A 55,974-nucleotide genomic window follows, 5' to 3' on the forward strand; every position below is an offset into this window, starting at 1 on the left:
CTGCGACAGGAAGCCGACTCTCCAGGCGTCCGCGCCGGCGTCCAGCCGGAACAGGCGGACGAAGTCCCACTGGACGCCGTCCGTCGACGAGTGGAACGCCCACGCCTCCCCGACGCGCGCGACGCGCAGGAAGACCTCGCCGCTGGTGACGTGGGTGCTGTTGCAGTCGTCCGAGTAACGGTCGGTGACGACGCTCACCACCATCGGCTGACCCTGCGGCGAGAACTCGAAGCACAGCTTCGCCCAGTGGTCGTCGTCGCTCCACAGCACGAGGGCGCCGGCGTCGAAGGTCGTGCGGGGCTCCGCGACGCGAACCCGGGCGGACAGGGCGAAGTCGCCCGCGGGCGCCTCGAGCGTGAGCGCGGTCGCGGCGTGCTGCGAGTGCGCGCCGAGCGCGTCGTTCGACCAGTCGACCCCGGCGGCGGCCGTCAGAGTGAGCACCTCGGTCGAGGGGTCGACGTCGGCGTCGCCGGGAGTGTGGGTCCAGGAGAGTTCGGGCAGGGCGGAGATGCTGATCGGCATACCGAGAACGCTACGGCACCCTCTCCACCGAGTCGTCCTCCGGCACCACGCCGAGACTCGTCCTCCAGGCGCGCCGAGCACGTTTGGTGTTGGCCAGGACGAAGCCGGTCAGCGCCAGAAGCATCAGGACGGCGCCCAGAATCGCGAACTCCAGACGCCCGTCCACACGCCCATCTTGACCCGGCAGCACCCCTAAGCCCCACAGGAGGAAGACGACGCCGAACAGCAGACCGCCGAGAGGCGAGATGATCCGGAACCACAGCTCGACAGCCCGATGGAGGAAGACCATCAGCGCTTCCGATCCTGCTCGGCGGACCGCCGTCGCAGCCCGATCACGCCCACGATCGCCATGGCGAGGGCCGCGGCGACGATGAGGACGCCCACCGCATCCACTCCTCCCGATCCGGTGAGGAAGAGCAACGACAGCGTCTCGCCGACGGCGACCACCAGACCGATGACGACAAGCGCCACGAACTGGCTGCGAGGCCGACGCGGATTCATGCGGCGACACTACGCCCGCGCTCACGGGCCCGTCATAGGCTGGCGGGATGGGCGATATCGACGTGCGGCCGGCGCGGCCGACGGAGTGGGCGGCGGTCGGCGGGCTGCGCTGGGACTCGGTGTTCGAGTTCGGGGGTGAGGCCCTCGATCCACGCGAGGTGTTCGCGGAGCAGTTCGCCGAGTGGGCGAGCGACCATCAGGACACGCACGAGTGCTTCGTCGCCGTCGCGGACGGCGCGGTGATCGGGATGACGTGGCTGGCCGTCATCCCGCGGGTCCCGAGCGCGCGCGCGTTCGACCGCGCGTCCGGCGACCTGCAGTGCGCGTACGTCGCCCCCGGACATCGCAACCGCGGGATCGGCGGCCGGCTGATCGACGCCGTCGTGGACAGCGCTCGCGAGCGGGGGCTCGAGCGCGTGACGGTGCACTCCAGCCCGCGGGCGGTGCCCGTGTACGAGCGGCACGGTTTCAGCTCGGAGGGGCGACTGCTCCACGTCTACGTCGTGCATCGGGATGCGCCGGGGGCATCGGGCTGAACGACGGCCGTCGTCGCGTCAGCGGTTCGCCGGGTCGAGGGTGATCTCGACGTCGTACTTCAGCTGCGGTTCCGGGGAACCGAACAGGAGGGCGGGGTTCAGCCAGACGAGCTCGACCTCGGTGAGGCCGAAGCGACGCGATACGGCGAAGAGGGTGTCGTAGGGGTTGGGGACGTAACCGGTCAGCACGCCGTCCTTCACGATCGCCTTCCCCCGGGCAAAGGACACGGGGCCGTGGTCGGCGGCCTGGAGCTCCGGGAACGGGGAGGGCAGGGTCCACGTCAACGGCGCGGCCGCGATGACGCCGGAGCCGCCGACCGTCTCCTCGATGGAGTGCAGGTACGACGGATCGCCTTCGGACGTGAAGCCCGGCGGGATGGGCAGCACGAGCTCGCCGTCGGGCGTGACGCTGACGAGGTCCGAGTCCAGGCCGAACACCATGGGCTGCACCGGATCCGGCTTGCCATCGTGGCGGGCGTTCGTCACGAGGAGGGAGTAGCCGTGCAGTCGGGAGGCGTCGGCGCTCCCCGCCGGAAGCGGGGCGTCGGGCCGCACGTGCACCTCGACCCGGAGCCACGAGTTGACGACCACTCGCACCGCGCCGGTCAGCGGTGGCTCTGCAGGCATCCCGTCGCCGGGGTCGTGCTCCACGGCCTGCAGCTGACCCGTCGCGATGGTCTGCCCGGCCACGCGCAGGTCAGGGAGCTGCTGCGCGATGGGGACGGGATCCGGCGTCTCGGTCGGCGTCGACGTCGGGCGGGATGCGGCCGGCGCGAGCAACGAGCATCCCGAGACGACCGCGGTGACCGCCACGATGAACAGAGCCGCGGCGCCGCGACCCACCCCCCGATGAATCATGGCTCGACCCTAGCGCACGCCGCTGGCCCACGTAGAACCAGCGGCACGCGCACCGGACTACACCTGTGCGCCGAGCTTGAAGCCCTGCGCCTCTTCGCCCTTGCGGGTGTACGAGAAGCCGTCCGCGCCGATGGTGACCTCCATCTCGGAGTCGTCGGTGCGGCTCGTCAGCGGCTGCGGGTTGCCGTCGAGGTCGAGGACGGTCGACGCCTCCGTGTACCAGGACGGCACGACGGGGTTGCCCCACCAGTCGCGGCGCTGGTTGTCGTGCACGTCCCACGTGACGACCGGGTTGTCCGGGTCGCCGGTGTAGTAGTCCTGCGTGTAGATCTCGACGCGGTGGCCGTCGGGGTCGCGCAGGTACAGGTAGAACGCGTTGGAGACCCCGTGACGGCCCGGTCCGCGCTCGATGCAGTCGCTGCGGCGGAGGGCGCCCAGCTTGTCGCAGATCGCGATGATGTTGTGCTTCTCGTGGGTGGCGAATGCGACGTGGTGCATGCGCGGGCCGTCGCCGCCGGTCATCGCGGTGTCGTGCACGGTCGGCTTGCGGCGCATCCACGCGGCGTAGGTGGTGCCGTGCTCGTCCTGGATGTCCTCGGTGACGCGGAAGCCGAGGTCCTCCATGTACTTCACGGCGCGCGGCACGTCGGGGGTGACCTGGTTGAAGTGGTCGATCCGGACGAGCGTGCCGGGCGTGTACAGGTCGTAGCGCCAGGCGAGGCGCTCCACGTGCTCCACCTCGTAGAAGAACTCGTACGGGAAGCCGAGCGGGTCTTCAACGCGCACCGAGTCGCCGACGCCCTTCGTGAAGCCCTCGGCGCGACGCTCCACGCGGCAGCCCAGCTCGGTGTAGAACGCGACAGCGCGGTCCAGGTCCTCCGGCGTCCGCACCCGGTACGCGAATGCGGCGACGGCCGCCACCGGTCCCTTGCGCAGCACGAGGTTGTGGTGGATGAACTCCTCGAACGACCGCAGGTACACGGCGTTCTCGTCCTCCTCGGTGACGACGAGGTCGAGCACATCGACGTAGAACTCGCGGCTGGCGGCGAGGTCGGTGACGACGAGCTCCATGTAGGCGCACCGCACGACGTCCGGCGGGGTGGCCTTCGGCGTCGGGATGCGGTCGGTCGGCGCCGGGATGGGGTCGCTGCCGGTCACGGTGGGCTCCGGCGAGTCGGGGGTGATGGTCATGGTGGTGCGTCCTCTGCGTTGAGTCTGTGCGGGTTTGTGATGGATGCGGGGTCAGGCGTCGCCGGCGTCTTCGGCCGCTTCCGCCGCTTCCTCCGGCTGGTGCGCACTCGCACCGAAGCGGGCGGTGTGGACGGGGCCCAGCGTGATGTGCACGGCCTGCTGATCCGTGTAGAAGTCGATGGAGCGGTATCCGCCCTCGTGCCCCAGTCCGGAGGCCTTCACGCCGCCGAACGGCGTGCGCAGGTCGCGGACGTTGTGCGAGTTGAGCCACACCATCCCGGCCTCGACGTTCTGGGCGAAGGTGTGCGCGCGCTCCAGGTCGCTGGTCCAGATGTAGGCGGCGAGGCCGTACTTCACGCCGTTGGCGAGATCCAGCGCCTCCTCGTCCGAGTCGAACGGGGTGATCGCGACGACCGGGCCGAAGATCTCCTCCTGGAAGATCCGCGCGTCAGGCGCGACGTCGGCGAAAACGGTCGGCGCGACGTAGTTGCCGTGCTCGAGACCCTCCGGGCGTCCGCCGCCCGCGAGCAGACGTCCCTCCTGCTTGCCGAGCTCGACGTACGACATGACCTTCTCGAAGTGCTCCGGGTGCACGAGCGCGCCGACCTCGGTCTTCGGGTCGTGCGGGTCGCCGACGACGATGTTCCTCGCCCGCTCGGCGTAATGCTCCAGGAACTCGTCGTAGATCGGACGCTCGACCAGGATGCGGGAGCCGGCCGTGCAGCGCTCGCCATTGAGCGAGAACACGCCGAACAGCGTCGAGTCGATCGCCGCATCCAGGTCCGCGTCGGCGAACACGACAGCGGGCGACTTGCCGCCCAGCTCCATCGACAGGCCCTTGAGGAACGGCGCGGCGTTCGCGAAGATCAGCTGCCCGGTCCGGCTCTCGCCGGTGAACGAGATGAGCGGGACGTCGGGATGCTTCACCAGCGCGTCACCCGCCTCCTCGCCGAGACCGTTGACGAGGTTGAACACGCCGTCCGGCACGCCGGCCTCACGGAAGATCTCCGCCCACAGGCTCGCCGACAACGGCGTGAACTCGGCCGGCTTCAGCACGACCGTGTTTCCGGTGGCGAGCGCCGGGGCGAGCTTCCAGCTCTCCAGCATGAACGGCGTGTTCCAGGGGGTGATGAGTCCGGCGACGCCGATCGGCTTGCGGTTGACGTAGTTCAGTTGGCTGCCGGGGACCTTGTAGGCGTCGTCGGCCTGCGCCACGATCAGGTCGGCGAAGAAGCGGAAGTTCTCCGCGGCACGCTGCGCCTGACCGAGCGCCTGGGTGATCGGGAGGCCGGTGTCGAAGGTCTCGAGCTCGGCGAGGCGCGCATCCTGCTCTTCGACCGCGTCGGCGATGCGGTTAAGCACCCGCGCCCGCTCGCGCGGCTTCATCCGCGGCCACGGACCCTCGCGGAAGGCGCGGCGGGCGGCGGCCACGGCCAGGTCGATGTCCTCCTTCTGACCGGCTGCAGCCTGCGCGTACGTCTCGTTCGACACCGGGTCGAGCACGTCGAACGTCGCGCCCGAGACGCTGTCGACGAAGCGGCCGTCGATGAAGTGCCGGATGGTGTCCGGGAGGTTCTCGGGGATGTGGTGCTGCGCCATGCGCGGCCTCCTGTCGGTCGTAACGGTCACGGCTGCTGCTGTTCGCTCGCGGCCGCCTGCTCCTGGCGGCGGTGGAGGGCGTCCAGGGTGGCGAGCCGGTGGCGCCGGGCGGCGAGCTCGATCTCGAGCGGCTCGGCGCCGGATTCGATCAGCTCGACGATGTGCTCGTGCTCGTCGACGGACTCGCGGGCACGGCCGGGAACGAAGCTGAACGTCGAGTCGCGCAGCACGGTCAGGCGGTTCCAGCCGCGGTGCACCAGGTCGAGGATGTGCGGGTTCGGGCACTCCTCGAAGAGCACCGCGTGGAACTGCTGGTTGAGCTCGGTGAACCGGTGCGGGATGAAGTCGTCGAGGCACGCGATCATCTCGCGGTTGATCGCCCTGGCCCGCTCCAGGTGGTCGGTGGTCAGCAGGGGAGCGGACATCTGGGTCGCGGCGCCCTCGACGAGGGCGAGCGTCTCCATCGTGTACGTGTACTCGGCCTCGTGCAGCAGGGCGACCTGGGCGCCCACGTTCTTCTCGAACGTCACCAGCCCCTCCGCCTCCAGCCGGCGGATGGCCTCCCGCACGGGGACGACGCTGATGTCCAACTCGCCAGCGATCTGCCCGAGCACGAGCCGGAATCCGGAGACGTACCGGCCGTCGTCGATGCGGGCCCGGATGAACTCGTACGCGAGCTGCGACTTGCTCGGGGCCGCGGCCTTCAGCGCTGCGTCTGCCATGCGCGGTACCTCTCTCTCCACTCGGCGTTCATCGGGAACAGCCCGTCGACGGGGTGGCCGGCCGCCACCTGCTCGGCGATGAACTCCTCTTCGCGCTCCTGCTCGATCGCGTCAGTGACGACCTCCTCGACCAGGGCGGGCGGGATGACCAGCAGCCCGTCCGCGTCGCCCACGATCACGTCGCCCGGCTGCACGGCCGCGCCGCCGCAGGCGATGGTCACGTCGGTGTCCCACGGCACGTGCTTGCGGCCGAGCACGGCCGGATGCGGGCCGTTGTGGTAGGTCGGGATGTCGAGGGAGGCGACCACCGCGAGGTCGCGCACGCCGCCGTCGGTGACGATGCCGGCCGCGCCGTTGACCTGCGCGCGCAGGGCGAGGACGTCGCCGACGGTTCCGCTTCCGCGCTCGCCGCGGGCCTCGATCACCAGCACCTCACCCGGCCCGACCGAGTCGAACGCGCGCTTCTGCGCGTTGTACCCGCCGCCATGCGAGGCGAAGAGGTCCTCCCGGTTCGGGATGTAACGGAGCGTGCGAGCGGTGCCGACGACCCGGGTGCCGGGCCGGGTGGAGGTCAGGCCGTCGATGGAGACGTTGTCGAGACCGCGCTTGCGGAGCTGGGAGCTGAGGGTGGCGGTGGCGACGCTCGCGAGCTTCGCTCGCAGCTCGTCCGTCAGGGTGAACGACGGCTCCGGGGGTGTGCCGTACGCCTCGGAGCGCTGATGGTCGTCGACGCTGGGTGTGGTTCCGAAGTCGCCGAACGGGATGCTGCCCTCGGTGATGCGGGTGACCAGGCGGCCGGTGGTCGGCGCGCCCGGCGCTGTGGGCGCATCCACTTCGACCTCGACCGTGTCGCCGGGGGTCGTCACCGACGAGCCCGCCGGGGTGCCGGTCAGGATGACGTCGCCGGGCTCCAGGGTCATCAGCTGGGAGAGGTCGGCGACAAGGCGGCCGAACGGGAAGAGCAGGTCGTCGGTCGTGCCCTCCTGCACCAGGTCGCCGTTGAGCCAGGTGCGGACGCGGAGGGCGTCCGGGTCGAGGTCGGCGGCCGGGAGGACCGCGGGGCCGAGGGGCGTGAAGCCGTCGCCGCCCTTCGAGCGGACGTTGGAGCCCTTGTCAGCGGCGCGGAGGTCGTAGAGGCCGAAGTCGTTCGCGGCGGTGACGCCGGAGACGGCAGCCCAGCCGTCCTCGGGGGAGACCCGGCGGGTCGGGCGGCCGATGATCAGCGCGATCTCGCCCTCAAAGGCGAGGAGCTCGGTGCCGGCGGGGCGCTCCAGCTCGCCGCCCGATTCGGCGATGGAGGAGGAGGGCTTGAAGAAGTAGGAGGGCTGCGCGGGGGTGCGTCCGCGCTGTGCGGCGCGCGAGCGGTAGTTCAGGTGTACCGCGATGATCTTGCCGGGGCGGGGGATGTCCGTCACGGGTGGTGCCTCCTCATCGTCGGGGACGGTCTGGGACCGTATTCGAGATCATATACAATCGCTGGAGCCTCTTCAAGCTAGTACGCGGCCGGAGCGGGAGAGTCGGGCGTCGCGCCGATGAAACGGTCCGCAAGTGCCTCCGACGCCCGCGCGAGCAAGGTGACGTCGGCGCCGACGAGCACATACGCGGCACCGGCGGCCGCATAGCGGTCGGCCGTCGCCGGGTCGAAGGCGTTCACGCCGACGGGGGTGCCCGCCGCGCGGCCGGCGGCGATCACGGACTCGACGGCTGCGACGACGTCGGGATGGTTCTGCTGTCCGAGCAGGCCCATCGAGGCCGCGAGGTCGGCGGGGCCGACGAGCAGCGCATCCACGCCGTCGACCGCCGCGATCGCCGCCGCCTGCTCGAGCCCTTCGGTCGTCTCGATCTGCACGGTAAGCGAGACGAGGTCGCTCGCGCGGGCGAGGTAGTCGGGGATGCGGCTCCAGCGCGAAGATCGTGCGAGTGCGCTGCCGACGCCGCGGACGCCGTGCGGCGGGTAGCGCACCGCGCGCACCATGGCCTCGGCGTGGGCGACGCTGTCGACCATCGGGACGAGGATGTTCTGGGCGCCCAGGTCGAGCAGCTGCTTGATCACGACCGGGTCGCCGATCGGGGCGCGCACCACCGGAACCGCCGGGTACGGCGCGACCGCCTGCAGCTGGGCGAGGATCGACTCGAGGTTCACGGGGGAGTGCTCCCCGTCGATCAGCACGATGTCGAGCCCGCTGCCCGCGCAGATCTCGGCGACCAGCGGGCTGCCCGCGCAGGACCACATCCCGAACAGCGTGCGGTCGGCGTCGCGCAGACGGTCGGCGAACGTCGGCGCGGCATCTAGACGAATCGGCATGTGACGGCTCCCAGGGTTCCGTAGTCGGCGTGGACGGTGTCGCCGCGTTCGACCCACATCGGGCGGGTGAACGAACCGGCGAGCACGATGTCGCCGGCCTCGAGTCGGCCGCCATGCTGGGCGAGTTTGTTCGCGAGCCAGGCGACGCCCGTGGCGGGATGGTCGAGCACCGCCGCGGCGACGCCGGACTCCTCGATGGTCTCGTTGCGGTACAGCAGGGCGGAGACCCAGCGCAGGTCCACCTCATCCGCCGCCACCGGCCGGCCTCCGACGACCATGCCGCCCATCGCCGCGTTGTCGGAGATGGTGTCGACGATCGTGCGGCCCTGCATCTCGATGCGCGACGACAGGATCTCGAGGGCGGGCACGACGTACCGGGTGGCGCTGAGCACGTCGAACAGGGTGACGTCGGGGCCTTCGAGCGGCTCGCCGAGGACGAACGCGAGCTCGACCTCGATGCGCACGTTCGAGAACTGGTCGAACGGGATGACGGAGCCCGTCTCGTAGACCATGTCGGCGAAGATCGCGCCGTAGTCGGGCTCGGTGATGCCGGTCGCCTGCTGCATGACCTTGGAGGTGAGGCCGATCTTGCGGCCGACGAGCCTGCGTCCCTCGGCGAGTCCGCGTTCGACCCACAGACGCTGGACCGCATACGAATCCTCGACCGTCATGTCCGGATGGCGGGCGGTGAGCAGCGGGACCGTCGTGCGGTCGCGTTCGGCGGTCGCGAGTTCGTCGGCGATGGCCTGGATGGTCGGGCGATCGAGCACTCGGAGTCCCTTCGACGTCGGAGGAGGGGCGCGATGCCCCGAGTGGATCGTATATCTTCCTGTACACCGCGGCCAGGCGCCCCGCCTGTGAATGCGCTCCGGCCGGGAGGCAGGGAAGGCGGTCAGGCCGTGGGGGCTGGGAGCGCCGCGCGGATGAGGACCTGGGCGGCCGCGCGCGCGTCGGCCGCGGCGTCGGGCGTCCCGGCGATCGCGGCCGTGGTCTGCGCGCCCTCGGCGAGGATCGCCAGCTGCGGCGCGAGCGAGGGCGACGCCCCCGCCTCGGCGGCGAGCTCGGCGACGAACGTCTGGAACGACTCCTTGTGCCGCCGGGCGGCCTCCGCCACGCGCGGGTCGGCCGCGCCGAGCTCGCCGAACGCGTTGATGAAGCCGCACCCGCGGAAGGTGTCCTCGATGAACCAGTCCGCCAGGTAGTCGTAGATCGCGAGCAGGCGCGCCTCGGCGCCGTCGACGGTCGCGACCCTCGCGGCGACGCCGTCGGTCCAGAGATCGTGACGCTTCGCGAGCACCGCGAGCACGAGGTCGTCCTTCGAGGGGAACAGCTGGTACAGCCGTCGCAGCGACACGCCCGCCGCATCCCGTACCTGATCCATGCCGACGGCGTGGAAACCGCGCGCGTAGTAGAGCGCGTCGGCAGCGTCCACGATCCGGGTCCACATCTCTTCATCCGCCATTCTCCGATTGTAGCTTGACTGAGAACGATAGTTCTCGCTAGAGTCGGATCACCGGCGAGAACGATCGTTCTCGCCCAGTCGAAGAAAGGATGCGACACGATGTCGTACATCACCGTCGGGACCGAGAACAGCACTCCCATCGAGCTCTTCTACGAAGACCACGGCTCCGGCCAGCCGGTCGTGCTGATCCACGGATTCCCGCTCGACGGCCACTCGTGGGAGAAGCAGACAGCCGCACTGCTCGACGCCGGCTACCGCGTGATCACGTACGACCGCCGCGGATTCGGCCGCTCCAGCCAGGCCACTACCGGCTACGACTACGACACGTTCGCCGCCGACCTCAAGGTCGTGCTCGACACCCTCGACCTGCGGGACGCGGTGCTCGTCGGCTTCTCGATGGGCACCGGCGAGGTCGGCCGCTACCTCGGGCTCTACGGCTCCGAGCGCGTCGCCAAGGTCGCCTTCCTCGCCTCTCTCGAGCCGTACCTGCTCAAGACCGACGACAACCCCGACGGCGCCGCGCCGCGCGAGTTCTTCGAGGGCATCGTGGATGCGGTGAAGGCCGACCGCTACGCGTACTTCACGCAGTTCTACAAGGACTTCTACAACCTCGACGAGAACCTCGGCACCCGCATCAGCGAGGAGGCCGTGCGCAACAGCTGGAACGTCGCCGCCGGCAGCGGGGCGGTGGCTTCGGCCGCGGCTCCGCTCACCTGGTTCACCGACTTCCGTGCCGACATCGCGAAGATCGACGTCCCTGCGCTCATCCTCCACGGCACCGCCGACAACATCCTCCCGATCGACGCGACCGCCCGTCCCTTCCACAAGCTCCTGCCGCAGGCGGACTACGTGGAGGTCGAGGGTGCGCCGCACGGCCTGCTGTGGACCCACGCGGCCGAGGTCACCGAGGCGCTCCTGACCTTCCTCCGGAAGTAACCCGCCCCACGGGCCAGGAGTGGCGCGGCGCGGACCTCGGGCGGTCCGCGCCGCGCTTCGTCGTGCGTGCGTCAGGTGCGCAGCCGCCTGCGCTCCGCCCACACGTAGAGCGCCGCGTAGACGACGAACGAACCGACGAGTCCCCAGACGAGCAGAGCGGCGGACGGCCGAGACCACAGCAGCTCGCCGCCGCGGAGCAGGAGGGCGAGCAGCATCAGCGCGAGCGCCACCAGCTGCGCCTGGAAGATCTGCCGGAACGCGCTCCACCGGGAGTCGCCCAGCATCCACAGATTGACCATGCCGGGCAGGGTCAGGATGGCACCGCACACCCGCGCGGTGAGCGGCGTCAGCGGCCAGGCCCAGATCGAGATGGCCAGCTGCGGAGCCACGAACAGCATCAGCCCGACGACCAGCGAGCAGAGCCCGATGAGGGCGAGCAGGATGCGCACCCAGCCGGGCAGGACGGCATCCCGCTGGTCGACCGCTCCGGAGTCCTCCCCGCGGTTCACGATCATCGCGGCCAGCACCAGGAACGGCGTGGTCACGTACAGCGTCACCCAGACGATGAACGACAGGTGCCCGAAATGGAAGCGGTCCCAGTGCAGGAACGTCGCGACCGCCAGCAGGGTGGCGAACAGCAGGACGGCGGGGAAGCCGTGCCGGACGGCGTGCCAGCGGTTCGGCCGAACCACGTGGACGAAGAACACGATGCCTCCCGCATAGGCGCTGCCCAGCAGCATCGCGGTGATCGGCGGGCGGATGGTCCACGCGAACAGCCGGTCGGTGGTGTCGGCCAGCGGATAGAGGAGCACGAAGGCGGCGACCAGGAACGGGATGATGATCGCGCCGACGACGCGCGTGTACGGGTGCACGCGGTCGCTCATGCGTCGTGTCCCTCCGCCTCGGCGACGGCGCGATCGGCGGGCAGGGACCGGCCCTCCCCGATGGCGGACTCGAAGGCGACGGCATCCGCGGGGGAGGCGGCAGCCAGCATCCGGTCGACGAACAGCTGATGGAAGGAGAACACGGGCACGTTGTACAGCCCGGTGCGCTCCCGCAGCGAACGCGACGCCCCGAGCAGGCGGCCGGCCCGGCGGACGTCACCGGAGAGCGCGGCGACCGCGACCATCCCCTCCAGACCGTAGGCGATGCCCTCGACGTGGCCCAGCCTGGTGGAGAGCGCCAGGCAGGCAGAGAAGTCGGATGTCGCCCCTGCTGCATCGCCGAGGAGTAGCCGAGCCCAGCCGCGGTGGTGCTGGGCGATCGTCACGCCCAGCTCGTCGCCGTTGTCGTGGGCGAGGGCCAGGCTCTCCTCGAAGTGCCCGAGTGCCGTATCCACCCGTTCGCGCAGCAGGGCGACCCTCCCGAGCATGACGAGCGCCATGGCCTGGCCCCAGCGGTCGCCGCGGCCGCGGAAGAGCCGCAGGCTGGTGTCCATCGCGTCGTCCGCGGCGGACGGATCCGGTTGCGGCGAGGCGAGCACGGCCAGCGCGAACGAGATGAGGGCGAGCGCTTCGCCGTCGGGGTCGTCGGAACGGCCGAAGAGCTCGGCGCTCTCGGTGAGGCCCGCGGCGACAGTGCCGCCCGGATCCTGCCAGAACGTGATCGCCTGGGTGAAGTAGAGGGCGATGGCGCGCGTGCGGTCGTCCAGCAGTTCGTCGGCGGCGAGGACCTCGTCCATCCATCCGCGCACCTCGCCGAGCAGGCCCGCGACCCACCAGTACACGTAGAGCGCCCAGGCCAGATGTGCGGCCCGTGACCAGTCCCTCCGGTCGAGGAGGTGCCGGACGGCGGCGCGGAGGTTGCCCGTGTCGGCGCCGAGCCGCACCACCCAGTCGTGCTGCGCGGCGCCTTCGAGCCCCGCGTCGGCCCGGTCGGCGAGCGCGAGGAAGAAGGCGGCGTGCGCGTCGCGGACGGCGGCGAGCGTGCCTTCCCGCTCCAGCTGCTCGATCCCGTACTCGCGCACGACGGCGAGCAAGGAGAAGCGCGCGGCGGCGGTGTCCTCGTGCTGGCGCACCAGGCTGTTGTCGACGAGGACGGCCAGGGCGGAGAGCACGTCGGGTGCCTCGCCGTCGGCGGCCACCGCCCCGGCGACGGACTCCGCCGCCTCCAACGAGAAGCTGCCCGCGAAGACGCCGAGCTGGGCGAGGAGGGTGCGCTCCGGCGGGTCGAGGAGCTGGGCGCTCCAGTCGATCGTGGCGCGGAGGGTCCGCTGGCGCTCCGGGAGGTCGCGGGCGCCTCCGACGAGCAACGGGAGGCGGTGGTCGAGCCGCCGCGCGAGTTCGGACGGCGGCAGCACCCGCACGCGCGCCGCGGCCAGTTCGAGCGCCAGAGGGACGCCGTCCAGCGCCGTGCAGACGCGGCCGACGTCGCCGCGGTTCGACGACGTGACCTCGAAATCCGGCCGGACGGCGTGGGCGCGTTCCACGAACAGCCTCATCGCCTCGTCGGGCGGGAGAGGCTCGAGCTCGTACCGCCGCTCGCCGCCGACGCGGAGCAGCGACCGGCTGGTGACGATCGCCGAGACGCCGGGCGCGGCAGCCAGCAGCGAGGTGATGATCGGTGCCGCGGGGAGCGCCTGCTCGAAGTTGTCGAGCACGAGCAGCACGCGGCGATCGCGAAGCGCGGTGGTGACCTTGTCCGCGAGCGGTGCGTCGCCGGTGTCGCGGACCCCGAGAGCCTGCGCGAGCGCGCCGACCACACCGGCGGCATCGTGCGCGGGGGAGATGTCGACGAACACCGCGCCGTCCGGGAAGCGGTCGCCCGGGTCGGAGGCGGTCGCTATGGCCAGCCGGCTCTTGCCCATCCCGCCGGGACCCGTGATCGTGACCAGCCGGGCGCCGCCGCCGAGCATCGCGCGGACCGCCTCGACGTCGGCCTCGCGCCCGATCAGGCGGGTCAGCGGCGACGGAAGGGCCGGCGTCGTGACGGGCGCGGTCGAGGCGACGGGATGCGGCGGAGAGGTCGCGAGCCTGCTCAGCTCGAAACGTTCGGCGAGGAGGGTGGCGAGGTCCGCCTCCAGCAGCACCTGCAGCTCCTGGGCCGACTCGACGTACTTGAAGGAGGCACGGTCGTCGGCACGGATGCGGTCGAGCAGCTCGGTCAGCCGCGCCTCGCGGGCGGGGGCCGGATCCTTGATGTAGATCAGGCGCGGCAGCTGCGGCGGGCACAGGTTGTACTCGTCCTCCAGCCCCGAGACCTGTTCGTCCGGCGCGACCCAGCCGTACCGCTCCCAGTAGAGCCCGACGAACACGTCGCTCTGGTCGAGGTAGGCGCGGTACAGCTCCCGCGGGGGATGCGGCCGGGCGCCGAGCTCGAACATGACCGGAGCGAGATGCAGGCGCTCGATGGCGGCTCGCGCGGCCCGGCGTTCCGGGGCGAGCTCTTTGAGGGTCGAACTGACGAAGACGCGCAGCCGCTGGTCCGGCGTGCGGATCACCCGCGGGACGCCGTTCATGCACGCATTCTGTTGCACGCACCCCGGGGTGCACCAGAGGTCTGTGCGGACGGCCCCGACAGGTCGGACTCAGCGCGAGCCGTGGGACGAGCGTGCGGGTGCGGGCTCCGACTGCGTGGTCGCTTGGAGGGCGGACGCCGACGCACCCAGCTCGCGCAGCGCTGCGGCGGACGCCGAGGCCGCCTCGGCGTGATAGATCACCAGCAGCTGCCCGCCCGAGTCGCCGATGGGCAGCTTCTGCCGGTTGAGCTCCAGCATCCCGACCCGGGGATGGGCGAGCCGGGCGGCGCCACCGCCGAGCCCCCGCACATCGTGCCGCGCCCAGAGCTTGCGGAAATGCTCGCTGCCCAGCGAGAGCTCGCCGACGAGCTGGGCGATGCGCGGGTCGTCGACGTCGCTGCCGATCGAGGCGCGGAACGACGCGATCAGCCCGGCGGTCGCCTGCTCCCAGTCCGGATACAGCGCCCGCTCGTCCTCGTCGAGGAAGAGGGAGCGCAGGCGGTTCTCGCCCGGGCGGATGCTGGGGGAGAGGGCGGTCGCGAGCGGGTTCGCGGCCAGCACGTCGAACATCCGGTCCTCCACGAACGCGGGAAGCTCGATCACCTCCAGCAGCTGGAGGATGCCCTTCGGCACCGTCCGACGGGCAGGGCGGCGGACGCGCGCGGGCTGCGGCTCGCCGAGACTCAGGAGGTACTCGGTGGCCGCCGCGTCGAGCGCGAAGACGCGCGCGAGCGCGGTCAGCACCTGCGCGGACGGGTGGCGGTCGCGGCCCTGCTCGAGCCGCAGGTAGTAGTCGGCGCTGATCCCGGCGAGCGTCGCGACCTCCTCGCGGCGGAGCCCGGGTGTGCGTCGGACACCCGTGACCCGGAGGCCGACGGACGCCGGATCGACGAGCTCGCGCCGGGCGCGGAGGTACTCGCCGAGGGAGTTCGGTTCGGAGCGGGAGGTGGCCACAGCGCGAGTCTAGGAGCGCGCGGTGAGCGCATCCAGGTCCTTCCATCCCCAGGATCGTCGCGGTACTGCCTGGCGCGCCGCCGAGGCCGGAGAGTGGATGCCATGACAGACATCGACACCACTCGCGCCGCCCTCCCCGGTGGCAGCTATCGCACCGGCGACCTCGACCTCACCCGCTTCGGATACGGCGCCATGCAGCTCGCCGGTCCGGGTGTCTTCGGGCCGCCGGCCGACCGCGACGGGGCCATCGCGGTGCTCCGAGCCGCTGTGGAGGCGGGCGTCACCCACATCGACACGGCCGAGTTCTACGGCCCGCACGTGACCAACGAGCTCATCCGCGAGGCGCTCGCGCCGTATCCCGACACGCTCCACATCGTCACGAAGGTCGGGGCGGAGCGGGATGCGGAGGGCAACTGGCCGCACGCGCGCTCGCCGCAGCAGCTGCGCGACCAGGTGCACCAGAACCTGCGCTCGCTCGGGGTCGACGCGCTGGATGTGGTCAACCTGCGCGTCGGCGGGTTCGACCGCCCGGAGCCCGGCTCGATCGCCGAGCAGTTCGGCGCCCTCGCCGACCTGCAGCGGGAGGGGCTCATCCGGCACCTGGGGCTGAGCACCGTCAGTGCGGAGCAGCTGGCCGAGGCACAGGCCATCGCCCCGGTCGTCACCGTGCAGAACTTCTACAACATCGCCAACCGGGAGGATGACGCGCTGGTCGACCGGACCGCCCGCGAGGGGATCGCGTACGTACCGTACTTCCCGCTCGGCGGCTTCACGCCGCTGCAGTCGGGCACGCTCGCGTCGGTCGCCGAGCGGCTCGGTGCGACGCCGCTCGCCGTGGCCCTGGCGTGGCTGCTCCACCGCTCGCCGAACATCCTGCTGATCCCGGGCACCTCGTCGGTGGCGCACTTGCGCGACAACATCGCGGGCGCCGGGCTGCAACTGTCGGATGACGCGATCGCCGAATTGGACGCGGTCGGCTGACCCCTGGGGGGATGTGCCCGCTCGATCTCACGGACCCCATTGCTTCGAATGCGAAATCGTATATCATTGGCGGATCGGAGCGCCGCTCCGGGACAACGATGTCGCAGCACTGGGAGTACACAACGATGAGCACATCCCCCTTCACGCCGACGGGCAGCATCCGCTCGCAGACGGATCGCCGCCGGGTCGTCTTCGCCACCGTCATCGGAACGACGGTCGAATGGTACGACTTCTTCATCTACGCCTCCGCGGCCGGCCTCGTCTTCGGCCAGCTGTTCTTCGCGCCCGCCGGGCCGCAGTTCGCCACGGTCCTGTCGTTCCTGACGGTCGGCGTGAGCTTCCTGTTCCGTCCGCTGGGCGCATTCCTCGCCGGACACTTCGGCGACCGCTACGGCCGTCGGCAGGTGCTCGTCGTCACGCTGATCCTGATGGGACTCGCCACCGCCCTCGTCGGCCTGCTGCCGACGTACGAGGCGATCGGCATCGCGGCGCCCATCCTCCTGGTGCTGCTGCGCGTGCTCCAGGGCATCTCGGCCGGCGGCGAGTGGGGCGGCGCCGTGCTCATGGCGGTCGAGCACGCGCCGACCGCGCGGCGCGGGCTGTTCGGGGCTTCGCCCCAGATCGGCGTTCCCCTCGGCCTGCTGCTCGCCTCCGGCGCGATGGCCCTGATGACGGTCATCGCCCCCGGCGACGCCTTCCTCGCCTGGGGCTGGCGGGTGCCGTTCCTGTTCTCCGTGGTGCTCATCGCGATCGGATACTGGGTGCGACGTCGCGTCGAGGAGAGCCCGGTCTTCACCGAGATCGCGGAGCGGCGCCAGCGCACCCGCATGCCGATCGTGCAGGTGTTCCGCAAGCACGCGTTGCTCGTGATCGTCGCCGCCCTGGTCTTCGCCGGCAACAATGCGGTGGGCTACATGACGACCGGGGGATACATCCAGAACTACGCGACCAATCCGGAGGGGCCGCTGAAGCTCGACCGCGGACCGGTCCTCTGGGCGGTCGCGGCCTCCGCCGTGACCTGGCTGGCCGCCACCTGGTTCGCAGGCTGGCTGAGCGACCGCATCGGCCGCCGCACCACCTACATCATCGGGTGGATCCTGCAGCTGGTCGGCGTGTTCGCCCTGTTCCCGCTGGTGAACACCGGGAACATCGGCCTGCTGTTCCTCGGCCTCGCCATCCTCACCATCGGACTCGGCTTCACGTACGGACCGCAGGCGGCGCTCTACTCGGAGCTGTTCCCGGCATCCATCCGCTTCTCGGGCGTCTCGATCTCGTACGCGATCGGCGCCATCCTCGGCGGTGCGTTCGCCCCGACCATAGCGACGGCGCTGGTGCAGGCCACCGGGAGCACCCTCTCGGTCACCTGGTACCTCGCCGGGATGACGCTCCTCGGTCTCATCGCGACCCTGCTGCTGCGCGACCGCACCGGCATCCCGCTCGGCCCCGATCACGAGGCGGAGCAGGCGGCCAGCCCGATCCGCGGCGTCGGCCGTCGCGCCGAGGCGCCGGAGCCGGTGCGCGGCTGACGCGCCACCTCGTCTCGCCCATCGGGCCTGAGATTTGCGCCAAATCTCGGTTATGTGCGTCCCAAAACCGAGATTTGCGCCAAATCGTGACGCGGGGGTGTCCCGGGAGGGCTGAGATTCGTGCCGAATGTGCGGAATGGCGCGCTGAAAGCGCACATTCGGCACGAATGTCGAGGGGTCAGCCCGCGACGAAGTGGATGAGGTGGGGCGCCACGGCCTCGCCCGACACGTCATGCGTCTGGCCCGCCACGATCGCGAACTCGCCGTCCTGGGCGGCAGCGGCCACGCCCTCCGCGCCGAAGCGCAGGAAGCCGGGGCTCTGCTCGCCCGCGAGGCCGAGCACCGGCACGCTGATCGCCTGCAGTAGGTCGTCCGGGATGCGGCTGTCGCCCATCGCGGCGTCGTCGTACGCGAGGGTGGGGGCGAGGGCAAGCGTGCTCTCCCAGCCGGGCGAGCGGCGCATTCCCTCGATCCCGGCGTCGGGCACACCGACGCGGCGGAGGAACAGTTCGACGGCGCTGGCGCGGTCGTCCGCCGCGAGCGCCGCCCCGAGCTCGCTCGTGTAGGCGGTCGCCGAGGAGAGCATCGGGTCGGGCAGGTACGGCGGCTCGTAGACGGCGGTGCGCGGGATGCGGTCCGGGCCGAGGGCTGCGGTGGCGGCCAAAGCGAGGGCGCCGCCCGACGACATGCCGAACAGCGTCGCCGAGCCACCCGCAGCATCCACGAGCGCGGCGATGTCCTCGATCTCGCGCGCGACCGCGTCCGCGCGTGCGGTCGGATCCGCGAGCCGATCCTCGCTGTCGCCGCGACCGCGACGGTCGTAGAGGACGACCGTGAGCCGGTCGCGGAGAGCGGCGGCGATCGGGCGCATAGGTCCGGCATCCCGGAAGCACATCGCGCCGTCGACGAGGATCACGGCTGGGCCTGTCCCGTCGATCTCGTACGCGATCGTGCTGCCGTCGGCGGAGGCGAGGGTGCTCATGGTGTGCAGCGTAGCCCCTGCCCTCACGAGTGCCGATGCCGGCGCGAGCCGACGAGCGAGACGAGCCCGAGCATCAGCGCCGCGATACCGAGCAGCCCCGCCGGAGCGAACGCCCCTGCATCCGAGCCGCTGTCGGCGAGCTCGACCGTCGCCGACGAACTCGTCCCCGCCCCGGGACCCGCAGGCCCGACGCCCGTCGGCGGCGGCGTGACCGGCGCGACGAGCGCGAAGTCCTGGTCGTCGACCGCCTCGCCCGCCGCGGTGATCGTGAACGTGCGCGTCGCCGCACCCGTGACGGTGTAGCCCGCGGGAGGCGTCACCGTGAGGGTGTAGGTGCCCGCCGGCAGGCCGCCGAGCGCGAAGGCTCCGTCGGTGCCTGTGGTGAACGCTGCGTTGACCGGGCCGGTCAGCTGCACCGCGGCGCCGGCAACGGGAGCGCTGCCGGCGCTCACCACGCCCTCGACAGCACCCGCTCTGGCGAGGGCGAAGTCCACGTCGCCGATGTCGGTGGAGGCGACCGTCACACTCTGCGACGCAGGGCCGACCACCGTCGTCCCTGGCGGGGGCGTGACGCTGATCGTGTACGAGCCCGGCGTCAAGCGCGGGAGCGTGTAGCTGCCGTCGGCGCCCGTCACGACGCTCACGGTGCCGCCGCCGGCGAGCACTGCGGTGACCACCGCACCGGCCACCCCGCCTCCCGCGTCGGTGACGCGACCGGTGATGTCCGGGTTCTCCTGGAGCACCGCATCCAGGCCGTCGATCGGGTCCTCACTGCCGATGGGCACGGCGAACGGCGGAGGCGGCACGGCCAACGTGTACCCGGCCGGGACCGCTACGGTCGCCGTGTGCGGACCGGTCGGCACCTCCTCGAACCGGTACACGCCGTCGGGGCCGGTGGTGGTCGTCGCGCCGGTGTCGAGCTGCACGGTGACTCCGGCGATCGGATCTCCGGCCGTGTCGCGCACGGTGCCGCCGACGCCGACCGGGATGATCACGTGGATGCCGAAGTCGGCCACCGCATCCTGCGTCGACAGGTCGGCGGGCAGGGTGACCGCGCCGTCGGCGATCGACCCGGCGGGTGGGGTGACCGAGACCGTGTAGCCCGCACTCGCCTGCACGCCCGTGAAGGCATAGGTGCCGTCGGCGAGCGGCGTCGTGGTCGCGACGACTTCGCCGTCCGCGTCGCGGAGGGTGAGCACGGTGCCGGTGATCGACCCCGTGGAGGCGGTGACGGTTCCGGTGATGTCGCGTGTCAGTGCTGTGAACCAGGTCTGGAACACCGGGAAGCCGGAGCGCTGCCGGTACACGAAGGTGAGAGCGCTGATCGGCGCGCTCGGCTCGAACCACGCGGCGGCACCACTGGTGTCGATCGCGGCTGCGTTGCCGGTCAGAGTCGTCGTCGCGGCGTCCCAGACGGGCACGTCGGTGGCCGACCCGGTGCAGGACGGCTTGCCGGCGAGTCCGGGAGCGCAGTAGTTGAAGCCGCCGCGGTAGCCCAGCTGCGCGGCCGTCAGCGCGATCCCATCCGGCCCGATCGCGCGTACCTGGACGGCGTCGGCGTCGATGTCGCCCAGCACGAAGGCCCAACCGCTGGTCGGCGTCGCTGCCGCGAACGCGTAGGTCGTCGTGGATGGCGCGGTCGGGGTGTCCGCCTTCGGCCGCAGGTTCAGGTACGGCTGGTTCTGGCTGGAGCCGTACTTCTGGCCGACCGGGGTGCCTGCGGCGAGCCAGGTGCTGGTTCCGGAGATCACACCGATCTGCCCGCTGCGGGAGTCGGTGCTGACGGTCGCGCTGAGGCGCGGAGTGTTCGCGACCTGCATCGTGTACGACCCCGGTCCGGTGGTGGACCAGGACGCCCACTGGGCGACGGTGGCCGCGGAGGCGGGGGAGGTCAGGAGGACCGACGCGGCGACGAGGCCGGCGGCTACGGCGCCGGCGAGGGCGGATCGGGCGGTGGTGCGCGTCGGACGGCTCACCCGGCGAGGCTAGCCGTTGGTCTCAAGCCGCGTCTAGCACCAGCGGAGCAGGCGCCGACGAGGACCTCAGCGCCCCTGCCGCCGCCGCACGCCGAAGCCGATCAGCACCGCGCCGCCGATCGCCACGAGCACGCCGGCGCCGCGCACGAGCCACTGCGTCTCTCCGGCCAGCGCATCCACCAGCAGCGGACCCGCGAGCCCGATGACGACGAGTGCGACTCCCAGGATGAAGAACCAGGGGGAACCGTTCGTCCGCTCGACCATGCTCCGAGCCTATCCGGGCGGGGATGGTTCGGTCACGGCCGAGCGGACGGCGGGTTACGGCAGGTAGTACGTCGGGTTCGGCAGCTTCACGGTCCGGTCGGCGTAGCCGCCGATCAGGTCGCTGAACTGGTCGCCGAAGTTGGCGACGATGTCGTAGCGGCCGCCGGAGGGTGACTCGATGTGCGCCCGCGTCTGCGACTTGTACTCGATGGTCGTGCACTTGGCGGTCGCGCAGGTGATGTACGACGGCTGCTGCGAGGCGCCGACGCCCGTCCACTTCGTGTAGAAGTTCTGCGCGGTGAAGCCGGTGTAGCCGACCTTCGCGAGATTGCCGAGCGTCGCGGCCTTCTGGTCGTCGTTGCGCCCGGTGAGGCCGATCAGCGTGCAGCCGGCCTTCTGGGCGACGGCCGCCAGGGTCGTCATGTGCGGCGTGGCCGGGAAGCGCTGCTGCTGCACCCACACATCCTGCTCGGCCGGGTCGAACTGGAAGTGCATGTCCGCGACCTCCATGTCGTACGTCCAGAGCGTGGTGTCGTCCGTGTCGAGCACGATCGCCGGGTTCTTGTGCAGCTTCTTCTCGACGAAGCAGGTCGCGGCGAGCACCGGCGCCTGGCGCAGCACGATGGAGCGGAGCTCACGGATGTAGGGCGAGTCGGCCTTGTTCGCGATGCCCGTGCCCGGGTCGCCGTAGTAGGTGGCGATGGTCTTCTTGACGGAGTCGATGTTCGGGATGCCCTCGCCGCCCTCGGTGGCTCCGCTCGACCCGTCGGGTGCCATGGTGAAGTGGGTGCGCGGGGCGAGCTGCGGCTCGGAGACGCCGGGCAGGTCCGGCGACGGCAGGTAATAGGTCGGGTTCGGGAGTTTGAGCGCCTCTTCCGCGTAGCCGCCCTGGAGGTCCGACCACTGGTCGCCGACGTTGAGGGTGATCGTGTAGCCGAGGTCCTGGATGTGCTTCCGCGTCAGCGCCTTGTATTCGACGGTCGTGCAGCTGGCCGCCGCGCACGTGATGTACGAGGGCTGCTGGGAGGCGCCGGTGCCGGTCCACTTCGTGTAGAAGCGGTCGGAGGTGAACGCGGTGTAGCCGACCTTGTCGAGGTTGCCGAGGGTGGCGGCCTTCTGGTTGTCGTTTCGCCCGGTCAGCCCGAACACCGTGTACCCGAGCGCGGCGGCCTGGTTCACGAAGTCGACCATTCCGGGAGTGGCAGGGAAGCGCTGACCCTGGACCCACACATCCTGCTCGGCCGGGTTGAACTGGAAGTGCATGTCCGCGACCTCCATGTCGTACGTCCAGAGCGTCGTGTCGTCCGCGTCGAAGACGATCGCGGGCTTCTGGCCCTGCTGCACGGCGCGGTCGTACTCGGCCTTGAGCTCCGCCTTCTCGCGGGCGAGGATGCCGCCGAGCTCGCGGATGTACGGCGAGTCGGTCTTGTTCGCGATGCCGGTGCCGGGGTCGCCGTAGTAGGTGGCGATCGTCTTCTTGTCGGAGTCGATGTTCGGGATGCCTTCGCCGCCCTGGGTCGCTCCGCTCGAGCCGTCGGGCGCCATGGTGAACGAGGTGCGCGGCGTGAGAGCCGTGTCGCCGTGGCCGTGTCCATTTCCGGGCCCCGGATCCCAGGCGAGCGCTGCGGGGGCGTCCGCCAGGCCGACGCCGAGCGCGAGCACGAGAGCGCTCGCGGCGCCGATGAACACGCGGCGGAACCGGGAGGGGGAGTGGAGGGAGTCGGACATGATCGCACCTTCGCCATCGGGCGGCCGTCGTGTGGCCTGGATGTCTGCCCCCATTCGGGGGCCGGGAGCAGCCTAGCGAAGGGTCGACGCGAGCGGAAGCGAAGGGACGTCGCCGGCGGTCGCGAACCGAACGACACACTCAGCGGGATTGAAGTCGGCGCCGGTAACGTTGACGCCCGTATGAGCACCGACACTCTCGACGCGGCCGCCCTCCGTGCGGACTTCCCGATCCTCTCGCGAGAGGTGAACGGGCACCCCTTCGTCTACCTCGACTCCGGCGCCACGTCGCAGAAGCCGCGCCAGGTGCTCGACGCCGAACGCGAGTTCGCCGAGCGCTTCACCTCTGCCGTGCATCGCGGGGCGCACACGGTGGCGGGCGAGGCGACCGAGCTGTTCGAGGACGCCAGGGCGCGCGTCGCCGGCTTCGTCGGCGCACAGCCGGAGGAACTGGTCTGGACCTCCAACGCGACCGAGGGCATCAACCTGCTGGCGTACGGGATGTCGAACGCCTCGCTCGGACGCGGTGGCGCGGCGGCCGAGCGCTTCCGTCTCGGCCCGGGCGACGAGCTCGTCGTGACGGAGGCGGAGCACCACGCCAACCTCATCCCCTGGCAGGAGCTCGCCGCGCGCACCGGCGCGACCCTGCGCGTGATCGGCCTGACCGACGACGGGATGCTGCGGCTCGATCAGGCCGCCGAGATTATCGGCCCGCGCACGCGGGTCGTCGCGTTCGCGCACGTCTCCAACGTGCTCGGCGGCATCAGCCCCGTCGCCGAGCTCGTCGCGCTGGCCCACGAACACGGCGCGCTCGTCGTGCTGGACGCCTGCCAGTCCGTCCCGCATCTGGCCGTCGACCTGCCCGCTCTGGACGTCGACTTCGCCGTGTTCTCGGGCCACAAGATGCTCGGCCCGACCGGCGTCGGCGCCCTCTACGGCCGCAGCGAGCTGCTGAACGCCCTCCCGCCCTTCCTCACCGGCGGCTCCATGATCACGCAGGTGACGCTGGAGGGCGCCGAGTACCTCCCGGCACCGCAGCGGTTCGAGGCCGGGACTCAGCGCGTGTCGCAGGCCGTCGCCCTCGCCGCCGCCGTCGACTACCTCGATGCGGTCGGAATGCCCGCGATCGAAGCGCACGAGGAGGCCCTGGGGGAGCGGCTCCTCGCCCGCCTCGACGGGGTCGAGGGCGTGCGCGTGCTCGGCCCGGGTGCCGGTGTGCCGCGGGTCGGCCTCGCGAGCGTCGTGGTGGACGGCATCCATGCGCACGACGTCGGCCAGTTCCTCGACGACCGCGGCATCGCGGTGCGGGTCGGCCACCACTGCGCGCAGCCCGTGCACCGCCGGTTCGGCGCGACCGCCAGCACGCGCATCAGCACCTATCTCTACAACACCGCCGACGAGGTGGATGCGGCCGTCGAGGCGATCGCGGACGCCCGCGCCTTCTTCGGCGTCACGAGCGGAGGAGTCCGATGAGCGACCTGCAGAACCTGTACCAGCAGGTCATCCTCGATCACGCCCGCGAGAAGCACGGCTACGGCATCGCGGGCGACGAGGCCGCGACCTCGCACCAGTTCAACCCCACCTGCGGCGACGAGGTGACGGTCGGCGTGCGCACCGCGGCCGACGGGCGCATCCTCTCGATCGGCTGGGAGGGGCACGGCTGCTCGATCTCGACGGCCTCTGCGTCGCTGCTGAGCGACCTGGTCGAGGAGGTGGACCGCGAGCGCCTGTCCGCATCCATCGCCGCCTTCCGCGAGCTCATGCACTCGAAGGGCGCACTGGAGGGCGACGAGGAACTGCTCGGCGACGCGGTCGCCCTCGCCGGCGTCTCCAAGTACGTCACGCGGGTGAAGTGCGCGATGCTGCCATGGGTGGCCCTCGAGGACGCGCTGCTCAAGTCCGCCTGATCGGAGCGGTCGCCGTCACGGCACCGGTGCCAGGTCCACCTCGTCGGCGATAGCCTCCAGCGCGGACGGCAGCGACGGGAACGTCGTGCCGTAGACGAGCCCCGAGGGGCCCGCGGCCGTCCACGCCTGGGCGCCCCGCGTGACGCGTCCCACGAGGTAGCGGCGATGGCCGCCCAGCACCTGCCGCTGAGCGAGCGGCAGGGTGAGCGGAAAGGCGTACACGTCGCCCTGCGGGCTGACGACCAGCTCCCAGCGGGCCCGTCCCGGACTGAACTTGCTCGTGAAGATGCGCGACATGATCGACCGTTTGTACCGCGTGGCCGGGCGCCGTCGCCATGAAGATGACGACCTGTTGCGAAAACCTGCGTCGCGTTACGCGGGAGGTGTGTCGGGGCGTCTTCCGCGGGTGCTTCCGGTACCGGTCAGGGCTCCAGCCGGGAGAGCCAGACGGTGAGGATGCGTTCGAGCTCGGCGGCATCCCGCGGGCTCAGCTCGTCGACCAGGCGGTGCTCGTTGGCGAGGTGATCCGTGAACGCCGCGTCGATCGCCTCGCGTCCGCGTGGGGTGAGCGCGACGACCCGGCCGCGGCCGTCGGTCTCGGAGACGCGGCGGGTGACGAGGCCGGCACGCTCCAGCCTGTCGATGCGTTTCGTCATGCCGCCGGTCGTGATCATGGTGTGGTCGGCCAGGTCGCCGGGGGTCCGCTCGTAGGGCGCGCCCGCGCGGCGCAGGGTGGCGAGCACGTCGAAGTCGCCCTCGGCGAGCCCGTGCGCCTCGTAGACGGCCACCAGCTCGTCGGTGAGCCGGGCGGCGACCCGGTGCAGTCGGCCGATGATGCCCTGCGGCGACGGGTCGAGGTCGGGACGCTCACGGCCCCACTCGGCCTGGATGCGCGCGACGGCGTCGGTCTGCTCTCCGGTTTCCTGCTCCATCCCTTCACAATACCTTCCTTGGAAGCTAAAGTAGCTTCCATGGAAGATAATCGGTTCGCCGCGACCTGGCGATGGATGCTCGTCACCGCCATCGCGCCCGTCGCGTGGGGCTCCACCTACGTCGTCACGCGGGCCGTGCTGCCCGACGAGGCGCTCTGGGGAGCCGTCATCCGGGCGCTCCCGGCAGGGGTGATCCTGCTGGCGATCAGCCGTCGCCGTCCGCACGGCGCGTGGTGGTGGCGGTCCGCCGTGCTGGGGGTGCTGAACACCGGCGGCTTCTTCGCGCTGGTCTACGCGGTCGCACAGCGGCTTCCCTCCGGCGTGGCCTCGACGGTCATGGCGGCGTCGCCGCTCGTGATGATGGCGGCCGGACGGGTCATCCTCGGGCAGCGGCCGCGCGCGCTGGCACTCGCGGGAGGTGCGGCGGGCATCGTGGGCGTCGCACTCATGCTGTTCGGGGGAGCGGACGCCGTCGACGGACTCGGTGTCGTCCTCGCGGTGACCGCCCTGGTCGGCTCGGCGATCGGCTACGCGCTCGCGACGCGCTGGGGAGCGGTCGATCTGGTCGCATCCACCGCCTGGCAGCTGCTGGCCGGCGGACTGCTCGTGCTGCCGGTCGCCGTGATCGTCGAAGGCACGCCTCCGGCCCTGGACGGCGCGGCGATCGCCGGATTCGCCTACGTCACGGTCGTGGCGACCGCGCTGGCGTTCGTCGCGTGGTTCGCGGGTCTGCGGCACCTGCCGGCCGGAACGGTCGGACTGATCGGGCTGCTCAACCCCGTCACCGGCGTGGTGCTCGGCGCACTGGTCGCGGGGGAGGCACTGAGCGGGCGGCAGCTGCTCGGACTCGCGATCGTGCTGGCCGGCATTGCGCTCGGTCAGCTGCCGAAGGCCGGTCAGCTGCCGAGGGACTCCAGGAAGCTGCGGGTGGGCGCGAAGAACGTCGAGCCGGTCGCCGCGGTCGAGAAGTCGAGGATGCGGTCGTAGCTGCCCTCCGGGTCGCCCACGAACATCCGCTCCAGCATCCGCTCGATCACCCAGAGCGCGCGGGAGTAGCCGATGAAGTAGGTGCCGAATTCGCCGTGCCCCGGGCGTCCGAACGGCATGTTGTCGCGCAGGATGTCGTGCTCGACCCCCGCCTCGTCGACGATCGTCGCGAGGGTCTTGTGCGACTTCTGGCCGTGCTCGGCGTCGTCCAGCTCGATGTTCTCGACCTTGGTGCGGCCGATCACGCCCTCCTGCGACGGCACGGGCAGCCGGTTCCAGGCGCCCAGGTCGTGCAGGTACTTCTGCACGACGACGTAGCTGCCGCCCGCGTGCTCCGGGTCCTCGTCGCCGACGACGGTCGCCTCCGTCATGTCGCCGCCCGCAGGGTTGGCGGTGCCGTCGACGAAGCCGAGCAGGTCGCGGGCGTCGAAGTAGCGGAACCCGACCACCTCATCCACGACCTCGACGGCGCCGGCGAGGGAGTCGAGGAGCTGACGCTCCAGCTCGAACGTGAAGTCGCTCCGCTCGGCGCGGATGTGGAACAGCAGGTCGCCCGGCGTCGAGACGGCCGTGTGGACCGATCCGGCGATCTCGCGGAAGGGGTGCAGCTCGCGCGGGAGGGGCGTGTCGGTGAGGCGCGGCCAGAGGGCGGCGCCGATGCCGACGTTGCACGAGAGCCGGGCACCGAGGTCGCGGAATCCGACCGTCTTCACCTGGTCGGTGATGCCGCCGAGCACGTCCTTCACGGTGGCGAGCGCCTCCGGCGTGTCGTTGACCGTCACCACGAGGAAGACGGCAGCGCGCGACAGGGGTGCGTCGACGCTCTGCGGATCGATGGGGACGCGCTGCCAGGGCTGGTCGCCGGTGTTCGCCATGCCGCCATGCTGCCGTATCGGGGCGTCGCGTCGCCACTCGGGCGGACGCGCGGGCGTGCCGTCTGCGCCGACCTAGGCTGGGGGGATGAGTCTGCCCTCCATCGACACCGCCGTCACCTATCCCGACGGCGACCTGACCTCCACCGGAACCGTCGTCCTCGTCCAGCCTCTGCCCGACGGCCGCTCGGCCGTGGTGCTCGACCGGACCGCGTTCCATCCCATCGACCCGGTGTGGCCGGATCAGCCCGCCGACGCCGGGACTCTGACCTTCGACGGGCGTGCCTACGAGGTGGTGGATGCGGTGGTCGGCGCGACCGACGGCACCACCCTGTACGTCGGTGACGCGCCGGTGCGCACCGGGACCGAGGGCTGGGCCTTCGTCGTGTGCCACCTGGTCGAGGATGCTGCGGGCATCGAGCCGGGAGCGGCCGTCGCCGTCAGCGTCGACCCGGCCCGACGCCGAGCCCTCTCCGCCGGGCACACCGCCTGCCATCTGGCGTCGCTCGCGCTGAACGACGCGCTCGCCGGCCTGTGGACGAAGGAGGTCGCCGTCGACGGTCGTGGTCGCCCCAACTTCGACCAGCTTGCGATCACCAGCTCGCGCATCCTCGGGGGCGGCTCGCTGGACGAGTACCGCATCGGCAAGAGCCTGCGGAAGAAGGGCTTCGCGGCCGCCGACCTCCCCGCGCACCTGGACGAGGTGACCGCCGCGGCGAATCGCACCCTCGCCGACTGGATCGCGAGCGGCGCCGCAATCTCGATCGTGCGGGAGGGCGCTCGCCAGGGTCTCGGCGACCGGCGCCGCTGGCGGGCCGAGCTGCCGGAGGGCGTTGTCGAGATCCCGTGCGGCGGCACCCACCTGCGGTCGCTCACCGAGCTCACCGGCGCCGACATCCAGCTCGACCTCGCCGAGGCGGAGGGAGCCGTCACTCTGACGATGCGCACGACCGCGCACCTCGCCTGACCCCCGCGGCGCCTCCCACACCAACGGCTCCTGAGTTTTTCGGCCTTTCTTCGTCGAAAACGCGGAAAAACTCAGGAGCTGTCGGCGTGGGACCGTCAGTGGGGGAGGAACGGGAGGGCGGCGGCGAGGAGGCCGAGGCCGGCGGCGAGGCCCCAGCCGGCGCGCACCAGCTGCGCGCTGCGCACCTCGCGCTCGATCGCGCCGAAGCGCTCCGCGGTGTCGCCCGGCGACTCGACGGCCCGCCAGCTGGCCGGGTCGTCGAACAGGCGAGCCGCCCGCGCGACGGTCTCGTCATCCAGAGCCGCCGGCCGGCGGGTGAGCCAGCGCACGAGCGACTCCGAGCGCACCACGGCGGTGCGGACCGGCTTGCGATGGAGGCGCACCTCCTTCGCGCCGACGACCACGATCACCGCGTGGACGGGCGCCTCGATCCCGGCACGCAGCAGAAGCCCGCGCACGCGCGAGGCCTCGAGATCGGAGTTGCGCAGGTACGGCTGCTTGACGCCGTTGACCAGCACCGACCGGTCGTACACCGCCAGGCGCGCGCCGCGGTGGTGCTTGGTGTTGACGACGAACACGCCGCCCGGGCCGACGACGAGATGGTCGACGTCCGCCTCGCCGGAGCCGACCGGGACGGCGTGGAACGCGCTCCATCCCTTGGGAAGCCGTGCGAGCGTCGCGCCGACCTGACGCTCTCCGAGCGCACCGGCGAACCACGGCTGGGCGTCGGCCGGCAGCGGGTCCATCCCGAACGCGCGGGCCAGCGGTGAGCGCGGCGGAGACGCCTCCTGCAGCCGCACAACCTGCTCCATCACGGCCGTCCCGGGGGCGCGGTCGCGCATCCGCTGTGTACTCATCCGGCCACGGTATCGAGCCGGCGGGCGGTGCCCCAGTCCCCGGTCGGGGACGGATCGACGCGGCTACCCCTGCCCGGGGGTGCCGTGGGTGCGGGGGAGGTCCCTGTTGTCCGGGAGGCGTTCCTCGAGCGACTCGTTCCGTTCCTGCACCGTCTCCAGGCGGTCGGTGTCGGTCTTGCCGAGGTCGCTGACGGCGTCGGTGAGCTCGTCGGCGTCGCGGGGTGCTGCGGTGTCATCCGATCGATCGGTCATGCCGCGCACTGTACCCGCGTCGGTCGCGCCGGCCCACGCCCGCCGCCCTGGCCCGCGCCCGCCGCCGGATCGGGAGCCGGTTGACGATTCGCAGCCGGGACGGGCTAGCATGCGGCACATGAGCCGCATTGAAACCGGGATCGTCTCCTACACGCTGTCCGGCGACTACTACGCGCGCGTCGGCGCCGACTTCGACACGGAGGCGGTGGACGACGCCATCCTGGCCGAGCTCAACCGGATGCTGCCGCGCGGGGTCGTCGTCGAGCGCTCCGGACGGGTGCTCGCCGACGAGGAGGTCGCCGACGAGGCGCGCGCGATCGACTGGGAGGCGCTGCTGCGCAGTATCGATGTGGACCAGATCCTCGCCGAGCACGGGCGCTGAGCGCTCGCTCGCGTCAGCGTGAGCGCTTGACCACGTCGTAGGCGGCGAGGGCCGCGCGACGCGTCTCCGCGAGGTCGACGATCGGCTCGGGGTAGTCGGGGGTGTCCCATTCGGGAACCCAGCGGCGCACGTAGTCGCCGCGCGGGTCGAACTTCTGTCGCTGCAGCTCCGGGTTGAAGATGCGGAAGTACGGCGCGGCGTCCGCACCGCTTCCGGCGACCCACTGCCAGTTGAAGGCGTTGTTGGCGGGGTCGGCGTCGACCAGGGTGTCCCAGAACCACTGCTCACCGTGGCGCCAGTCGATGAGCAGGTTCTTGATCAGGAACGACGCGGTCACCATGCGCACCCGGTTGTGCATGACTCCGGTTCTCCACAGTTCGCGCATCCCCGCGTCCACCAGGGGCACGCCGGTGCGACCCTGTTCCCAGGCCCGCAGCGCAGACGGATGCAGCCGCGGCCACGGGAAGGAGTCGTACTCGCGATGGATGTTCACGGTCGCCAGATCCGGGTGCTCGAAGAGCGTGTGGTAGGCGAACTCGCGCCAGCCGACCTCCGAGAGGAAGGTGGACGCGCTCTGCGCCGTCGCGCCCTGACGCTTCTCGATTGTCGCGTGCCACACCTGGTGGGGGCTGAGCTCTCCCCAGCGGAGCCGGGGAGAGAGCCGCGAGGTCGCGTCCACACCGGGTACGTCGCGCTGTTCGCGGTAGTCACTCAGATCGTCGGCGAGAAAGTGCTTCAGCTGTGCGTGCGCCGCCTTCTCGCCCGGCTCCCACGTCTCGCGCAGGCCGCCGGCCCAGTCGGGATGCGTCGGGAGCAGCCCGAGTTCGTCGAGCGTCACGGTCTCGAGCGACCGGGGCAGGATTCCGCCATGCACTCCCCGCGGCGCCGGCCCCGGCTTCCGCGGCGCAGGGGCCGCGAGACAGGTCCGCCAGAACGGCGTGTAGACCGAGAACGGGGTGTCCTGGCCGGTCCGGATCGTCCACGGCTCGAAGAGGAGGGTGGCGGCGAAGCTCGCCGCCACGACGCCGGAGGCACGCGCCGCGGTCTTCACCGCCTCGTCGATGCGTCGCTCCGCGCCGCCGTACCGCCTGTTCCAGAAGATCGCCGATGCGTCGGTCTCCCGCAGCACCGTCTCGATGACGGTCTCGCTCCGCCCGCGCAGCAGAACGAGCCCGGCGCCCAGGCGCTCCAGCGACTCGGTCAGCGACGCCAGGCTGTGATGCAACCACCACCGGCTGGCGGCGCCGGGAGCGCGGAGCTCCGGCGTCTCGTCGTCCCAGACGAAGACGCAGAGCACCGGGCTGCCCGTCTGGACGGCTGCGTGCAGGGCAGGGTTGTCCGCGACCCGCAGGTCGTCGCGGAACCAGACGACCGCGGGGCGTTCGCTCACAGGTCGAGGGAGTCGCCGGGCTCCAGCGGGTAGAAGGTGCCGCCGTTCTGCTCGGTCGCCCAGGTCAGGCGTCCGTTCGACATGTCCTTGCCGGCGCGCGAGAGCACCATCTCGTGGATGGGGAAGGCCCGCTTCGGTTTCACCGCGAGCACGTAGTCCATGGTCTCGGCGATCTTCATCCAGGGTGCGCCCGCGGGGGCGGCGAGCACATCCACCTCGACGCCCTCCGGCACCGAGAACGAGTCGCCGGCGTAGTAGAGCACGTCGTTGACGAGCACGCCGACGTTGTCGACCACCGGGATGCTCTCGTGGATGACGGCGTGGCGCCCGCCGAAGAAGCGGAGGGTGAACGGGCCGGCCTCCACCGTGTCGCCCGGGTGGACCACCGTGATGTCGAAGTCTGAGGCTGCGGCGGCCACGCCTTCCGGGCCGAAGATCGTCACGTCGGGGGAGAGGTCGAGAACGCGATTCAGCTGCTCCGGGGTCCAGTGGTCGGGGTGCTCGTGGGTGATGACCACGGCGACGGCGTTCGCGGTGTCGGTGAGGGGAGAGGTGAAGCTGCCCGGGTCGACGAACAGCTTCTGTCCGTCCTGCTCGAGGAGGAGGCCGGCGTGCTCGAACTTGGTGAGTCTCATGGTTCCCAGGAAATACCGGATGGGATGCGCATGCAAGGACGACACGATTGAGGAATATACCCCTAGGGGGTACTGTTGCGAGTGACATGGACGAGAAGAACGAGCACACGACGGTCCACGACGACGCCGGACACGATCACGAGCACGATCACGCTGCGCACGACCACTCCGGTCACGCGGAGCACGATCACGCGGCGCACGACCACTCCGGGCACGACCACTCCGGTCACGCGGGCCACGACCCCGCGATCTTCAAGCGGAAGTTCTGGTTGACGCTGGTCTTCACCATCCCGACCCTCGTCTTCTCGCAGGGTCTGCAGGAGATCCTCGGGCTCGACGGGCCACGATTCCCCGGCAGCCAGTACATCCCCGCGGTCTTCGGCGTCATCATCTTCTTCTACGGCGGGCTCGTCTTCCTGCGCGGCGCCGTGGACGAGCTGAGAGCCAAGCAGCCGGGCATGATGACCCTCATCTCGCTCGCCATCGTGGTCGCCTTCGGCTACAGCGTCGCCGTGACCCTGGGCCTCCCGGGCATGGACTTCTGGTGGGAGCTCGCCACCCTCATCCTGATCATGCTGCTCGGCCACTGGATCGAGATGTCCGCCGTCATGGGCGCGCAGGACGCGCTCGGCGAGCTCGCCAAGCTCCTGCCCGACACGGCCGAGCGGGTGTCCGACATCCACGCCGAGCCCGTCTCCGTGCCGGTCTCCGAGCTGCGCGTGGGGGAGCTGGTGCGCGTGCGCCCCGGTGCGGCCGTGCCTGCCGACGGCGAGATCGTCGACGGCCGGAGCGATCTGGATGAGTCCCTCCTCACCGGGGAGTCGAAGCCGGTGACACGCGGGCCGGGGGAGCAGGTCGTCGCCGGAAGCATCTCCGGAAGCGGTTCGCTCGTCGTCCGGGTCGGGCGCACGGGCGGCGACACCGCGCTCGCCGGCATCATGAAGCTCGTCGCGGATGCGCAGGCAAGCAAGTCCGGAACCCAGGTTCTCGCAGACCGCGCGGCGGCGTGGCTTTTCTACGTCGCGCTCGCCGTCGCCACCGTCACCCTGATCGTGTGGACGCTGCTGCGGCCGGGCGACCCCGCGTTCATTCTCGAGCGGGTCGTGACCGTGCTCATCATCGCCTGCCCGCACGCGCTCGGCCTCGCCATCCCGCTGGTCGCCCAGATCTCCACCGCCATCGGCGCTCGCAACGGGCTGCTGATCCGCGACCGGCACGCCATGGAGGACGCCCGCCGCGTTGACGTCGTGCTGTTCGACAAGACCGGGACGCTCACCGAGGGCCGCCAGGGCGTGGCCGCAGTGGTCGCCGACGACGGCGACGTCGACGCCCTGCTGGCGCTCGCCGCGTCCGTGGAGGCGCCGGCGGAGCACCCGATCGGCGCTGCCATCGTCCGCGAGTCGCGCCGGCGCGGCCTGACGATCGCACCGGTGTCCGGGTTCGAGGCTCTGGGGGGCCGCGGAGCCGCCGCGACCGTCGACGGCGAGCGGGTCGCCGTCGGCGCGCCCCGGCTGCTGACCGAGGGCGGCCTGACCCCGGGAGATGCCGTCCGCACGGCCGCCGATCGAGCCTCCACCGAGGGGCAGACCGTCGTCTACGTTCTGCGCGGCGACCACGTCGCCGGCATGATCGCTCTCGCCGATGTCGTCCGACCGGAGTCGCGGGAGGCCGTCCGGTCGCTGCGGGATCGCGGTGTCCGCGTCGCCATGCTGACCGGCGACGCGCAGGCCGTGGCCGACGCGGTCGCCGCCCAGCTGGGCATCGACGAGGTGTTCGCCGAGGTCCTGCCCGGGGACAAGTCCGGGACGGTGGCACGGCTCCAGGCGGACGGCTCCCGCGTGGCCATGGTCGGTGACGGCGTCAACGACGCGCCGGCCCTCGCGCAGGCGGACGTCGGGATCGCGATCGGCGCCGGGACGGACGTGGCCATCGAGTCGGCCGGCGTCGTCCTCGCCTCCAGCGATCCGCGTGGCGTCGCGAAGGTGATCACACTCTCCGCCGCGACCTACCGGAAGATGCTGCAGAACCTCGCCTGGGCGACCGGCTACAACGTCATCGCCCTCCCGCTTGCGGCCGGTGTCGCGATCGGGGTCGGCATCGTGGTGTCGCCGGCGTTCGGCGCGGTGCTCATGTCGCTCTCGACGATCGTCGTCGCGATCAACGCCCAGTTGCTGCGCCGCGTCCGCCTCTGACGGCCGGCCGTCTGCTCCGACGCACCGGCGCCCCGCCTTCGGCAGACGGGGCGGCCCCTGTGTCATCATCGGGACCGTGACCGCACTCCCGCGGGCCGTGGTCGTCGCGGTCAACCCCATGGCGTCCTTCGGCCATCGCCGCGAGGTCGGCCCGCGTGTCATCGAGCGTCTGCGCGACGCCGGTCACCGCGTCGTCGCGATGGGGGAGGCGAACATCGAGCTGCTCCGTCGCGAGACCGCCCGAGCGCTGGCGGACGGCGCCGACGCGCTCGTCGTGGTCGGCGGCGACGGGATGGCCAACCTCGGCATCGACCTCGTCGCGAACACGGGCACTCCGCTCGGCATCGTCCCCAGCGGCACCGGCAACGACCTCGCCGACGGCCTCGGCATCCCGATCGACGACACCGAGGCGGCCATCGACCGGCTGCTGGATGCGCTGCAGCGCGAGCCGCGGACGATCGACGCGGGGACGATCCGTCACGGCGAACTGACCACGTGGTTCGGCTGCGTCGTCTCTGCCGGTTTCGACGCGACCGTCAACGAGCGGGCCAACCTGATGTCGCGACCGCGGGGTCGCAGCCGGTACATCATCGCGCTGCTGCGCGAACTGGCGACGCTGACACCGCGGCCGTACCGCATCCACGCCGACGGCCGGACGATCGACGTGGATGCCATGCTCGTCTCGGTCGCCAACAACCGGTCGCTCGGCGGCGGGATGCGCATCGTCCCGGACGCGGACCTCTCCGACGGCCTCCTCGACCTCTTCGTCGTCGGGCCGATGTCGCGCGTGCGCTTCCTCCGCATGTTTCCGAAGGTCTTCCGCGGCGAGCACACCGGCCTTCCGGAGGTCAGCATCCTGCGCGTCTCGTCCGTCCGGATCGAGGCGGAGGGCGTCGTCGCCTACGCGGACGGCGAGCGGATCGGACCCCTCCCCATCGAGGTCTCGGTCGCCGCCGGCGCGCTCCGCGTGCTCGCCTGAGCGACGCGCCCGGGACGCCGTCCCCGTTTTGGCACAGCACGCCCATCTGTGGCATGATCTTCTAGTTGCCAGACGGCCCCATCGTCTAGCGGCCTAGGACGTCGCCCTCTCACGGCGGTAACGCGGGTTCAAATCCCGCTGGGGTCACCAACAGCCCGGATGCCAGTCACTGACTGGCGTCCGGGCTTTTTTCTTGGGTCAAACCGGGCCGTCGGGAGCTTCCCACGCATGGACCGGTGACTCGACGGCTACCGCAGGTCGACCGCCGGAGGCCTCTGAATCTCGGGGACCCCGATCCGGAGGATATCGGCGAGCATGTCGTACGCGCGCTGCGGCGGAAGCTCACCGGGGTACTGCGACTCGAACACCGCCTCCGCTTCGTCGATCGTGTCGATGTCGAGGTACGCGAGGAGCACCGCCACATCATCGTCGTCACGACCTCGTCACGCCGCCTTCAGCTTCATCGCGAGCAGGCACGGAGGTGTGGCCACCCACACGGAGACCGTGTCGTCATCGTGGATGGCCTCCCAGTGATTCTCGCCGGCGAAAGGGATGAATCCTGCCGCAGCGGTGTTCAGCCAGTCGAGCGGCCAGCCGTGGGCGTTTCCGATCGTGCGGACGATCTCTTCGAGATCGATGTCCGTGCTGATCGACGCGTCCACATCGGGGGTGATCCGACGGTCCTCGAAGTAGCGCAACATGATCGCAGCTCCGCCGACGATCCTGATCGTCGCGCGCGCTCCTCGGGCGTGGAGCTCATGAACGACCTGGCGCAACCCGACGATGATGTCCTCGCGACCGAGAGAGTTCACGTCACACGCTCCGCAGGGTGGCTTCGGGAATCAACACGCCTCGGCGCAGGAATGCGTCGGGAACCTCTTCCGCAGCTACGTGAGTCACGTAGCGCGAGCCGGCGAAGATGGTCGGCTCATCGAGCGTGGGCGCCTCTGCGACCCAGGGCGGGATCGGTGACCGCGTCTCTGACAGGCGATACTCGGTTATCGCGGCAAGGGCCGCGTCGAACAGGCTGCTGCCGGTCGGTTCGGGAGGAAACGCGGCGAGAACGACGCGATTGACGGCATCCTCGGCAGCGAGAGCGTCGTTGTAGGTGAGCCAGGCGCGGAACGCGGCGGAAGCGTCCGACCCCAGCAGTTCGCGGCGGATGGCTGCACTCGACTCGAGCGCACCGGGACGGATGGTCGGGATAGCGGCCAGCCGAGCATCCGACGCGCGCAGGATGCTGTCGAGCTTGTCGGCGCGCGGGGAGCGGCGGCCGTTCTCGATGACCGACAGGTTGGAGGCGGCCTCACCGGTTCGCGATGCGACGACTGTCTGCGGGATCCTCCGCGCGCGCCGCACCGATCCGGCGATCTCTGCGATCGACATCCGGCCTCCTTATCGTTTCCGATAAGTGTAACAGCCGGTGACCTACAGCGTGATGACGCTGACCTGGTCCTTGCCGCGATCCTTCGACCGGTACATCGCCTTGTCGGCGACGCGCAGCAGCTCCGGGCCGCTCAGGACGCGAGCGGGTCCCGCCGCATGCACGGTCACGCCGACGCTGGCGGTGATGACGCGCTGCCAGCCGTCGTCGTGGAGGGGCTGCTTGACCGCGACGCGGATGCGCTCGGCGATCGCGGAGGCGCGCTCGTGGTCCGTGTTCTGGCAGACGATGATGAATTCGTCGCCGCCGTACCGGCACACCAGGTCGTCGCCGCGGACCGCGGAGACGAGGCGCGCGGCGATCAGCTTGAGGACGGTGTCGCCGGCGGTGTGGTCGAGTTCGTCGTTGACGGACTTGAAGTCGTCCAGGTCCACGAAGATCAGGGCGAGCGGCTCCTGCCGTTCCATCGCCGAGGCGACACTCGCCGTGATGTGGCTGCGGAGCAGCACCCGGTTGGCGAGCCCGGTCAGCGGGTCGTGCAGGGCGATCGCGGCCAGCTGCGCCTGCAGCGTCAGGCGGGCGACGGTCTGCGCCGCCTGACGGCACAGCGAGCCGAGCAGCTCGACCGCATGCTCGTCGAGCTCCGGCGGCCGCGAGAAGTAGCAGGCCAGCGTCCCGATCGCCGCGCCCGCGTGCACGAGGGGAGCGGTCAGCATGGAGTCGAGGCGCGCTGCGCGGAGGGCGGTCGCCACGTCCGGGTGCGCCAGCTCATCCCGCACGGACCAGGTCGCGAGCGCGGGTCCGACCGCGCCGAGCGCAGGCAGTCCGCCGGGCAGCAGAGCGGCATCCAGCGGGACCGTCCCTCCGACCAGATGCGGTTCGTGGTCGTCGAGGAAGACGGCGGCCGCCATCGCGCCCAGACCCTGCTGCGCGCTCTCCGCCAGAGCCTGCGCCAGCATCTCCACGGTGTCGCTCTCGCCGAAGGCGGTGGTCGCGTTCTGGAGCACGCGGGTGCGCGCCTCCGACCCCTCCGCGATGCGGCGGGCGGCGAGCAGCTGGCGCTCGTAGTCCTGGCGGCGACTGGCGTCGAAGACGGCGACATGGATGAGCGGGCCGGCCTCGGCCTCGTCGACCACTGCGTTGACGAGTACGGGCAGGGCGTCGTCGTGGGTCGTGCGCAACGACAGGGCGACCTCACGCACCTCACCCTGGAGATGGAGGACGGGGAGGAAGCGGGTCTCGTAGAAGATCCGCGCTCCCGGCTCGAGCAGATCGGTGAGAGGCGCCCCGACGAGTTCGTCGGCCGGGCGACCGGTCCACGCGGCGAAGGTGGCGTTGACGCGCAGGATGCGGCCGCCCTCGGTCAGCGTGACGAGACCGCAGGGCGCGCGGTCGTAGAGCGCATCCGCGGCGGGTCCCTCGGACGTGATCTCCTCCGCCGTCATGCCAGCGAGCTCCGGATGGCCGCGGCCAGCTCATCGGGACCGGACAGGTTCGGGCAGTGGCCGGTGGCGTTCAGCTGGACGAACACGCTGCCGGGGATTCGCTCGTGAACGTAGCGCCCGACCGGGCCGGGGGCGATCGCGTCCTCCGCGCACTGGAGCACGACGGTCGGCACGGTCACGTCGGGGAGGTCGGCGCGGTTGTCGGAGAGGAAGGTGACGCGGGCGAAGTGGCCGGCGATCGCCGGATCGGTCCGGCAGAAGCTCGCGGTCAGTTCCGCGCCGAGCTCCGGTCGGTCGGGGTTGCCGGCGATGACGGGCGCGATCGCCTCCGACCACCCCAGATAGTTGTCGTCGAGGGTGTCGAGCAGGCCATCGATGTCGGAACGCGTGAAACCGCCCACATAGTCGCCCTCGTCGATGTAGCGCGGCGACGGACCGACGAGCACCAGGCGCCCGAAACGTTCGGGGGAGCGGTTGGCGGCCAGCACGCCGATCATCGCGCTGACGGAGTGGCCGACGAAGACGGCGTCGCGGAGGTCGAGGGCCTCGAAGATCTCGAGCACGTCGTCGGCGTAGCCGTGAAGCGAGTCGTACTTGGCCCGGTCGTAGGCGCTCACATCGGAGTCGCCCGCGCCGACGTGGTCGAAGACGATCACCCGGAAGTCGGACTCGAAATGCGGGACCACCCGCCGCCACATCTCCTGGCTGCAGCCGAAGCCGTGCGCGAAGACGATCGGGCGGCCGGACGGATCACCGGACTCGCGAACGCTGTTGCGACGTCGGACGTCGACAGCTTCGGTCGGTTGCAGCATCCCGGGTCCCATCTCGGTGTGAGGAACGGCCCCTCTCCGGCGTCACTGGGCCGTCTCCGCATCCCGAGCCTATCCGGGTTCGCAGGGGACCGGGAGCCGTGCCGGTCAGTCCTTCGCGCCGCCCGGCATCCACTCCTCCGGGTAGTGGTCGCGCACTGCGGCGTTGAAGTAGGAGCCCGCCGACTCGGCGCCGCGCAGCTCACGCCACACCCGCGCGGGCACGAGGAAGTAGCGGTACACCTCGCCGGACACGAACTCGACCTCGAGCGTCCGCACGGACGGGTCGTAGCCCGCCGTCGCGATCACCGTGCTGTCGAATGCCACCCGCTCCACGTCCGCACCCTACGCCGGACCTCCGACGGCACTAGGATGTCCGAAGCGAAGGGGAGTATCCCGGACGGCTCGGCGGCAGGTGAGAACCTGTGCCCGGTCGGCGCTGTGCACGTCAACACGGTCTGCGAGGCAGCGGACCCGGGCACAGCGGCACCCACGAGGTGCAGGAGAGACTTTCGGTGTTTTTCCGCGCCCTCCGAAAGGTCCCCCGTTGCACACCGCGCTTCCCCTCTGGTTCGAGATCGGCTCCTTCGTCGTCCTCCTGCTGATCCTCGCCTTCGACCTCCTGATCATCTTCAAGAGGCCGCACATCCCGAGCCCGCGCGAGTCCGCCCTCTGGGTCGCCTTCTACGTGGCGCTGGCGCTGATCTTCGCCCTGCTGATGCTGGTGGTGGGGGATGCGGAGCACGCCGGGCAGTTCCTCGCCGGGTGGTTGACGGAGTACAGCCTCAGCATCGACAACCTGTTCGTGTTCGTGATCATCATGGGCCGGTTCGCGGTGCCGAGGAAGTATCAGCAGGAAGTGCTGATGGTGGGCATCATCCTGGCGCTGATCTTCCGCGGGGTGTTCATCCTGCTCGGGGCCGGTCTGATCGCCAGCTTCAGCGCGATCTTCTACCTGTTCGGCGCGTTCCTGCTGTGGACGGCGTTCAACCAGGCCTTCGGCAAGCACGACGACGAGGGCGCGGAGGACTCCTGGTTCATCAAGTTCGCCCGCAAGCACCTGAAGGTGTCGACCCAGTACAACGGCAACAAGCTGCGCACGGTGGTGGACGGCAGACGGATGTTCACGCCGCTGATCATCGTGTTCATCGCCCTGGGCACCACCGACCTGCTGTTCGCCCTCGACTCCATCCCCGCCATCTTCGGCATCACCCAGAGCCCGTTCATCGTGTTCACGGCGAACGTGTTCGCGCTGATGGGCCTCCGGCAGCTGTACTTCCTGCTCGGGCACCTGCTCGACAAGCTGGTGTACCTCAAGTACGGGATCGCGTTCATCCTCGCCTTCATCGGTGTGAAGCTGGTGTTCCACGCCATGCACGAGAACGAGCTGCCGTTCATCAACGGCGGCGAGCACATCGAGTGGGCGCCCGACATCAGCACCTGGACCTCGCTGCTGGTGATCGTCGGCGCCATGGTTGTCGCTACGATTGCAAGTCTGGTGAAGCTGCGGATGAGCGGCACCAGCGTCGCCGAGGCCATTCACGGTGACGAATCCGACGAGGACGAGGCCGAGGAAACGGTCGCCGACGGCACGCAGGAGGACCCCCGCACATGAGCTCTCTCGTCGGCGTGACCGTCCGCAGCGACACGGGTGCGGTCCGGCACGTCAACGAGGACAGCGCTCTGGCGCAGGATCCGGTGTTCGTCGTGGCCGACGGCATGGGCGGTCACGCGCGCGGCGACCTGGCCAGCCGGACGGCCGTGGAGAGCCTCGCGCGCACGCTGCAGCCGGGCTCTCGGCCGACACCGGACGAGGTGATCCGCGCCATCGACGAGGCGAACGCCGCCGTTCGGTCGCTCTCGGGCGCCGATGAGTCGGGTGCTGCGGTGGCGGGCACCACGCTCGCCGGGATCGTCCGCGTCCGCGTGCCCGAGCTGGCGGCCGAGCAGTGGATGGTCGTCAACGTCGGCGACTCGCGCGTCTACGCGTGGGACGGCAGGCAGCTGCGGCAGCTGACCGTCGACCACTCCGCCGTCCAGGAGCTGGTGGATGCCGGCCTCATCACCGAGGCGCAGGCGGCGGTGCACCCGGAGCGCAACGTCATCACCCGCGCGCTCGGGGCCGAGGATTTCGTGGACACGGACAGCGGGCTCGTCGCCGAGACCGGCCGCCAGATCTTCCTGATCTGCTCCGACGGACTGACGCGCGAGCTCAGCGATCAGCGGATCGCCGAGATCCTCGCGCAGGGGCCGTCCGACCCGGCGTCCGCATTGGTGGATGCGGCGAACGAGGCCGGTGGCCACGACAACATCACCGTGATCGTGGTTGAATCGGTGACCGGGGAAGACGCCCCGGCCCCCGTCGACACGCGCGAACGCGCCGACGGCAGCGGTCGGGAGTTCGAAGACACGCAGCCGAGGGAGTAGGTCGTCCGTGTTCGAAGTGCAGCAGGCGGCAGCCGGGGAGTGGGCGGTCGTCGCGGGGGGTGCGCGGGCACTGCTGGTGGCCGAGTCCGACCCTGCGCGGCTGCGGGCGCTCTTCGAGGCGGTCCGAGCGGGCTTCGCCGAGACACTGGATGCGCTGGTCGCCGGTGGGCTGAGCCGCACGCCGTCCTTCGCGTTGCTGGACGCATCCACCGGTCCGGTGCTGCTGGCGGTGCGGGGTACGGCCAGCGCGACCATCGCGGACGGCGGACCCGAGCGCACCGTGCGGGCCTCCGGGGTGTCGTCGTGGGTCGAGACGCAGCTGACCGACGCGACCGCCGTGACGCTGGGCGCCGCCGCGGGGGAGACGCTCCCGCTCGTGGAGGGCGTCGTGCGGTCCGGCGGTGTGGTCTGGTCCGCCGCGGAGCAGACGGAGGATGTCGGCGCGACCGTCGCGGCCCCGCCGCGTCGCGAGCGCGAGACCGGACCGGTGGACGCGCTGGCTGTGGACACTGGCGCGGCCGGCTCCGAATCGGCATCCACCGAGCAGGTCGATCCTGAGCCGGTGATCGCCGGACCGGCCGTCGAGGCGTTCGAGCCCGCGCCCGCGGAGCAAGCGCCGGCCGAGCCCGACCCGCATACACGCGTCCCCGAGGCGACCTTCACCGACGTCCCGTCCGCCGACGCAGCCCCGGCGCCCGCGCAGCCGTCCGAGGCGCCCGGCTACGACCACCTCTTCGGGGCGACGATGGTGCGGAGCGTCGAGGACGCGGCCGTCCGCCCGGAGGAGGAGGACGCGGCCCCGCCGAAGATCGACCTCCCCGGCTTCATCACCGACTCCTTCCCGCCGGCCGCCGGCCGCCTCGCGGGCGATCACGACGGGCTAACCGTCATGAGCGGCGACCTGCCGCAGCGTGCGCGACCCACGGAGACCGAGCAGGAGCCTGCGCGCGAGCCCGCGCCGCAGACGTTCGCGGTGCTGCTGTCCGACGGCCGCCGGGAGCCGCTGTCGGCGCCGGTCGTCGTCGGCCGCGCACCGAGCGTGTCGGCCGTGCCAGCACTCCGCGGCGCACGTCCCGTCACGCTGACCACCGCCGAGGACGACATCTCGCGCTCCCATGTCGCCGTCGCGGTCGAGGGCGACAGTGTCGTCGTCACCGACCTGCACTCGCGCAACGGCACCATGATCGTCCTGCCCGGCAAGACGCCGCAGAAGCTTCGCAGCGGCGAGCCGACAACGGTCGTCCTCGGGACCGTGATCGACCTGGGCAGCGGGGCGACGCTGACCGTCGAGGCAGCCGGATGAGGCGCATGGCCTCGCAGCCGCCCGAGCTCGACGGCTTCCACTTCATCCGCCTGCTCGGATCCGGTGGCTTCTCGGACGTCTTCCTCTACGAGCAGCAGCTGCCGAAGCGCAGCGTCGCCGTGAAGGTGCTGCTGACGGATGGCGTGGACGAGTCGGCGCGCGCGCGCTTCGTCGCCGAGGCGAACGTCATGGCCCGGCTCTCCGCGCATCCCTACATCGTCACGATCTTCCACGCGGGCGTGGCCGGAGACGACCGCCCCTTCCTGGTCATGGAGTACTGCTCGGGGCCGTCGCTGGCCGACCGGCTGAAGCGGGAGCGGATCGGCGTCGAGGACGCCCTGCGCACCGGCGTCCGGCTGTCCAGCGCGGTCGCGACCGCCCACGCGGCGGGCATCCTGCATCGCGACATCAAGCCCGCGAACGTGCTCACCAACGCGCTCGGCTGGCCGGCGCTCACCGACTTCGGCATCGCCTCCGCGCTGGAGGAGCTGCCGGTGCACACCACGACGCTGTCCGAACTGCGGAGTTCGCCGTCGGACACCGCGACCTCCGGCAGCCGCAGCGTCGGTCTCAGTGTGCCGTGGTCGCCGCCGGAGATGTTCTCGGACGACCCGGATCCGGATGTGCGCAGCGACATCTTCTCGCTCGCCGCGACCGTGCACACCCTCCTCGCCGGGCGGACGCCGTTCGAGGTCCCCGGGCGCTCCAACGGCACCCTCGACCTGATGGGGCGCATCGAGCGCGGGATGATCACGCCGCTCGACCGGCCGGATGTGCCGGCGTCGCTCGCCTCCGTCCTGCGGCGGGGCATGGCGACCCGCCGGGAGGACCGCTACCAGACGGCCGTCGACTTCGCCCGGGCACTGCAGCGCGTCGAGCTGGAGCTCGGCCTCGCGCCGACCAGCATCGACGTGCCGAACCTCAGCGTGGGCGATGCTCGGCCGGGACCGTCCGCGGACGGCGGGGAGCAGGAGACCCGCGCGCGGTCGGTGGCCACGATCCGGGCGCAGCAGCCGGCGCCCGCGCCGAATACGGTCGACGCGCCCTCTGCCGAGCGCCCGCCCGCCCCTGCCGCGCCCGCGGCGCCCGAGCCCGAGCCCACCCGCATCCGCGGGGTCGTTCCCATCTCGGCGCAGCCGCCCGCGCGCTCCGCCACGACCGACGACAACCCGTCGGCCGAGCCCGTGCAGGAGCACACCATCCTCCGATCGCGCCCGGCCGCCGAAGAGGGCGACGGGACGGCGCGGTCCGGGGCGGAGGACGCATCCGGCCAGGACGCATCAACTGGTCCGCGCGACCCGCGTCGACGCCTCCTCACGTGGATCGGCGTCGGCGCCGCAGCGGTCGTCGTCCTGGCGGTCGCGGCGGCCGTCGTGGCCAACCTCGTCGCCGCTCCCTCCGCATCCACCGGCCCCGGAGCGCAGCCGAGCGACGGCGGCAGCATCGCTGTCACCGTCGTGCCGCCGCCAGTGCTGGTCTCGGCCGTCCGCGCCCCGGACGGCGCCAGCGCCACCTTCACCTGGAAGACGGCGGACGCGCAGAAGGACGACCAATTCACCTGGCAGCAGGAGGGCACGACCAACGGGCCGTCCGTCACGGCGGAGCGGAAGGTCACCCTCACGAATCTGACGCCAGGCGTCCCGGTGTGCATCGATGTCGCGACGGTCCGCGCCGGCCGCACCTCCGAGCAGCTGAAGGCGTGCACGCCGTGACCGCCGCGAAGCCGCTCACGGTCGAGTTCTGCGGCGAGCTCTACAGCGTCGAGCCGGGTACAGAGTTCGGGATCGGCCGCGAGGCCGAGCTCACCATCGACGACAACCCGTACCTGCACCGCCGCTTCCTCACCGTCGGGCACGATTACGGGATGTGGTGGCTGAGCAACGTCGGCACGCTGCTGACCGCGACGGTCACCGATGCGACGGGAACGATGCAGGCCTGGCTCGCACCGGGAGCGAAGCTGCCGATCGTCTTCCAGACGATGCACGTGATGTTCAGCGCGGGTGCGACGACGTACGACTTCACCATCTCGAGCGACGAGGACTACTTCAACACGGCGGTCCAGGTGGATGCGGCGGCCGGCTCCACCACCGTCCTCCCGGTGACGCTGACCACCAGCCAGCGCCAACTGATCGTCGCTCTCGCCGAGGGAGTCCTGACGCAGACCGTTCCCGGCCGCGGCACCATCCCGACCTCCGCCGAGGCGGCCGAGCGCCTGGGCTGGAGCATGACGACCTTCAACCGCAAGCTCGACAACGTCTGCGACAAGCTCGACAAACTCGGCGTCGCCGGGCTGCGCGGCGGCCGCGGCAAGCTCGCGACGAACCGCCGGGCGCGGCTCGTCGAGTACGCGGTGACGACGCGTCTGGTCGGCGTCGAAGACCTACCGCTGCTCGACCAGCACGACGACACCGATGCCCAGGCCGCACTTGACCGGACGGCATCCGGGGAGGACCGTGGCACCGACGACTGAGGCGCTTCCCGCGTGGCCCGGCGGGATCGGCCCGGTGTGCATGGGGAGTGCTCCCCATTCCGGACGCGTCGGGGGGTCGTGTTAGCGTAGACGCGTTTTCCGGCCCGAGGGATTGCAGAGTCTTGGTTTCAGTGAGTGCGTGGTTCCGGCAGCGGAAGACCGCCGCCGTCATCACCGCAGTCGCCGTGGTCGCCGGGGTCCCGCTGACGATCGCCGTCCTCCACAAGGGCTTCCCCGTCAACGCGGTCGAGCTCGACACCCGCGACGTCTGGGTCACCAACGGCGAGAAGCTGCTCGGCGGCCGGCTCAACCATCAGATCGACGAGCTGGATGCCGCCGTCACCGGCGCGAGCGCCGACCTCGACGTCCTGCAGGACGGCTCCGCGTACTTCCTCACCGACCTTCCGCACGGCACGGTGGACAAGATCGACCCGGCCTTCGTCTCGCTCGGTGGGCGCATCCAGGTTCCGGAGGACTCGCAGGTCGGCTACGGCGGCACGACGCTCTCCGTGCTGGCGCCGAACGGCAACCTCTGGGTGCTGGATGCATCCGGCCGTCTCGACTTCGACAAGTCCAAGACCAAGCCGGTCGTGAAGGCGGGAGCCGGCGCGAAGCTCGCCGTCGCGAAGTCGGGCACGACGTTCGTGGTCGCGCCGAAGGGCAAGCGGCTGATCACGGTGGACGGGCCGGGCGCGAAGCCGCAGACCCGCGACTTCGCGGTGCCTGGCGCGTTCCAGGTGAGCGCCGTCGGCGACCAGGCGGTCGTGCTCGACACACAGCGCAACCGGATGATCACCGGCGGCGGAACCACGGTCGACCTCCCCGCGAAGGGTCTCAGGCTCCAGCAGCCCGGGCCAGACGACCGCGCCGCCGTCGTGGCGACCGCGAACAGCCTCCTCAGCGTCCCGCTCGGCGGCGGGACCGTCACCGCGAGCCCCGCCGGCGCGACCTCCAAGGGCGGTGCCGACGCGGTGTCGGCCCCCGTGCGTCTCGGGACCTGCTCGTACGGCGCATGGTCCGGCTCCGGCCGCTATCTCTACGCCTGCGACGGCAAGAAACCGGTCGGCATCGACATCGACCAGCCGGTCGCGGGCGACGACCTCGAGTTCCGGGTCAACCACGGCGTCATCGCGCTGAACAACCTGCGCGACGGCAACGCGTGGGTCGTCTCCTCCAACATGCGTCTGGTGCAGAACTGGGCTCAACTGAAGCCGAACGACACCACCGTGCAGGGCGAGACCGGCGAGGAGAAGCCGGTCGTGCAGTCCTTCGCCGACACTCTGGCGCAGCGGACCGACCAGAACCGGCCGCCCATCGCCGTGAACGACACCTACGGCGTGCGCCCGGGGCGGTCGACGGTGCTGCATGTGCTCACGAACGACACCGATCCGGACGGCGACGTCCTGACGATCTCGGACGTCTCGGCGATCCCGGTGGATCAGGGCGTGCTTCAGCTCGTCGAGGGCGGCCGCGCCATCCAGTTCACGCCGAAGGACGGCCTCAGCGGCACGATCTCCTTCCGCTACTCGGTCGACGACGGCCGCGGCGGAACGTCATCCGCTCAGGTGGATGCCACGCTCAAGCAGCCCGCCGTGAACGAGGCTCCTGCATCCACACGGTCGAGCACCGCCCAGACCGAGGTCGGGCAGTCGGTCACCTACAACGTGCTCAATGACTGGACGGACCCGGACGGCGACGACCTGAGCCTGGTCGCCGCGTCCGCGACCACCGAGGACGACGTGCGGTTCAAGCCCAACGGCGACGTCACCTTCACCAGCAAGACCGGTCAGGCGGGCTCCAAGGAGGTGCGCGTCACCATCTCCGACGGGCGCGCGTCGGCCACGGGCAGCCTGATCGTGACGGTGAAGCCCGCAGGAACGCTCGACCCGGTCGCCGTGACGGACTTCGCCGACGGGTTCACCGGCCGTCCGGTCGTGCTGCATCCCCTCGACAACGACCAGTCGCCGTCGGGTGAACCCCTGTCGCTGGTCGGCGCGGGCCTCGACGGCGGCAGCGGCGCCCAGGTCACCGCGGACAGCACCCGCGGCACGATCACGGTCCGCAGCAACGCGCCGGGGGAGTACTACCTCGTCTACACGCTCGGGGCGGGGCCCAAGACGACGACGGGACTCGCGCGCGTCGACATCGCGCCGCAGGGTGCGAGCGAGGCTCCGCCGATCGCCGTCACCGACAAGGCGTACGTCCGGCCCGGCGAACCGACGTCCGTCGCCGTCCTCGAGAACGACGTGTCACCGTCCGGCCGGGTGCTCGCCGTGCGCTCGGTGTCGGTCGGCAAGGGCGCGGAGGACCTCAACGTGGAGGTGCTCGACAACGCCGTGGTCAAGATCACGGCGCCGACCGTCCTCACCCAGCAGGTGCAACTGTCCTACGTCGTCTCGGATGGGATCAACGAGGCGACCGCCGGCATCACCGTCGTGCCCGTCCCGCCGCTCGTGCAGCACCAGCCGCCGGTGGCCGTCGACGATCAGGTGCCGGTCCGCGCCGGCGACGTCGCGACCGTTCCCGTCATGGACAACGACTACTCGCCGGACAACGCACCGTTCACCCTCGACACGCAGCTGCGCGACGCGAGCGGTGCCGGTCAGGGCGCGACCGCGTTCGTCAGCGGCGAGACCGTCCGCTACCAGGCACCGACCACGCCGGGCCAGTACAACGTGGTCTACGGGATCACTGACAAGTACGGCCAGAAGGCGCAGGCGACCGTCACCTTCGTCGTCGGCGCCCCCGACAAGGGCTCCGACCGTGCGCCGCAGCCGCAGCCGCTCACCGTACGCGCCTTCGCGGGCTCGTCGGTGCCGGTGGAGGTGCCGCTCGACGGCATCGACCCGGACGGCGACTCCGTCTCGCTCTCGGGGCTCGCGACGCAGCCCACCCTCGGGCGGATCTCCGACTCCACCAGCCGCTCGTTCACATACCAGGCGTACCCGGACTCCGCGGGCACCGACACCTTCACGTACCAGGTGAAGGACACCTACGGGAAGACGGCCACCGGCACGGTGTCGATCGCCGTCATCCCTCGCCCGGACCAGGTACGGCCGCCGATCGCGGTCAACGATCCGGTGCAGGTGAAGCCCGGCCGGACCATCGCCGTCCCGGTGCTCGACAACGACTCCGACCCGAACGGGTACGCGATCGCCCTGCAGAAGAAGCTGCTGCAGGTGGACGAGGGTCTCAAGGCGTCCGTGCACGGCAAGATCGTGCTCGTCACGGCGCCCAAGGAGGAGGGCTCGTTCGTCGTCCGCTACCAGATCACCAACGGCCAGGGCGGCGTCGCCAGCGCGTTCATCCAGGTGACGGTGACCCCGAACGCGAAGGATGTGCCGCCGACCGCCGTTGACCACGTCCTGGAGCCGGACGAGGTGGCGAACAAGCAGAGCGTAAAGGTGAACGCGCTCCAGGGCGCGACCAATCCCTCCGGACTGGTCGACGACCTGAAGGTCGAGGTCACCGGACCGAACGCGTCCGCCGCCGAGGTGGGCCAGGACGGCTCCATCACGGTGAAGCCCGGCGAGCAGCGGATCGCGATCGCCTACTCGCTGACCGACACCGTCACCGGGCTGAAGGGGACCGCGTTCATCGTGGTTCCGCCGAAGGGCGACGCCACGGCACCGCCGCGGCTCAAGGACGGCCTGCCGCAGCAGATCGTGCAGGCCGACGGGTCGAAGAGCTGGAAGCTGTCCGACATCCTCACCGTCCCCTCCGGGCGCGACTACAAGCTCACCGGAGCTTCGGGCGTGAGCGCCACCAACAGTTCGGGTGGATCGTCGTACGGCGACGAGCAGACGCTCACGTTCACCGCCGCGAAGGGATACCGGGGACCCGCGGCCATCACCTTCAAGGTCAGCGACGGTCGAGAGGCCGGACAGAGCTCGGACCGCGTGACCACGCTGGTCCTCCCGATCACGGTCGGCGAGCCGGACCAGTCCGACGTCGCGCCGACGTTCACGTCGCCCAGCGAGAAGATCGAGCCGGGGGAGGCACCGCTCTCGGTCGACCTGCGGGCGTCGAGCTTCCACCCCAATCCCGAGATCCTCAACAAGCTGACGTACTCGGGCGGCACGTCGTCCAACCCGAAGATCCAGTCCGGCCTGAGCGGGTCCACGCTGACCCTCTCCGCGCCACTGGGCGTGCAGGCGGGGGAGACGGCGACGATCGCGGTGACGATCAGCTCGGGGACGCACACGATCTCGGGCACCGTCAACGTGCAGGTGGTGAGCTCGAGCAGGCCGGTCGCCACGCAGAAGAACCCGCCGCAGACGGCTGAGGTCAAGCGCGGACAGACCGCGACGGTCGACGGCGCGTCGAGCGACGCCCAGTGGGTGAACCCGTTCCCCGGGCAGCCGCTGACCATCACCGACGCGACCGCGCAGAGCGCGCCGGCCGGGGTGACGGTCACGCACACGGGGTCGTCGATCAGCGTCAGTGCGTCCTCCGGAGCCGCGATCGGTGCGGTCAACGTGGTCTACCACGTCGAGGATGCGACGAAGGATCCGAAGCGCACCGCGTCGGCCATCGGGCAGCTGCGTGTGACCATCCACGACGTCCCGTCGAAGCCGAGCGCGCCGTCCAACCCGCGCGCGAGCGACGGCAAGGTGACCGTCTCGATCAAGGCGCCGGCGGACAACGGGAAGCCGATCACGCAGTACGAGGTGACGGACGGCAATGGGCACACGGTGAACACGGCGTCTGTCGGGGATGTGACGATCGGCGGGCTGACGAACGGCAAGTCGTACTCGTTCACCGTGCGGGCGCAGAACGCGGACGGATGGAGTGAACGGTCGGCCGGGAGCACGCCGGTCACCCCGTACGGCACGCCGACGAAGGTGAGCGGTGTCTCCCTGCAGAGCAGCGGGAACGCCCCGAGCGACCTGACCATGAGCTGGAACGCGCTCTCGGACCCGAATGGCACGGGTGGCGGGCAGGCGACCTACCACTATCGACTCAACGGCGGCTCGTGGCAGACCACGACGGGCACGAGCGCGAAGGCGAACAACAAGGGCGCGGGAACGTACTCCTTCGAGATCTACGCGTCGAACGCGGGCGGCAAGGATGGACCGCACGCGACCTCCAACAGCGTCGAGGTCAAGGATCCGCCGCCGCCCTCGCCGTCGATCGACCTGAGCAAGGGCGACCTGAAGCCCGGTTTCGTCCACAGCTACACGTACGACGTGACTCTCCACAATTTCCCGGCGAATCGATCGTTCTCCATGCAGGTGCACTGCAATGGAGGGACGTTGTCCAACAAGTCCATCTCGACCGATGGCAACGGGTACGGCCACTACCGGGGCAACCCGGGGAGTGACCTCGACCCGTGGTGCGGCTACCCGGGCGCATACGTGGTCGTGAACGGCGTGCAGAGCAGTGTTCAGGACTGGTCCAAGTAAGGAGATGCAGCAGTGGCAGTGACACAGGAGCAGGCGGACTGGTTCGCCGGGGCGTTCGCGCAATTGGTGGCGAACGTCGACAAGGCGATCCTCGGCAAGGAGCACAGCATCCGCCTGGTGGTCACGGCCATGCTCTCGGGCGGCCACGTGCTGCTCGAAGACGTGCCGGGCACCGGCAAGACGGTGCTCGCCAAGGCGCTCGCCAACACGGTCGAGGGCACGCAGTCGCGCATCCAGTTCACTCCGGACCTGCTGCCGTCCGACGTCACAGGCGTCACGATCTACGACCAGTCCAGCGGCCGGTTCGAGTTCCATCCCGGCCCGATCTTCGCGTCGGTGGTGCTCGCGGATGAGATCAACCGGGCGAGCCCCAAGACGCAGTCCGCACTGCTCGAGGTGATGGAAGAGGGCGTCGTGACGGTGGACGGCGTCGGCCATTCGGTCGGCGCGCCGTTCATCGTGATCGCGACGCAGAACCCGGTGGAGCAGGCCGGAACGTACTCGCTCCCCGAGGCGCAGCTCGACCGCTTCCTGATCAAGACCTCGCTCGGCTACCCGGACCACGCGACGACCGTCGACCTGCTGCTCGACTCCTCCAACCGGTCGCGCGCGTCGGCCGTGCGTCCGATCATCGCGTCCGATTCCGTCACCACGCTCGCCCAGCTGGCGTCCGAAGTGCACACCGACGCCAGCGTCATGGGATACCTCAGCGAGATCGTCACCGCTACGCGCGACGATAAGGATGCTGCGCTCGGCGTGAGCATCCGCGGCGCCCTGGCGCTGGCGCGTGCGGCGAAGACGTGGGCGATCTCGGCCGGCCGCACGTTCGTGACACCGGACGACATCCGCGATCTCGCCCAGCCGGTGCTCGCGCACCGCGTCATCGTCGACCCCGAGTCCGAGTTCGCCGGGGTGCGCGCGGCCGACATCGTCGAGCGGGCCGTCGCCTCGGCCACCCCGCCCGCCTACCGCGCGGCCTGAGCTGCCGCCGCTCCCTTCTGACGCCGACCCGACAGGATCCTGCAGCCATGACCACCGACAGCCCCGCTCGCGGACGGCGTCGTCGCGCGCCCGGCGCCGACCAGGCGCGCATCGCGGCGGAGCTCGTCGGGGGAGCGGTCGCGCGCGCGGCCGGAGCGGTGACCTCGCGGGTCGCACCGTTCGGGCGCGCCGTCGGTCGTCGAATCGCGCCGGTGGTCGGCGTGGTCAGCACCCTCGGCTGGATCGTTCTCGCCAGCGCCGCGGTGTCGATCGCCCTGGCCGTCTGGCTCGGGTGGGCTGAGTTCGTCTACATCGCCGCAACGCTGCTCGCCGCCTTCGTGATCGCGGCCGCCTTCGTCTTCGGCCGCTCGACGTACCGCGTCGGAATCGAGTTGAACCCGCGGCGTGTCGTCGCCGGCGGGCGCGCCCTCGGGCGGCTGACCGTCGCCAACAGCGGAACCCGGCCAGTGCTGCCGACACGGATGGAGCTGCCCGTCGGGGAGGGACAGGCCGACTTCACGATCCCGCGACTCGCCCCCGGGGCCGAGACGGAGGAGCTCTTCGCCGTCCCCACCGAGCGGCGCGCGCTCATCCTGGCCGGTCCAGCGCTGTCCGTGCGTGGCGACCAACTGGGTCTGCTGCGACGAACGAACCAGTGGACCGAGCAGATCGAGCTGTTCGTCCATCCGAAGACGGTGCGGCTCGCCGCGACCGCCCGCGGCCTCGTCCGTGACCTCGAGGGGCAGACCACCAAGGTCATCACCGACAGCGACCTCGCGTTCCACGCGCTGCGGACGTACGAGCCGGGCGACGACATCCGCAACGTGCACTGGCGTACCTCTGCCCGCACGGGGCAGCTGATGGTCCGCCAGTATCAGGAGACCCGCCGCTCGCAGCTGCTTCTGGCGTTCGATGCTGAACGCTCGCACTTCGCCTCCGACGATGAGTTCGAACTGGGCGTCTCCGTCCTCGCCTCGGTCGGCTGCCAGGTCATCCGCGAGGAGACCGAGATCCGCGCGCTGTGGCAACGCGGGCCGATGCGCGTCGAGACGCCGACGGCTCTGCTCGACGACTCCTGCCGCATCCAATCGGTGGATGGGGTGCACCCGACCCTGCGCGAGTTCCTGCGCCAGGCGACCCTGAGGCTGCCCGCGCCGAGCCTGGCGGTCACGGTGGTCGGCTCGCAGGTCGACGCAGCGGAACTGCGCGGCGCGTCCGCCCTGTGGTCGGCCGACACCGAGACCATCGTGATCCGCGTCGACGAGTCCGCCGAGCCGCGCCTCACCCGGCTCGGGCGCTCGATGCTGATCACCGTCTCCGCTCTGCCCGAGTTGCCGTCCCTGCTGAAGCGGGCCGGCCGATGAGCGCGGCGACGGGCACCGGCTCGGGCCGTCGGCGGGACGCGCGACCGGCACCCGCGACGACCCCGCTGTTCGACTCGCTGCCCCGGACGACATGGATAGACGTCGCCGTCCTCACCGGCCTCAGCCTGCTCGCTGTCGCCGGATTCGAGCCGGCGTTCGGGCACTACGCCTTCGCTCAGGCCGCCATCGGCGGCATCGTGGTCGGCGGGGGAGTCGCGCTGCTCGGCCGGCTGCTGCGACTGTCGTGGCCGCTGACGACCGTTATCGCACTGGCCGCCTACTTCCTGTTCGGCACACCGCTCGCGCTTCCCGGCGAGGCGCTGTACGGGGTGCTGCCATCGCTCGACAGTCTGTCCGGGCTGGTCATCGGCGCCGTGTTCGGCTGGTCCGACGCGGTGACCCTCCAGGCGCCGCTCGAAGCGCCTCCCTACGTCGCGGTGGTTCCCTACGTCGCCGGGTGGCTGGTCTCCCTGGTCTCCGTGACCCTCGCCGTGCGCTGGCTGCCGCGCGCGCGGCGTCCGTCGGCGGGGCGGGCGGCCGTGCTGCTCGCCGGGCCGGCCCTCCTCCTGCTCGCGGCCATCCTGCTCGGTACGCGGGATGCGTTCTTCGCCGGGGTGCGCGGCGTCCTGTTCGCCGGGGTCGCCCTCGTCTGGCTGGCCTGGCGCCGGGCGCGCTTCGCCCGCGACCGGGTGGAGACCGACTCGGGAGTCCGACGCAGCCGCCTGCTCGGCGGAGCCGCGGTGGTGCTCGGTGCGGTGCTCGTCGGTGCGCTGGCCGGGTCGGTTCTCGCACCACCCGCCGCGTCGCGGTTCGTCGTGCGCGACGAGATCACGCCGCCGTTCGACCCGCTCGACTACCCGAGCCCGCTCGCCGGCTTCCGGAAGTACACGAAGGAGCTGCAGAAGACCAAGCTCTTCACGGTGACCGGACTCAAACAGGGCCAGGTGATCCGGCTCGCCACCATGGACAGCTACGACGGCATCGTCTGGTCCGTCGCGTCGCCGGGGAGCGACAGCGACGCGTCCGGAGCATTCGAACTGCTCGGCAGCACCATCCCGCGACCACCGCTGTTCACGCCCGGCGCCTCGTCGACGGCTGCCATCGACGTGCTCGGCTACTCGGACGTGTGGCTGCCGACTCTCGGTTACACGAACACGCTCACGTTCGACGCGCACACCGGGCAAGATCCGACGTCCACGGTGCGCGTCAACACCGCGACGGGAACGGCGGCCGTCACGAGCGGCGTGCGCAACGGCCTCGACTACACGGTCCGGGCGACGGCGCAGAAGATCCCGAACGATCGCGCTCTCGCGAAGGTCCCGCCGGCGAAACTCACGCTTCCGTCGGTCACCAACGTGCCCGACGTCGTGTCCGCCAAGGCCGAGGAGTACGCGGGATCGGCCGACACGGCCATCCAGAAGCTGCGCAACATCGAGCGGTCGCTCAAGTCGCTCGGCTACCTCAGCCACGGGCGCGCGTCCGACCCGGTGCCGTCGCGCGCCGGACAGGGCGCCGACCGCATGACCGACCTGCTGTCCAAATCGCCGATGGTCGGCGACCAGGAGCAGTACGCCAGCGCCTTCGCGCTCATGGCCCGTCGGCTGGGCTATCCGACCCGCGTCGTGATGGGCTTCGCACCGAAGGTCTCCGGCAGCACCACCACGGTCACCGGCGACGATGTGACCGCCTGGGACGAGGTCGCCTTCGAGGGCGTCGGATGGGTCCCGTTCTTCCCGACGCCGACCAAGACGGATGCGCCGAAGAACCAGACCACGAAGCCGAAGCTCGAGCCGCAACCCCAGGTCCGGCAGCCGCCGCCCGCCGACCCGCGCGCCGAAGACCTCTTGACGCCCGTCAAGACGAAAGACAACGACCCGAAGGATAAGGCGTCAGCGTTCCGCCTGCCCGTCTGGGCGTGGGTGGTGCTCGGTGTCATCGGTATCCCGCTTCTGGCGTACTTCATCCCCCTGCTGATCATCGCCGGCCTCAAACGCCGGCGACGGCGGAAGCGCGAGGGCGCCGGACCTCCCGACCGGCGCGCGGCCGGCGCCTGGGATGAGCTGACCGACGGATACGCCGAGCTCGGGCTCGCCGTCCCGGACCGCGCGACCCGGCTCCAGGCGGCCGCAGCACTGGAGGAGCAGTCCGCGGCCCAAGACCTCCCCGTTCCCGACGGCGGCCTGCGCGACCTCGCCCGGCACGTCGACGCCGCGGTGTTCGACGGCAGCGTCGTCGCGGAAGAGCGCGTCCAGCACGCATGGACGACAGCCGACGAGGCCCTGACCCGTGCCACGAAGGCGGCCGGCCCGCTCCGCTCGCGGCTCGCGGCGTTCCGCTACCGGCGCGCCCGCCGCGCGTGAGGCGGGCGCGCGCCGCAGACCCCTCGACCGGCCGCCCGGTTTCCGTATAGTGGGCGGCATGGACGACCGCGGGTTCATCGTTCCGCCACCGGGCCTCATCCCGTCACGTCCATCTGAGCCGACGCCCGCGCCCGCCGCCGAACGGATCGAGGCGGTCGCTCCCGGCCGGGCACTTCCGGCCTTCACCCCGCCGACCGGGCCGAACGGGCCCACGGCGCCCGCGCGCCCCGTCTGGCGGCTCCTCCTGCCCGGTGGCCGCGCCGTCCCGCTGACCCGGGCCGTGCTCCTGGGCCGCAATCCGTCCCGAGGCGCGCACGCCGGCGACGCCGAGCCGATCGCCCTCGACGACCCCACATCGACGGTCTCCAAGACGCACGCGCTGCTCGTCGTCGACGGCGACACGCTGACCGTCACCGACCTCTATTCGACCAACGGAGTCGTCGTCGACGGAACCCGCGCCGAGCCAGGAGAGCCCGCCGCCGTGCCCGACGGGGCGGAGTTGCTTCTCGGCGACCTCAGCATCCGCGCGGAGCTCGCCTGACAGAGGCCCGCCCGCGATCGGGTGATACCCTGTCAAACGTGTACGCGGGTCTTCTCCTCCTTAGCCGCCGCGGCGAGTCCTAGTCTCAGGCCACTCTCGCCGCGGAGTCCGTCGACGGCTGATCCGTTCACACGCTAAGGAGTTCGTAAGAGCATGAGCAACCCCACCGGGCCACTGACACTGGCCGAGAAGGTCTGGAACGACCACCTGGTCGCCAAAGGCGAGGAGGGCTCGCCCGACCTCATCTACATCGACCTGCACCTGGTGCACGAAGTCACCAGCCCGCAGGCTTTCGACGGCCTGCGCATGGCCGGCCGGCCGGTCCGCCGCCCCGACCTCACCATCGCGACCGAAGACCACAACACCCCGACGATCGGCATCGACAAGCCCATCGCCGACCTGACCAGCCGCACCCAGATCGAGACGCTGCGCCGCAACGCAGAGGAGTTCGGCATCCGCCTCCACTCGCTGGGCGACGTCGAGCAGGGCATCGTGCACGTCGTCGGCCCGCAGCTCGGCCTCACCATGCCGGGCATCACCGTCGTCTGCGGCGACTCGCACACCTCCACCCACGGTGCGTTCGGCGCCATGGCGTTCGGCATCGGCACGAGCGAGGTCGAGCACGTGCTCGCCACT

Annotated in this window: 53 protein-coding genes and 1 tRNA gene (2 of these 54 cut by a window edge); 23 read left to right on the top strand and 31 right to left on the bottom strand. The window is 70.9% G+C overall.

The genetic code is table 11. The annotated features are described in order from the left end of the window. The 3 genes in view from AXZ95_RS08460 to AXZ95_RS08470 are tightly spaced (at most 10 nt apart) and all read right to left on the bottom strand, a layout consistent with a single transcriptional unit that may run on beyond the window. Positions 1 to 522: the 5' portion of a DUF1349 domain-containing protein gene (locus AXZ95_RS08460; protein WP_018190599.1), read on the bottom strand. Its footprint begins 87 nt before the window's first position; the window shows 522 of its 609 coding nt (coding positions 1-522); the start codon lies at positions 520 to 522; its stop codon lies beyond the left edge, outside the window. Positions 523 to 532: 10 nt separating this feature from the next. Beyond that, complete coding sequence (locus AXZ95_RS08465) at positions 533 to 811, bottom strand: hypothetical protein (protein WP_018190600.1); 279 nt, start codon at positions 809 to 811, stop codon at positions 533 to 535. Beyond that, the gene (locus AXZ95_RS08470) at positions 811 to 1,023 is read right to left on the bottom strand and encodes a hypothetical protein (RefSeq protein ID WP_231371052.1); all 213 of its coding nucleotides are present in this window, start codon (positions 1,021 to 1,023) and stop codon (positions 811 to 813) included. Before AXZ95_RS08470 ends, AXZ95_RS08465 begins: the two co-directional genes overlap by 1 nt. A 47-nt stretch (positions 1,024 to 1,070) precedes the next feature. Here AXZ95_RS08470 and AXZ95_RS08475 point away from each other — a divergent pair, with 47 nt between their 5' ends. Continuing rightward, positions 1,071 to 1,559 carry a GNAT family N-acetyltransferase gene (locus AXZ95_RS08475; protein ID WP_018190602.1) on the top strand — a complete coding sequence of 163 codons (489 nt, stop codon included), beginning with the start codon at positions 1,071 to 1,073 and terminating at the stop codon, positions 1,557 to 1,559. Between the two features lie 18 nt (positions 1,560 to 1,577). Here AXZ95_RS08475 and AXZ95_RS08480 read toward each other — a convergent pair whose 3' ends face one another. The 8 genes from AXZ95_RS08480 to AXZ95_RS08515 all read right to left on the bottom strand — a co-directional run bounded on the left by AXZ95_RS08480 (position 1,578) and on the right by AXZ95_RS08515 (position 9,696). Then, on the bottom strand, positions 1,578 to 2,417 hold the full coding sequence (locus tag AXZ95_RS08480) for a hypothetical protein (protein ID WP_231371051.1): 840 nt from the start codon (positions 2,415 to 2,417) through the stop codon (positions 1,578 to 1,580). Positions 2,418 to 2,474: 57 nt separating this feature from the next. After that, positions 2,475 to 3,608, bottom strand: a complete 1,134-nt coding sequence (gene hpaD, locus AXZ95_RS08485; protein ID WP_018190604.1) for a 3,4-dihydroxyphenylacetate 2,3-dioxygenase — start codon at positions 3,606 to 3,608, stop codon at positions 2,475 to 2,477. A gap of 51 nt (positions 3,609 to 3,659) precedes the next feature. Next, positions 3,660 to 5,207 (bottom strand): 5-carboxymethyl-2-hydroxymuconate semialdehyde dehydrogenase, encoded by a 1,548-nt coding sequence (hpaE, locus tag AXZ95_RS08490; RefSeq protein ID WP_018190605.1) that lies wholly within the window; start codon positions 5,205 to 5,207, stop codon positions 3,660 to 3,662. Between the two features lie 26 nt (positions 5,208 to 5,233). Further along, the gene (locus tag AXZ95_RS08495) at positions 5,234 to 5,929 is read right to left on the bottom strand and encodes a GntR family transcriptional regulator (protein WP_018190606.1); all 696 of its coding nucleotides are present in this window, start codon (positions 5,927 to 5,929) and stop codon (positions 5,234 to 5,236) included. Next, entirely contained in the window at positions 5,911 to 7,344 is a 1,434-nt protein-coding gene (locus AXZ95_RS08500) for a fumarylacetoacetate hydrolase family protein (RefSeq protein ID WP_018190607.1), read from the bottom strand. The genes AXZ95_RS08495 and AXZ95_RS08500 overlap by 19 nt, the downstream gene beginning before the upstream one ends. Before the next feature lie 77 nt (positions 7,345 to 7,421). Continuing rightward, a complete protein-coding gene (locus tag AXZ95_RS08505; protein WP_018190608.1) occupies positions 7,422 to 8,234 on the bottom strand; it encodes an aldolase/citrate lyase family protein in 813 nt (270 codons plus the stop codon). After that, positions 8,219 to 9,004: a 2-oxo-hept-4-ene-1,7-dioate hydratase gene (gene hpaH / locus AXZ95_RS08510; protein ID WP_018190609.1), complete on the bottom strand. Its 786-nt coding sequence runs from the start codon at positions 9,002 to 9,004 to the stop codon at positions 8,219 to 8,221. Before hpaH ends, AXZ95_RS08505 begins: the two co-directional genes overlap by 16 nt. A 122-nt stretch (positions 9,005 to 9,126) precedes the next feature. Beyond that, positions 9,127 to 9,696, bottom strand: a complete 570-nt coding sequence (locus AXZ95_RS08515) for a TetR/AcrR family transcriptional regulator (RefSeq protein ID WP_018190610.1) — start codon at positions 9,694 to 9,696, stop codon at positions 9,127 to 9,129. Between the two features lie 99 nt (positions 9,697 to 9,795). Here AXZ95_RS08515 and AXZ95_RS08520 point away from each other — a divergent pair, with 99 nt between their 5' ends. Next, a complete protein-coding gene (locus AXZ95_RS08520) occupies positions 9,796 to 10,632 on the top strand; it encodes an alpha/beta hydrolase (protein WP_018190611.1) in 837 nt (278 codons plus the stop codon). 71 nt (positions 10,633 to 10,703) lie between these two features. Here the strand turns inward: AXZ95_RS08520 and AXZ95_RS08525 are convergent, their stop codons facing one another. From AXZ95_RS08525 to AXZ95_RS08535, 3 genes are all read right to left on the bottom strand, one after another. Then, positions 10,704 to 11,516, bottom strand: coding sequence for a hypothetical protein (locus AXZ95_RS08525; RefSeq protein ID WP_018190612.1), 813 nt, complete (start codon positions 11,514 to 11,516; stop codon positions 10,704 to 10,706). Then, positions 11,513 to 14,089 carry a DUF4062 domain-containing protein gene (locus tag AXZ95_RS08530; RefSeq protein ID WP_051087274.1) on the bottom strand — a complete coding sequence of 859 codons (2,577 nt, stop codon included), beginning with the start codon at positions 14,087 to 14,089 and terminating at the stop codon, positions 11,513 to 11,515. Before AXZ95_RS08530 ends, AXZ95_RS08525 begins: the two co-directional genes overlap by 4 nt. Before the next feature lie 69 nt (positions 14,090 to 14,158). Continuing rightward, the gene (locus AXZ95_RS08535) at positions 14,159 to 15,043 is read right to left on the bottom strand and encodes a helix-turn-helix transcriptional regulator (protein WP_018190613.1); all 885 of its coding nucleotides are present in this window, start codon (positions 15,041 to 15,043) and stop codon (positions 14,159 to 14,161) included. 102 nt (positions 15,044 to 15,145) lie between these two features. On the opposite strand from AXZ95_RS08535, the gene AXZ95_RS08540 reads away from it, so the two are divergent. After that, positions 15,146 to 16,024 carry an oxidoreductase gene (locus tag AXZ95_RS08540; protein WP_018190614.1) on the top strand — a complete coding sequence of 293 codons (879 nt, stop codon included), beginning with the start codon at positions 15,146 to 15,148 and terminating at the stop codon, positions 16,022 to 16,024. Positions 16,025 to 16,149: 125 nt separating this feature from the next. After that, complete coding sequence (locus AXZ95_RS08545; protein ID WP_018190615.1) at positions 16,150 to 17,550, top strand: MFS transporter; 1,401 nt, start codon at positions 16,150 to 16,152, stop codon at positions 17,548 to 17,550. A 178-nt stretch (positions 17,551 to 17,728) separates the two neighbouring features. Here AXZ95_RS08545 and AXZ95_RS08550 read toward each other — a convergent pair whose 3' ends face one another. The 4 genes from AXZ95_RS08550 to AXZ95_RS08565 form a co-directional block, all read right to left on the bottom strand. Next, a complete protein-coding gene (locus AXZ95_RS08550) occupies positions 17,729 to 18,532 on the bottom strand; it encodes an alpha/beta hydrolase (protein ID WP_018190616.1) in 804 nt (267 codons plus the stop codon). 23 nt (positions 18,533 to 18,555) lie between these two features. Next, positions 18,556 to 20,508, bottom strand: coding sequence for a carboxypeptidase regulatory-like domain-containing protein (locus AXZ95_RS08555; protein WP_018190617.1), 1,953 nt, complete (start codon positions 20,506 to 20,508; stop codon positions 18,556 to 18,558). Between the two features lie 66 nt (positions 20,509 to 20,574). After that, positions 20,575 to 20,772 (bottom strand): hypothetical protein, encoded by a 198-nt coding sequence (locus tag AXZ95_RS08560; protein ID WP_018190618.1) that lies wholly within the window; start codon positions 20,770 to 20,772, stop codon positions 20,575 to 20,577. 54 nt (positions 20,773 to 20,826) lie between these two features. Then, the gene (locus tag AXZ95_RS08565) at positions 20,827 to 22,500 is read right to left on the bottom strand and encodes an HAD family acid phosphatase (protein ID WP_018190619.1); all 1,674 of its coding nucleotides are present in this window, start codon (positions 22,498 to 22,500) and stop codon (positions 20,827 to 20,829) included. Positions 22,501 to 22,680: 180 nt separating this feature from the next. Here AXZ95_RS08565 and AXZ95_RS08570 point away from each other — a divergent pair, with 180 nt between their 5' ends. Then, positions 22,681 to 23,970: a SufS family cysteine desulfurase gene (locus tag AXZ95_RS08570; protein WP_018190620.1), complete on the top strand. Its 1,290-nt coding sequence runs from the start codon at positions 22,681 to 22,683 to the stop codon at positions 23,968 to 23,970. Next, entirely contained in the window at positions 23,967 to 24,404 is a 438-nt protein-coding gene (gene sufU, locus AXZ95_RS08575; protein ID WP_018190621.1) for a Fe-S cluster assembly sulfur transfer protein SufU, read from the top strand. Before AXZ95_RS08570 ends, sufU begins: the two co-directional genes overlap by 4 nt. A 15-nt stretch (positions 24,405 to 24,419) precedes the next feature. On the opposite strand, the gene AXZ95_RS08580 is transcribed toward sufU, so the two are convergent. Both AXZ95_RS08580 and AXZ95_RS08585 read right to left on the bottom strand, forming a co-directional pair. Continuing rightward, positions 24,420 to 24,701: a hypothetical protein gene (locus AXZ95_RS08580; protein WP_018190622.1), complete on the bottom strand. Its 282-nt coding sequence runs from the start codon at positions 24,699 to 24,701 to the stop codon at positions 24,420 to 24,422. 125 nt (positions 24,702 to 24,826) lie between these two features. Further along, positions 24,827 to 25,336 (bottom strand): MarR family transcriptional regulator, encoded by a 510-nt coding sequence (locus AXZ95_RS08585; protein ID WP_018190623.1) that lies wholly within the window; start codon positions 25,334 to 25,336, stop codon positions 24,827 to 24,829. Positions 25,337 to 25,375: 39 nt separating this feature from the next. Here AXZ95_RS08585 and AXZ95_RS08590 point away from each other — a divergent pair, with 39 nt between their 5' ends. Continuing rightward, positions 25,376 to 26,323: an EamA family transporter gene (locus AXZ95_RS08590; protein ID WP_231374387.1), complete on the top strand. Its 948-nt coding sequence runs from the start codon at positions 25,376 to 25,378 to the stop codon at positions 26,321 to 26,323. Here the strand turns inward: AXZ95_RS08590 and AXZ95_RS08595 are convergent. Beyond that, positions 26,233 to 27,198, bottom strand: a complete 966-nt coding sequence (locus tag AXZ95_RS08595; protein ID WP_018190625.1) for a Dyp-type peroxidase — start codon at positions 27,196 to 27,198, stop codon at positions 26,233 to 26,235. The genes AXZ95_RS08590 and AXZ95_RS08595 overlap by 91 nt on opposite strands. Before the next feature lie 85 nt (positions 27,199 to 27,283). Between AXZ95_RS08595 and AXZ95_RS08600 the strand changes: the two genes are divergently transcribed. After that, positions 27,284 to 28,162, top strand: a complete 879-nt coding sequence (locus AXZ95_RS08600; protein WP_018190626.1) for a hypothetical protein — start codon at positions 27,284 to 27,286, stop codon at positions 28,160 to 28,162. A 95-nt stretch (positions 28,163 to 28,257) separates the two neighbouring features. Here the strand turns inward: AXZ95_RS08600 and AXZ95_RS08605 are convergent, their stop codons facing one another. Both AXZ95_RS08605 and AXZ95_RS08610 read right to left on the bottom strand, forming a co-directional pair. Continuing rightward, positions 28,258 to 29,019 (bottom strand): nuclease-related domain-containing protein, encoded by a 762-nt coding sequence (locus tag AXZ95_RS08605; protein WP_231374389.1) that lies wholly within the window; start codon positions 29,017 to 29,019, stop codon positions 28,258 to 28,260. Between the two features lie 63 nt (positions 29,020 to 29,082). Next, positions 29,083 to 29,271 (bottom strand): hypothetical protein, encoded by a 189-nt coding sequence (locus AXZ95_RS08610; protein ID WP_043742261.1) that lies wholly within the window; start codon positions 29,269 to 29,271, stop codon positions 29,083 to 29,085. A 118-nt stretch (positions 29,272 to 29,389) separates the two neighbouring features. Between AXZ95_RS08610 and AXZ95_RS08615 the strand changes: the two genes are divergently transcribed. Next, on the top strand, positions 29,390 to 29,653 hold the full coding sequence (locus AXZ95_RS08615; RefSeq protein WP_018190629.1) for a hypothetical protein: 264 nt from the start codon (positions 29,390 to 29,392) through the stop codon (positions 29,651 to 29,653). Positions 29,654 to 29,666: 13 nt separating this feature from the next. Here AXZ95_RS08615 and AXZ95_RS08620 read toward each other — a convergent pair whose 3' ends face one another. Both AXZ95_RS08620 and AXZ95_RS08625 read right to left on the bottom strand, forming a co-directional pair. After that, positions 29,667 to 31,043: a deoxyribodipyrimidine photo-lyase gene (locus tag AXZ95_RS08620; protein ID WP_018190630.1), complete on the bottom strand. Its 1,377-nt coding sequence runs from the start codon at positions 31,041 to 31,043 to the stop codon at positions 29,667 to 29,669. After that, the gene (locus tag AXZ95_RS08625) at positions 31,040 to 31,678 is read right to left on the bottom strand and encodes an MBL fold metallo-hydrolase (protein WP_018190631.1); all 639 of its coding nucleotides are present in this window, start codon (positions 31,676 to 31,678) and stop codon (positions 31,040 to 31,042) included. Before AXZ95_RS08625 ends, AXZ95_RS08620 begins: the two co-directional genes overlap by 4 nt. An 86-nt stretch (positions 31,679 to 31,764) precedes the next feature. Between AXZ95_RS08625 and AXZ95_RS08630 the strand changes: the two genes are divergently transcribed. The 3 genes from AXZ95_RS08630 (at position 31,765) to AXZ95_RS08640 (ending at position 34,999) form a co-directional block, all read left to right on the top strand. Then, a complete protein-coding gene (locus tag AXZ95_RS08630) occupies positions 31,765 to 33,870 on the top strand; it encodes a copper-translocating P-type ATPase (protein WP_018190632.1) in 2,106 nt (701 codons plus the stop codon). Between the two features lie 76 nt (positions 33,871 to 33,946). Continuing rightward, complete coding sequence (locus AXZ95_RS08635; protein WP_018190633.1) at positions 33,947 to 34,849, top strand: diacylglycerol kinase family protein; 903 nt, start codon at positions 33,947 to 33,949, stop codon at positions 34,847 to 34,849. 74 nt (positions 34,850 to 34,923) lie between these two features. Beyond that, positions 34,924 to 34,999 (top strand) — tRNA-Glu (locus tag AXZ95_RS08640). A gap of 98 nt (positions 35,000 to 35,097) precedes the next feature. Here the strand turns inward: AXZ95_RS08640 and AXZ95_RS19605 are convergent. From AXZ95_RS19605 to AXZ95_RS08665, 6 genes are all read right to left on the bottom strand, one after another. After that, positions 35,098 to 35,265 (bottom strand): hypothetical protein, encoded by a 168-nt coding sequence (locus tag AXZ95_RS19605; protein ID WP_166645308.1) that lies wholly within the window; start codon positions 35,263 to 35,265, stop codon positions 35,098 to 35,100. A 27-nt stretch (positions 35,266 to 35,292) separates the two neighbouring features. Beyond that, the gene (locus AXZ95_RS08645) at positions 35,293 to 35,661 is read right to left on the bottom strand and encodes a DUF6036 family nucleotidyltransferase (RefSeq protein WP_018190635.1); all 369 of its coding nucleotides are present in this window, start codon (positions 35,659 to 35,661) and stop codon (positions 35,293 to 35,295) included. A gap of 1 nt (position 35,662) precedes the next feature. Next, a complete protein-coding gene (locus AXZ95_RS08650; RefSeq protein WP_018190636.1) occupies positions 35,663 to 36,235 on the bottom strand; it encodes a helix-turn-helix transcriptional regulator in 573 nt (190 codons plus the stop codon). 42 nt (positions 36,236 to 36,277) lie between these two features. Then, positions 36,278 to 37,678: a diguanylate cyclase gene (locus AXZ95_RS08655; protein WP_018190637.1), complete on the bottom strand. Its 1,401-nt coding sequence runs from the start codon at positions 37,676 to 37,678 to the stop codon at positions 36,278 to 36,280. Continuing rightward, complete coding sequence (locus AXZ95_RS08660; protein WP_018190638.1) at positions 37,675 to 38,490, bottom strand: alpha/beta hydrolase; 816 nt, start codon at positions 38,488 to 38,490, stop codon at positions 37,675 to 37,677. Before AXZ95_RS08660 ends, AXZ95_RS08655 begins: the two co-directional genes overlap by 4 nt. A 105-nt stretch (positions 38,491 to 38,595) precedes the next feature. Next, entirely contained in the window at positions 38,596 to 38,823 is a 228-nt protein-coding gene (locus AXZ95_RS08665) for a KTSC domain-containing protein (RefSeq protein WP_020075013.1), read from the bottom strand. Positions 38,824 to 39,034: 211 nt separating this feature from the next. Here AXZ95_RS08665 and AXZ95_RS08670 point away from each other — a divergent pair, with 211 nt between their 5' ends. The 11 genes from AXZ95_RS08670 to leuC form a co-directional block, all read left to right on the top strand. Further along, the gene (locus AXZ95_RS08670) at positions 39,035 to 40,102 is read left to right on the top strand and encodes a TerC family protein (protein ID WP_018190640.1); all 1,068 of its coding nucleotides are present in this window, start codon (positions 39,035 to 39,037) and stop codon (positions 40,100 to 40,102) included. Beyond that, positions 40,099 to 40,914 carry a protein phosphatase 2C domain-containing protein gene (locus AXZ95_RS08675; protein WP_018190641.1) on the top strand — a complete coding sequence of 272 codons (816 nt, stop codon included), beginning with the start codon at positions 40,099 to 40,101 and terminating at the stop codon, positions 40,912 to 40,914. The genes AXZ95_RS08670 and AXZ95_RS08675 overlap by 4 nt, the downstream gene beginning before the upstream one ends. A gap of 7 nt (positions 40,915 to 40,921) precedes the next feature. Continuing rightward, positions 40,922 to 42,217, top strand: a complete 1,296-nt coding sequence (locus AXZ95_RS08680) for an FHA domain-containing protein (RefSeq protein WP_018190642.1) — start codon at positions 40,922 to 40,924, stop codon at positions 42,215 to 42,217. 5 nt (positions 42,218 to 42,222) lie between these two features. Continuing rightward, complete coding sequence (locus AXZ95_RS08685; RefSeq protein ID WP_018190643.1) at positions 42,223 to 43,929, top strand: serine/threonine-protein kinase; 1,707 nt, start codon at positions 42,223 to 42,225, stop codon at positions 43,927 to 43,929. Beyond that, positions 43,917 to 44,687, top strand: a complete 771-nt coding sequence (locus AXZ95_RS08690) for a hypothetical protein (RefSeq protein ID WP_018190644.1) — start codon at positions 43,917 to 43,919, stop codon at positions 44,685 to 44,687. Before AXZ95_RS08685 ends, AXZ95_RS08690 begins: the two co-directional genes overlap by 13 nt. 131 nt (positions 44,688 to 44,818) lie before the next feature. Next, positions 44,819 to 50,092: an Ig-like domain-containing protein gene (locus AXZ95_RS08695; protein WP_026307138.1), complete on the top strand. Its 5,274-nt coding sequence runs from the start codon at positions 44,819 to 44,821 to the stop codon at positions 50,090 to 50,092. A gap of 18 nt (positions 50,093 to 50,110) precedes the next feature. Continuing rightward, a complete protein-coding gene (locus AXZ95_RS08700) occupies positions 50,111 to 51,073 on the top strand; it encodes an AAA family ATPase (protein WP_018190645.1) in 963 nt (320 codons plus the stop codon). 47 nt (positions 51,074 to 51,120) lie between these two features. Then, a complete protein-coding gene (locus AXZ95_RS08705) occupies positions 51,121 to 52,437 on the top strand; it encodes a DUF58 domain-containing protein (protein WP_018190646.1) in 1,317 nt (438 codons plus the stop codon). After that, positions 52,434 to 54,797, top strand: coding sequence for a transglutaminase-like domain-containing protein (locus AXZ95_RS08710; RefSeq protein WP_018190647.1), 2,364 nt, complete (start codon positions 52,434 to 52,436; stop codon positions 54,795 to 54,797). Before AXZ95_RS08705 ends, AXZ95_RS08710 begins: the two co-directional genes overlap by 4 nt. Positions 54,798 to 54,855: 58 nt before the next feature. After that, entirely contained in the window at positions 54,856 to 55,338 is a 483-nt protein-coding gene (locus AXZ95_RS08715; RefSeq protein WP_018190648.1) for an FHA domain-containing protein, read from the top strand. A 153-nt stretch (positions 55,339 to 55,491) separates the two neighbouring features. Continuing rightward, positions 55,492 to 55,974, top strand: partial view of a 3-isopropylmalate dehydratase large subunit gene (gene leuC / locus AXZ95_RS08720; protein WP_018190649.1) — the 5' end (the start) only. It continues 1,002 nt past the right edge of the window; the window shows 483 of its 1,485 coding nt (coding positions 1-483); the start codon lies at positions 55,492 to 55,494; its stop codon lies off the right edge, out of view.

The sequence above is a fragment of the Leifsonia sp. 115AMFTsu3.1 genome, assembly GCF_004362795.1.
Classification (GTDB): Bacteria; Actinomycetota; Actinomycetes; order Actinomycetales; family Microbacteriaceae; genus Leifsonia.

Bases quoted from the DNA above. Each gene is read 5' to 3' on its own strand.
- AXZ95_RS08655 (WP_018190637.1), bottom strand. From the start codon at position 37,678: ATGACGGCGGAGGAGATCACGTCCGAGGGACCCGCCGCGGATGCGCTC.
- AXZ95_RS08540 (WP_018190614.1), top strand. From the start codon at position 15,146: ATGACAGACATCGACACCACTCGCGCCGCCCTCCCCGGTGGCAGCTAT.
- AXZ95_RS08685 (WP_018190643.1), top strand. From the start codon at position 42,223: ATGGCCTCGCAGCCGCCCGAGCTCGACGGCTTCCACTTCATCCGCCTG.
- AXZ95_RS08630 (WP_018190632.1), top strand. From the start codon at position 31,765: ATGGACGAGAAGAACGAGCACACGACGGTCCACGACGACGCCGGACAC.
- sufU (WP_018190621.1), top strand. From the start codon at position 23,967: ATGAGCGACCTGCAGAACCTGTACCAGCAGGTCATCCTCGATCACGCC.
- AXZ95_RS08565 (WP_018190619.1), bottom strand. From the start codon at position 22,500: ATGTCCGACTCCCTCCACTCCCCCTCCCGGTTCCGCCGCGTGTTCATC.
- AXZ95_RS08465 (WP_018190600.1), bottom strand. From the start codon at position 811: ATGGTCTTCCTCCATCGGGCTGTCGAGCTGTGGTTCCGGATCATCTCG.
- AXZ95_RS08515 (WP_018190610.1), bottom strand. From the start codon at position 9,696: ATGGCGGATGAAGAGATGTGGACCCGGATCGTGGACGCTGCCGACGCG.
- AXZ95_RS08615 (WP_018190629.1), top strand. From the start codon at position 29,390: ATGAGCCGCATTGAAACCGGGATCGTCTCCTACACGCTGTCCGGCGAC.
- AXZ95_RS08580 (WP_018190622.1), bottom strand. From the start codon at position 24,701: ATGTCGCGCATCTTCACGAGCAAGTTCAGTCCGGGACGGGCCCGCTGG.
- AXZ95_RS08625 (WP_018190631.1), bottom strand. From the start codon at position 31,678: ATGAGACTCACCAAGTTCGAGCACGCCGGCCTCCTCCTCGAGCAGGAC.
- hpaE (WP_018190605.1), bottom strand. From the start codon at position 5,207: ATGGCGCAGCACCACATCCCCGAGAACCTCCCGGACACCATCCGGCAC.
- AXZ95_RS08660 (WP_018190638.1), bottom strand. From the start codon at position 38,490: ATGCTGCAACCGACCGAAGCTGTCGACGTCCGACGTCGCAACAGCGTT.
- AXZ95_RS08710 (WP_018190647.1), top strand. From the start codon at position 52,434: ATGAGCGCGGCGACGGGCACCGGCTCGGGCCGTCGGCGGGACGCGCGA.
- AXZ95_RS08600 (WP_018190626.1), top strand. From the start codon at position 27,284: ATGAGTCTGCCCTCCATCGACACCGCCGTCACCTATCCCGACGGCGAC.
- AXZ95_RS08560 (WP_018190618.1), bottom strand. From the start codon at position 20,772: ATGGTCGAGCGGACGAACGGTTCCCCCTGGTTCTTCATCCTGGGAGTC.
- AXZ95_RS08590 (WP_231374387.1), top strand. From the start codon at position 25,376: ATGGAAGATAATCGGTTCGCCGCGACCTGGCGATGGATGCTCGTCACC.
- AXZ95_RS08470 (WP_231371052.1), bottom strand. From the start codon at position 1,023: ATGAATCCGCGTCGGCCTCGCAGCCAGTTCGTGGCGCTTGTCGTCATC.
- AXZ95_RS08570 (WP_018190620.1), top strand. From the start codon at position 22,681: ATGAGCACCGACACTCTCGACGCGGCCGCCCTCCGTGCGGACTTCCCG.
- AXZ95_RS08530 (WP_051087274.1), bottom strand. From the start codon at position 14,089: ATGAACGGCGTCCCGCGGGTGATCCGCACGCCGGACCAGCGGCTGCGC.
- AXZ95_RS08520 (WP_018190611.1), top strand. From the start codon at position 9,796: ATGTCGTACATCACCGTCGGGACCGAGAACAGCACTCCCATCGAGCTC.
- AXZ95_RS08610 (WP_043742261.1), bottom strand. From the start codon at position 29,271: ATGACCGATCGATCGGATGACACCGCAGCACCCCGCGACGCCGACGAG.
- AXZ95_RS08675 (WP_018190641.1), top strand. From the start codon at position 40,099: ATGAGCTCTCTCGTCGGCGTGACCGTCCGCAGCGACACGGGTGCGGTC.
- AXZ95_RS08585 (WP_018190623.1), bottom strand. From the start codon at position 25,336: ATGGAGCAGGAAACCGGAGAGCAGACCGACGCCGTCGCGCGCATCCAG.
- AXZ95_RS08550 (WP_018190616.1), bottom strand. From the start codon at position 18,532: ATGAGCACCCTCGCCTCCGCCGACGGCAGCACGATCGCGTACGAGATC.
- AXZ95_RS08595 (WP_018190625.1), bottom strand. From the start codon at position 27,198: ATGGCGAACACCGGCGACCAGCCCTGGCAGCGCGTCCCCATCGATCCG.
- AXZ95_RS08475 (WP_018190602.1), top strand. From the start codon at position 1,071: ATGGGCGATATCGACGTGCGGCCGGCGCGGCCGACGGAGTGGGCGGCG.
- AXZ95_RS08650 (WP_018190636.1), bottom strand. From the start codon at position 36,235: ATGTCGATCGCAGAGATCGCCGGATCGGTGCGGCGCGCGCGGAGGATC.
- AXZ95_RS08715 (WP_018190648.1), top strand. From the start codon at position 54,856: ATGGACGACCGCGGGTTCATCGTTCCGCCACCGGGCCTCATCCCGTCA.
- AXZ95_RS08495 (WP_018190606.1), bottom strand. From the start codon at position 5,929: ATGGCAGACGCAGCGCTGAAGGCCGCGGCCCCGAGCAAGTCGCAGCTC.
- hpaD (WP_018190604.1), bottom strand. From the start codon at position 3,608: ATGACCATCACCCCCGACTCGCCGGAGCCCACCGTGACCGGCAGCGAC.
- AXZ95_RS08545 (WP_018190615.1), top strand. From the start codon at position 16,150: ATGAGCACATCCCCCTTCACGCCGACGGGCAGCATCCGCTCGCAGACG.
- AXZ95_RS08605 (WP_231374389.1), bottom strand. From the start codon at position 29,019: ATGAGTACACAGCGGATGCGCGACCGCGCCCCCGGGACGGCCGTGATG.
- AXZ95_RS08525 (WP_018190612.1), bottom strand. From the start codon at position 11,516: ATGAGCGACCGCGTGCACCCGTACACGCGCGTCGTCGGCGCGATCATC.
- AXZ95_RS08705 (WP_018190646.1), top strand. From the start codon at position 51,121: ATGACCACCGACAGCCCCGCTCGCGGACGGCGTCGTCGCGCGCCCGGC.
- AXZ95_RS08480 (WP_231371051.1), bottom strand. From the start codon at position 2,417: ATGATTCATCGGGGGGTGGGTCGCGGCGCCGCGGCTCTGTTCATCGTG.
- AXZ95_RS08505 (WP_018190608.1), bottom strand. From the start codon at position 8,234: ATGCCGATTCGTCTAGATGCCGCGCCGACGTTCGCCGACCGTCTGCGC.